This window comes from Mycobacterium sp. P7213 (assembly GCF_900604305.1).
Taxonomy (GTDB): domain Bacteria; phylum Actinomycetota; class Actinomycetes; order Mycobacteriales; family Mycobacteriaceae; genus Mycobacterium.
In genome coordinates this window covers 1-55908 of the sequence record NZ_UWOA01000017.1, presented here as the reverse complement: position 1 = coordinate 55908, position 55908 = coordinate 1, and the positions used below count along the sequence as shown (strand labels likewise).

57 protein-coding genes, 1 pseudogene and 1 riboswitch (1 of these 59 only partly in view) are annotated in these 55908 nt (G+C 67.6%); of the genes and pseudogenes, 32 read left to right on the top strand and 26 right to left on the bottom strand.

Features of this window, described 5'->3' with window-relative positions; all coding sequences use genetic code 11:
* Positions 1–833: the 3' portion of a PE-PPE domain-containing protein gene (locus EJK91_RS08580; protein WP_164517915.1), read on the top strand. The gene continues 655 nt to the left of window position 1, outside the view; only the last 833 of its 1488 coding nucleotides appear in the window; its start codon lies beyond the left edge, outside the window; it ends in the stop codon at positions 831–833.
* On the opposite strand, the gene EJK91_RS08575 is transcribed toward EJK91_RS08580, so the two are convergent.
* The 5 genes from EJK91_RS08575 to EJK91_RS08555 all read right to left on the bottom strand — a co-directional run bounded on the left by EJK91_RS08575 (position 814) and on the right by EJK91_RS08555 (position 7345).
* Positions 814–4023 carry an adenylate/guanylate cyclase domain-containing protein gene (locus EJK91_RS08575; RefSeq protein ID WP_241178658.1) on the bottom strand — a complete coding sequence of 1070 codons (3210 nt, stop codon included), beginning with the start codon at positions 4021–4023 and terminating at the stop codon, positions 814–816. The two genes, EJK91_RS08580 and EJK91_RS08575, sit on opposite strands and share 20 nt — an antisense overlap.
* A 73-nt stretch (positions 4024–4096) precedes the next feature.
* On the bottom strand, positions 4097–5206 hold the full coding sequence (locus tag EJK91_RS08570) for a 3-beta-hydroxysteroid dehydrogenase (RefSeq protein WP_125078703.1): 1110 nt from the start codon (positions 5204–5206) through the stop codon (positions 4097–4099).
* Positions 5207–5260: 54 nt separating this feature from the next.
* Positions 5261–5503, bottom strand: coding sequence for an exodeoxyribonuclease VII small subunit (locus tag EJK91_RS08565; protein WP_024441116.1), 243 nt, complete (start codon positions 5501–5503; stop codon positions 5261–5263).
* The gene (xseA, locus tag EJK91_RS08560; protein WP_125078702.1) at positions 5493–6749 is read right to left on the bottom strand and encodes an exodeoxyribonuclease VII large subunit; all 1257 of its coding nucleotides are present in this window, start codon (positions 6747–6749) and stop codon (positions 5493–5495) included. Before xseA ends, EJK91_RS08565 begins: the two co-directional genes overlap by 11 nt.
* The gene (locus tag EJK91_RS08555) at positions 6746–7345 is read right to left on the bottom strand and encodes a lipid droplet-associated protein (RefSeq protein WP_125078701.1); all 600 of its coding nucleotides are present in this window, start codon (positions 7343–7345) and stop codon (positions 6746–6748) included. The genes xseA and EJK91_RS08555 overlap by 4 nt, the downstream gene beginning before the upstream one ends.
* Positions 7346–7441: 96 nt before the next feature.
* On the opposite strand from EJK91_RS08555, the gene EJK91_RS08550 reads away from it, so the two are divergent.
* Entirely contained in the window at positions 7442–8458 is a 1017-nt protein-coding gene (locus EJK91_RS08550) for a 4-hydroxy-3-methylbut-2-enyl diphosphate reductase (protein WP_024441119.1), read from the top strand.
* Positions 8459–8483: 25 nt separating this feature from the next.
* Here EJK91_RS08550 and EJK91_RS08545 read toward each other — a convergent pair whose 3' ends face one another.
* Positions 8484–9662, bottom strand: coding sequence for a DUF6542 domain-containing protein (locus EJK91_RS08545; protein ID WP_206430399.1), 1179 nt, complete (start codon positions 9660–9662; stop codon positions 8484–8486).
* Positions 9663–9733: 71 nt separating this feature from the next.
* On the opposite strand from EJK91_RS08545, the gene ychF reads away from it, so the two are divergent.
* The 4 genes from ychF to EJK91_RS08525 all read left to right on the top strand — a co-directional run bounded on the left by ychF (position 9734) and on the right by EJK91_RS08525 (position 12870).
* Positions 9734–10807 carry a redox-regulated ATPase YchF gene (gene ychF, locus EJK91_RS08540; RefSeq protein ID WP_046300016.1) on the top strand — a complete coding sequence of 358 codons (1074 nt, stop codon included), beginning with the start codon at positions 9734–9736 and terminating at the stop codon, positions 10805–10807.
* A gap of 29 nt (positions 10808–10836) precedes the next feature.
* Positions 10837–11274 (top strand): VOC family protein, encoded by a 438-nt coding sequence (locus tag EJK91_RS08535; protein ID WP_125078700.1) that lies wholly within the window; start codon positions 10837–10839, stop codon positions 11272–11274.
* A 166-nt stretch (positions 11275–11440) separates the two neighbouring features.
* Positions 11441–12448, top strand: coding sequence for an alpha/beta fold hydrolase (locus EJK91_RS08530; RefSeq protein ID WP_125078699.1), 1008 nt, complete (start codon positions 11441–11443; stop codon positions 12446–12448).
* Positions 12449–12573: 125 nt separating this feature from the next.
* Positions 12574–12870, top strand: a complete 297-nt coding sequence (locus EJK91_RS08525; protein WP_206430398.1) for a hypothetical protein — start codon at positions 12574–12576, stop codon at positions 12868–12870.
* Here EJK91_RS08525 and arr read toward each other — a convergent pair.
* On the bottom strand, positions 12822–13232 hold the full coding sequence (gene arr / locus EJK91_RS08520) for an NAD(+)--rifampin ADP-ribosyltransferase (protein ID WP_125078698.1): 411 nt from the start codon (positions 13230–13232) through the stop codon (positions 12822–12824). The genes EJK91_RS08525 and arr overlap by 49 nt on opposite strands.
* Positions 13233–13328: 96 nt before the next feature.
* Between arr and EJK91_RS23110 the strand changes: the two genes are divergently transcribed.
* Together EJK91_RS23110 and EJK91_RS08510 are read left to right on the top strand one after the other, a co-directional pair.
* Positions 13329–14495 (top strand): acetyltransferase, encoded by a 1167-nt coding sequence (locus EJK91_RS23110; protein ID WP_444850805.1) that lies wholly within the window; start codon positions 13329–13331, stop codon positions 14493–14495.
* A 140-nt stretch (positions 14496–14635) separates the two neighbouring features.
* A complete protein-coding gene (locus EJK91_RS08510) occupies positions 14636–14911 on the top strand; it encodes a hypothetical protein (RefSeq protein WP_125078696.1) in 276 nt (91 codons plus the stop codon).
* 50 nt (positions 14912–14961) lie between these two features.
* Here EJK91_RS08510 and EJK91_RS23170 read toward each other — a convergent pair whose 3' ends face one another.
* Both EJK91_RS23170 and EJK91_RS08500 read right to left on the bottom strand, forming a co-directional pair.
* Positions 14962–15261: a nuclear transport factor 2 family protein gene (locus EJK91_RS23170; RefSeq protein ID WP_206430402.1), complete on the bottom strand. Its 300-nt coding sequence runs from the start codon at positions 15259–15261 to the stop codon at positions 14962–14964.
* A 151-nt stretch (positions 15262–15412) separates the two neighbouring features.
* On the bottom strand, positions 15413–15766 hold the full coding sequence (locus tag EJK91_RS08500) for a hypothetical protein (protein WP_024441128.1): 354 nt from the start codon (positions 15764–15766) through the stop codon (positions 15413–15415).
* A gap of 102 nt (positions 15767–15868) precedes the next feature.
* On the opposite strand from EJK91_RS08500, the gene EJK91_RS08495 reads away from it, so the two are divergent.
* Entirely contained in the window at positions 15869–16384 is a 516-nt protein-coding gene (locus EJK91_RS08495; protein WP_125078695.1) for an OsmC family protein, read from the top strand.
* A 5-nt stretch (positions 16385–16389) separates the two neighbouring features.
* A complete protein-coding gene (locus tag EJK91_RS08490) occupies positions 16390–16713 on the top strand; it encodes a putative quinol monooxygenase (RefSeq protein ID WP_125078694.1) in 324 nt (107 codons plus the stop codon).
* Between the two features lie 4 nt (positions 16714–16717).
* Here EJK91_RS08490 and EJK91_RS08485 read toward each other — a convergent pair whose 3' ends face one another.
* Positions 16718–17410, bottom strand: a complete 693-nt coding sequence (locus EJK91_RS08485; RefSeq protein ID WP_125078693.1) for a guanylate cyclase — start codon at positions 17408–17410, stop codon at positions 16718–16720.
* A gap of 23 nt (positions 17411–17433) precedes the next feature.
* Between EJK91_RS08485 and EJK91_RS08480 the strand changes: the two genes are divergently transcribed.
* The gene (locus EJK91_RS08480; RefSeq protein WP_125078692.1) at positions 17434–17595 is read left to right on the top strand and encodes a hypothetical protein; all 162 of its coding nucleotides are present in this window, start codon (positions 17434–17436) and stop codon (positions 17593–17595) included.
* 16 nt (positions 17596–17611) lie between these two features.
* Here EJK91_RS08480 and EJK91_RS08475 read toward each other — a convergent pair whose 3' ends face one another.
* On the bottom strand, positions 17612–18430 hold the full coding sequence (locus EJK91_RS08475) for an adenylate/guanylate cyclase domain-containing protein (RefSeq protein ID WP_125078721.1): 819 nt from the start codon (positions 18428–18430) through the stop codon (positions 17612–17614).
* An 11-nt stretch (positions 18431–18441) separates the two neighbouring features.
* Complete coding sequence (locus EJK91_RS08470; RefSeq protein WP_024441133.1) at positions 18442–19293, bottom strand: alpha/beta fold hydrolase; 852 nt, start codon at positions 19291–19293, stop codon at positions 18442–18444.
* Between the two features lie 71 nt (positions 19294–19364).
* Here EJK91_RS08470 and EJK91_RS08465 point away from each other — a divergent pair, with 71 nt between their 5' ends.
* The 3 genes from EJK91_RS08465 to EJK91_RS08455 are packed head-to-tail and all read left to right on the top strand — an operon-like array spanning position 19365 to position 22024.
* Complete coding sequence (locus EJK91_RS08465) at positions 19365–20255, top strand: alpha/beta fold hydrolase (RefSeq protein ID WP_024441134.1); 891 nt, start codon at positions 19365–19367, stop codon at positions 20253–20255.
* Between the two features lie 14 nt (positions 20256–20269).
* Entirely contained in the window at positions 20270–21496 is a 1227-nt protein-coding gene (locus EJK91_RS08460; RefSeq protein WP_125078691.1) for a DUF1298 domain-containing protein, read from the top strand.
* A 9-nt stretch (positions 21497–21505) separates the two neighbouring features.
* The gene (locus EJK91_RS08455; RefSeq protein WP_125078690.1) at positions 21506–22024 is read left to right on the top strand and encodes a DoxX family protein; all 519 of its coding nucleotides are present in this window, start codon (positions 21506–21508) and stop codon (positions 22022–22024) included.
* On the opposite strand, the gene EJK91_RS08450 is transcribed toward EJK91_RS08455, so the two are convergent.
* A complete protein-coding gene (locus EJK91_RS08450) occupies positions 21988–23433 on the bottom strand; it encodes a short-chain fatty acyl-CoA regulator family protein (RefSeq protein WP_125078689.1) in 1446 nt (481 codons plus the stop codon). The genes EJK91_RS08455 and EJK91_RS08450 overlap by 37 nt on opposite strands.
* A 119-nt stretch (positions 23434–23552) precedes the next feature.
* Here EJK91_RS08450 and prpD point away from each other — a divergent pair, with 119 nt between their 5' ends.
* Genes prpD through EJK91_RS08435 form a run of 3 tightly spaced genes read left to right on the top strand, consistent with a single transcriptional unit; the run spans position 23553 to position 27087 of the window.
* A complete protein-coding gene (gene prpD / locus EJK91_RS08445; protein ID WP_206430397.1) occupies positions 23553–25058 on the top strand; it encodes a 2-methylcitrate dehydratase PrpD in 1506 nt (501 codons plus the stop codon).
* Positions 25055–25972 carry a methylisocitrate lyase gene (gene prpB, locus EJK91_RS08440; protein WP_125078688.1) on the top strand — a complete coding sequence of 306 codons (918 nt, stop codon included), beginning with the start codon at positions 25055–25057 and terminating at the stop codon, positions 25970–25972. The genes prpD and prpB overlap by 4 nt, the downstream gene beginning before the upstream one ends.
* Entirely contained in the window at positions 25969–27087 is a 1119-nt protein-coding gene (locus tag EJK91_RS08435; RefSeq protein ID WP_125078687.1) for a bifunctional 2-methylcitrate synthase/citrate synthase, read from the top strand. Before prpB ends, EJK91_RS08435 begins: the two co-directional genes overlap by 4 nt.
* Before the next feature lie 4 nt (positions 27088–27091).
* On the opposite strand, the gene EJK91_RS08430 is transcribed toward EJK91_RS08435, so the two are convergent.
* Positions 27092–28312 carry a cytochrome P450 gene (locus EJK91_RS08430; RefSeq protein WP_125078686.1) on the bottom strand — a complete coding sequence of 407 codons (1221 nt, stop codon included), beginning with the start codon at positions 28310–28312 and terminating at the stop codon, positions 27092–27094.
* A 181-nt stretch (positions 28313–28493) separates the two neighbouring features.
* Between EJK91_RS08430 and EJK91_RS08425 the strand changes: the two genes are divergently transcribed.
* The 4 genes from EJK91_RS08425 to EJK91_RS08410 are packed head-to-tail and all read left to right on the top strand — an operon-like array spanning position 28494 to position 32429.
* Positions 28494–29066 carry a TetR/AcrR family transcriptional regulator gene (locus EJK91_RS08425; RefSeq protein WP_046300005.1) on the top strand — a complete coding sequence of 191 codons (573 nt, stop codon included), beginning with the start codon at positions 28494–28496 and terminating at the stop codon, positions 29064–29066.
* Positions 29067–29088: 22 nt separating this feature from the next.
* Positions 29089–30822 (top strand): DUF3556 domain-containing protein, encoded by a 1734-nt coding sequence (locus EJK91_RS08420; RefSeq protein ID WP_125078685.1) that lies wholly within the window; start codon positions 29089–29091, stop codon positions 30820–30822.
* 49 nt (positions 30823–30871) lie between these two features.
* A complete protein-coding gene (locus tag EJK91_RS08415; protein ID WP_241178656.1) occupies positions 30872–31597 on the top strand; it encodes a FadR/GntR family transcriptional regulator in 726 nt (241 codons plus the stop codon).
* Positions 31598–31601: 4 nt separating this feature from the next.
* Complete coding sequence (locus EJK91_RS08410) at positions 31602–32429, top strand: sterol desaturase family protein (RefSeq protein ID WP_125078684.1); 828 nt, start codon at positions 31602–31604, stop codon at positions 32427–32429.
* Here EJK91_RS08410 and EJK91_RS08405 read toward each other — a convergent pair.
* The 5 genes from EJK91_RS08405 to EJK91_RS08385 all read right to left on the bottom strand — a co-directional run bounded on the left by EJK91_RS08405 (position 32426) and on the right by EJK91_RS08385 (position 41854).
* A complete protein-coding gene (locus tag EJK91_RS08405; protein WP_125078683.1) occupies positions 32426–33307 on the bottom strand; it encodes a crotonase/enoyl-CoA hydratase family protein in 882 nt (293 codons plus the stop codon). The two genes, EJK91_RS08410 and EJK91_RS08405, sit on opposite strands and share 4 nt — an antisense overlap.
* 10 nt (positions 33308–33317) lie before the next feature.
* The gene (locus EJK91_RS08400; RefSeq protein WP_125078682.1) at positions 33318–37262 is read right to left on the bottom strand and encodes a cation-translocating P-type ATPase; all 3945 of its coding nucleotides are present in this window, start codon (positions 37260–37262) and stop codon (positions 33318–33320) included.
* Positions 37263–37561: 299 nt separating this feature from the next.
* On the bottom strand, positions 37562–38452 hold the full coding sequence (locus tag EJK91_RS08395) for a mycobacterial-type methylenetetrahydrofolate reductase (protein ID WP_046300000.1): 891 nt from the start codon (positions 38450–38452) through the stop codon (positions 37562–37564).
* Between the two features lie 77 nt (positions 38453–38529).
* On the bottom strand, positions 38530–40800 hold the full coding sequence (gene metE / locus EJK91_RS08390) for a 5-methyltetrahydropteroyltriglutamate--homocysteine S-methyltransferase (protein ID WP_125078681.1): 2271 nt from the start codon (positions 40798–40800) through the stop codon (positions 38530–38532).
* A 136-nt stretch (positions 40801–40936) separates the two neighbouring features.
* Positions 40937–41150: riboswitch (cobalamin riboswitch) on the bottom strand.
* Positions 41151–41194: 44 nt separating this feature from the next.
* Positions 41195–41854, bottom strand: coding sequence for an SDR family oxidoreductase (locus tag EJK91_RS08385; protein ID WP_024441150.1), 660 nt, complete (start codon positions 41852–41854; stop codon positions 41195–41197).
* Positions 41855–41959: 105 nt separating this feature from the next.
* Here EJK91_RS08385 and EJK91_RS08380 point away from each other — a divergent pair, with 105 nt between their 5' ends.
* From EJK91_RS08380 to EJK91_RS08365, 4 genes are all read left to right on the top strand, one after another.
* Complete coding sequence (locus tag EJK91_RS08380; RefSeq protein WP_046299998.1) at positions 41960–43105, top strand: thiolase family protein; 1146 nt, start codon at positions 41960–41962, stop codon at positions 43103–43105.
* A gap of 14 nt (positions 43106–43119) precedes the next feature.
* Positions 43120–43911, top strand: coding sequence for a crotonase/enoyl-CoA hydratase family protein (locus EJK91_RS08375; RefSeq protein WP_125078719.1), 792 nt, complete (start codon positions 43120–43122; stop codon positions 43909–43911).
* A 5-nt stretch (positions 43912–43916) separates the two neighbouring features.
* Entirely contained in the window at positions 43917–44435 is a 519-nt protein-coding gene (locus EJK91_RS08370; protein ID WP_024441153.1) for a gamma carbonic anhydrase family protein, read from the top strand.
* Positions 44436–44515: 80 nt separating this feature from the next.
* Entirely contained in the window at positions 44516–45235 is a 720-nt protein-coding gene (locus tag EJK91_RS08365; protein ID WP_046299997.1) for a CPBP family intramembrane glutamic endopeptidase, read from the top strand.
* 83 nt (positions 45236–45318) lie between these two features.
* Here EJK91_RS08365 and EJK91_RS08360 read toward each other — a convergent pair whose 3' ends face one another.
* Positions 45319–46128, bottom strand: coding sequence for an enoyl-CoA hydratase (locus EJK91_RS08360; RefSeq protein WP_125078680.1), 810 nt, complete (start codon positions 46126–46128; stop codon positions 45319–45321).
* A gap of 51 nt (positions 46129–46179) precedes the next feature.
* Here EJK91_RS08360 and EJK91_RS08355 point away from each other — a divergent pair, with 51 nt between their 5' ends.
* Genes EJK91_RS08355 through EJK91_RS08345 form a run of 3 tightly spaced genes read left to right on the top strand, consistent with a single transcriptional unit; the run spans position 46180 to position 49099 of the window.
* On the top strand, positions 46180–47265 hold the full coding sequence (locus EJK91_RS08355; protein ID WP_125078679.1) for a CaiB/BaiF CoA transferase family protein: 1086 nt from the start codon (positions 46180–46182) through the stop codon (positions 47263–47265).
* 42 nt (positions 47266–47307) lie between these two features.
* Positions 47308–48060, top strand: a complete 753-nt coding sequence (locus EJK91_RS08350) for a 3-hydroxyacyl-CoA dehydrogenase (RefSeq protein WP_125078678.1) — start codon at positions 47308–47310, stop codon at positions 48058–48060.
* Between the two features lie 40 nt (positions 48061–48100).
* The gene (locus tag EJK91_RS08345) at positions 48101–49099 is read left to right on the top strand and encodes an NAD(P)H-dependent flavin oxidoreductase (protein ID WP_125078677.1); all 999 of its coding nucleotides are present in this window, start codon (positions 48101–48103) and stop codon (positions 49097–49099) included.
* Positions 49100–49112: 13 nt separating this feature from the next.
* On the opposite strand, the gene EJK91_RS08340 is transcribed toward EJK91_RS08345, so the two are convergent.
* Complete coding sequence (locus EJK91_RS08340) at positions 49113–49715, bottom strand: DedA family protein (protein ID WP_125078676.1); 603 nt, start codon at positions 49713–49715, stop codon at positions 49113–49115.
* Between the two features lie 29 nt (positions 49716–49744).
* On the bottom strand, positions 49745–50602 hold the full coding sequence (locus EJK91_RS08335) for a lysophospholipid acyltransferase family protein (protein WP_125078675.1): 858 nt from the start codon (positions 50600–50602) through the stop codon (positions 49745–49747).
* A 160-nt stretch (positions 50603–50762) separates the two neighbouring features.
* Here EJK91_RS08335 and EJK91_RS08330 point away from each other — a divergent pair, with 160 nt between their 5' ends.
* From EJK91_RS08330 to EJK91_RS08320, 3 genes are read left to right on the top strand one after another with little or no spacing between them, the layout of a single operon-like run.
* Positions 50763–51341 carry a TetR family transcriptional regulator gene (locus EJK91_RS08330; protein ID WP_241178655.1) on the top strand — a complete coding sequence of 193 codons (579 nt, stop codon included), beginning with the start codon at positions 50763–50765 and terminating at the stop codon, positions 51339–51341.
* Positions 51342–51382: 41 nt separating this feature from the next.
* Positions 51383–51589, top strand: a complete 207-nt coding sequence (locus EJK91_RS08325) for a CopG family transcriptional regulator (protein ID WP_125078673.1) — start codon at positions 51383–51385, stop codon at positions 51587–51589.
* Between the two features lie 6 nt (positions 51590–51595).
* Positions 51596–51979, top strand: a complete 384-nt coding sequence (locus EJK91_RS08320) for a type II toxin-antitoxin system death-on-curing family toxin (RefSeq protein WP_125078672.1) — start codon at positions 51596–51598, stop codon at positions 51977–51979.
* Here EJK91_RS08320 and EJK91_RS08315 read toward each other — a convergent pair.
* From EJK91_RS08315 to EJK91_RS08305, 3 genes are read right to left on the bottom strand one after another with little or no spacing between them, the layout of a single operon-like run.
* A complete protein-coding gene (locus tag EJK91_RS08315) occupies positions 51967–52911 on the bottom strand; it encodes a fumarylacetoacetate hydrolase family protein (RefSeq protein ID WP_125078671.1) in 945 nt (314 codons plus the stop codon). The genes EJK91_RS08320 and EJK91_RS08315 overlap by 13 nt on opposite strands.
* Complete coding sequence (locus EJK91_RS08310) at positions 52908–54014, bottom strand: VOC family protein (protein ID WP_125078670.1); 1107 nt, start codon at positions 54012–54014, stop codon at positions 52908–52910. The genes EJK91_RS08315 and EJK91_RS08310 overlap by 4 nt, the downstream gene beginning before the upstream one ends.
* Complete coding sequence (locus EJK91_RS08305) at positions 54011–54643, bottom strand: TetR/AcrR family transcriptional regulator (protein ID WP_125078669.1); 633 nt, start codon at positions 54641–54643, stop codon at positions 54011–54013. Before EJK91_RS08305 ends, EJK91_RS08310 begins: the two co-directional genes overlap by 4 nt.
* A 93-nt stretch (positions 54644–54736) precedes the next feature.
* On the opposite strand from EJK91_RS08305, the pseudogene EJK91_RS08300 reads away from it, so the two are divergent.
* Positions 54737–55657, top strand: a pseudogene (locus tag EJK91_RS08300) (FAD-dependent monooxygenase); the annotation flags it as partial.
* Between the two features lie 31 nt (positions 55658–55688).
* Here the strand turns inward: EJK91_RS08300 and EJK91_RS08290 are convergent.
* Positions 55689–55908 (bottom strand): integrase core domain-containing protein (locus tag EJK91_RS08290; RefSeq protein ID WP_164517914.1); only part of this gene is annotated, 220 nt, incomplete at its 5' end.

The following is a 55908-nucleotide window of genomic DNA, read 5'->3' as shown; positions in this document are numbered from 1 at the left end:
TCAACGCCCTGATAGGAAACTTCACCCAGCACTTCATCTATGCGAACCTCACCCCGGAGCAGGTCGACAGTGCGATTCTGCTGCCGGGATCCGAGACGCTGTCCGGCGAAGGCCTCACCGACTACTACATGATTCCGAGCGCGAGCCTGCCGTTGCTGATGCCGCTGCTGTTCCTCCCCGGAATCGGCCAGCCCCTGTATGACCTGCTGGAGCCCGTCACACGGATCCTGGTGAACCTGGGCTACGGCAGCATCGACGAAGGATGGAATCAGGGGCCGGCGAATGTTCCCACGACGTTCGGGTTGTTCCCGCAGATCGACCTGGGCCAGCTTTCTACGGCACTGGGCAACGGCTTGCAGCAGGGAATCAACGACGCCCTCAACACCATTGCGAATCCGGTCAGCTATGAAGAGCAGCTCGCGCCCTGGCTGCCGTTCGCGGAATCGATCTACACCCACGGATTCGCGCCGGAGAACCCGACGTTTGACGATGTGATGGAGGGGCTTCTCACGCTCGCCGGCTTCCCGGTTTCCGACGTGACGCTCAATTCACCGGTGGCCGACATCATCACCATGATCAACAGCACGCTGGCCTACGACTACTCGGCGCTGCCGCCCGCCGCCGACGCGGTCAGTGCGCTGTTCACCAGCCTCCCCGCGTACGCCGCGAACATCTTTGTCGACCAGCTTCTGGACGGTGACCTTCTTGACGCGATCGGGCTTCCACTGGCGGCGTATTCAGGTCTGATCCCGTTCGATCTGCTGCTCGGTGCTCCACCGGCACTGTTCGCGGCCATCGGTACCCTGGACAACTTCATGGAGCTGTTCTCGTAAACGCCTTCGCCCAGTCGATATGACGTTCGAAACCGAGCAATTCCGCCTTGGCGCGGTAGCGAGTCGCCATTTCCAGGTAGGTGGCCTCGTCCCCCCGCGCGCGGGAGAGCAGCGCATTGAGCCGTAGCAGCGTGATCTCGCACATCGCCGAGCCTTGACCTGCCGGCAGGTTCGCCAACCAGCCGACTACATCTTCGGCTTCGGCCAGGTCGCCCTCGGAGCCGCGCGCCAGCAGGGTCTCCACCAGGACGGCGGTGCCCCACACCCCATAGAAGACATTGCCGGCGTTGCGCAATTCGTCGACCGCTGAGCGCATCACCGCAATGGCAGCATTGCGGTGGCCGCTGCGGGCGGTCTCTCGGGCGGCCCACACGTCGGTGACCGGGATCAGGAACAGGGCGCGCTTGCGCAGCCAGATGTCGCGGGTCTGCATCATCAGTTCAAGCCCCCGATGACGATCGGCCGCGTTGTCCCGATTGATCAGCACGACACCGAGCGCATAGCCGGCCAGCCCGAGTGCGCGATCGCTGCTGGCCCGTTGGGCGGATTGCAGCGCCTCCTCGCACGCGCGTTCCGCGGCGGCGCTGGGCCGAAGCACCCCGTACTGCAACGCGAAACCGTAGGTCCAGGCGACGGTGCTGCCCAGGGTTTCCGCGTTGCTGCGCAAGGCCATCGCAACGGCATCGTGGAGGTCTGGGAGCCATCCGGCACGGCCCAGCCACCACCGGGCACTGCCGCGCCATGCCAGTGCGATCGCGAGAGGTGATCCCACGCCGAAGTTGGCACCCTTGGCGGGGTCGCCCTCGGCCAGGTCGACGATGGTCTGCGACCACCGCAAGATCTCGTCGAATTCACCGACACAGAGCCAGTTGACGAACGCCATGAACGCCAAGCCCATGGTCGGGGAACGATCGCCGATCGACTCGAACAATGCCATCTGCTGGGATGCCAGCTGCGCGCCTTCACGTGATCGGCCCGCGTAAAGCAGCTCGGTGGCCAGGGCGGTCATCCCGATGGCCAGCGACACTTGATCGCCGGCCGCGCCGCACAACTCCTGCAGTTCCTCGAAGCGACTGCGGCTCTCCTGGACTTCTCGGGCCTGCCAGTCGGTGGCGCACAGCATGGTTCGCGGAGCGATGCGCATCGACAATCGTTCTGGGTCGGCTGCCGGAAGCGCGTCGGCGATGTTGCGCGCCCGCTCCCAGCTGCCCCGGGCCGCGACCAGATCGCGGTTGGTGGACCATGCCCCGGCGCGCATGTGCCAGGCGTACGCCTCGCGCAGTTCGCCCGCAGCCTGCAGGTGTTCGGCTATCAACGCCGCGTTGTCGTCCATCGACCCAGGCGCACGCTCCTGGATCGCTGCGGCCAGCTTCCGGTGCCATCGGGCGCGATCGGACTTGAGCTGCGATTCGTAGACCACAGTGCGGATCAGCGGATGCCGAAAGGCGTACTGGGCACTCGCGGTGAGATCAACCTCATCGATGAGCTCCGCCTCGAGCAGCTCGTCGAACACCGCATCGACGCCCAGTGCGGGCAACAGCTCCGCGCCGAAGCGTGCTCCGATCACCGAGGCCGCGTTCAATGTTCGTTTGGCCCCGCTGCTGAGCTGGTCGGTGCGCGCCTCAATGGCCGCCTGCACAGTGGGGGGCACCGTGACGTCCGCGGCCCGCGTGCGGCAGACGTAGCCGCCGTGTTCGCCCTCCAGCGCCCCGCGCTGGGCCAGCTCGCGCACCATCTCCTCGGCGAAGAACGGATTACCGGCGGCTCGCCCGGCAATGATCGCGGTCAGCTCGCCGACCGACGGATCCGATCCCAACAGCTCGCCGGTCAGCGCCGTGATGTCCGAATCATCTAGCGGAGCAAGGATTATTTTCTGTGCATCGGGTAGCTGGGTCAGCGCGCCGCGGTAGTCGGGGCGGTAGGTGATCAGCACCATCGAGGGGGTGCGGGGGAGCACTGCCAAGAAGTCCGCGATCAGAGAATCGCTGACGGCATCGATCCAGTGCGCATCCTCGATAATGAACAAAGTTGGTTCGGTGCGGGCCAACGACGCCGAGTTGATCAGAGCCGTCAGCCGGTCGCGGCGGGTATCGGCGTCGATCTGGGGCAGTGTCACATCAGGGTCGGCGATACCCAGCAGATCGTCGAGCAGCAGCAGATCCTGCGCGTCGGCGTGCCCAAAGCGGTCGCGGACCCGTGCGCGGGCGTCCTCGTCCCACCGGTCAGCTACGCCGATGCTCGCCCGCAGCAGCCTCGACACGGCCTGGAACGGGATGTCACCGGCATGCGACTCGCAGAATGCCCACACCACCTTCACGCCGCGACCTGCCGCGGCCGCCGCGGCCTCCCGGGCCATCCGGCTCTTCCCGATGCCCGGCGCCCCCACCACACTGGTCACACTGCCGTGACCGCGGATCGCGCGGTCGACCATCGCCGCTACGGCGGCCAGCTCCCCGCGCCGGCCGATGAGGCTGGACTCCGCACGCCGGACCGCGCGATGCCGCTCGGCCATGCCAAACAGCTGTCGGGCGGGCACGGGGTCGTGGGTGCCTTTGATTCGAACCCATTCGACATCACCTAGTGCGGCCGTGCCTTCGACGAGCGCGGCTGTCGACATGCTCAGCATGATCCCGCTTGGTGGCGCGACCGACTCCATCCGTTGGGCTATCCCGACCTGCTCACCCACCGCGGCGTAGCCGAACTGTCCCGACCCGATCCCGCCCCCGATCACCTCGCCGGAGTTCAACCCGACCCGCAGCCGCAGCTCGATACCGTCGCGTTCGGCGACCTCGACAGCAAGCCGCTTGGACTGCTCTTGAACCTCCAGGGCCGCCAGACAGGCCCGTACGGCGTGGTCTTCCACGGCGACGGGGGCCCCGAACACCGCCATGATCCCGTCGCCCGTCCACTGTGCGAGCGTGCTCCCGTAGCGCTGTACCACCGCCGCGCAGCGGTCGGCGAGTTCGGCCATGATCTCGCGCAAGCGCTCAGAACCCACCGCCGCGGCGATGTCCATCCAGTGCACCACGTCGGCGAACAGCGCCGTCACCTGCTTGTATTCGGCAGGTGCCGGGGTAGTTGCGACTGCCGTTCCGCACTCGTTGCAGAACTTGAAGGCCGCGGGCAGCCCCGTGCCGCACGAACTGCACACCAAGGCTGGCAGTTCCGACAGCGGCCCAATGCCGTTCACGTCGCTATCGTGTCACCGCAGACCCTTGGCTGGGTACCGCGTTCAGCAAGAAACTTCCAGTGGCGGCCTGGGACTACTCCGGGTGCGGCTCGGCGACCACGGTCGCCAGCTGTGGCTGCGCCTCGGCCTTGACCCGCGCGAACAGCTCTTTGTAGTACGGCATGCAGTCGGCCATCGCCTGCTCGGTGGTGAACAGCGGCCGGTAGCCGAGGTCGCGGCCGGCCTTGGCGATCGAGAAGTAGTTGTTCAGGTAAAGCCGCTCCACCGCACCGGGTTCCAACATCGGTTCGGGTAGGCCGAAGCGGAAGTGCAGCCACTGCCAGGCGAACATCACGTCGCGCACCATGCGTCCGGAAACCCGCAGCCGGGGCCAGTGCTCGCCGCACGCTTCGACGACCGGCCGCGCGAACTCGAACATGTTGATCGGTTCGCCGTCGTTGATGAAGTAGGCCTGACCGGGCGCCGATCCGCCGGGAACCAAGTGCTCGGCGGCCAGGATGAAGCCGTGAATCAGGTTGTGCACGTAGGAGTTGTCGAGCTTGGCTCGTTTACTGCCGATGAGAACTTTGACGTGACCGGCGACCACGCTTTCGAACAGCTTGCGGAACATGGTCTGGTCACCGTCGCCCCAGATGCCCGACGGACGGATCGCACACGTGAGCATGCCGTCGATGCCGTTCTCGCCCAGCACGAACTTCTCGGCGACCACTTTGGTCTCGGTGTAGAGGTCGTTGAACTTGGTGGTGTAGGCCATGGTCTCGTCGCCGCCAGAGATGGCTTTGCCGCCCATCACCACACTGTTGGAGGCGGTGTAGACGAACCGCTTCACCCCGGCCAGCTGTGCGGCCTGGACCAGATTCTTGGTGCCGTCGACGTTGACCGCGAAACTGCGCCGGCGGATCTCGTCGGTGACTTTGGCACCGCCCTGCAGATCGATGATGGCCGCGGTGTGGAACACGGTGTCGATGTTGGCGACCGCCGCTGCCACCGTCGGAGGGTCGCAGATGTCGCCTTCGAGCTTCTCCAGGTTCGGGTGGTCGGGCAGGCTCGACGGTGCGCGGTCGAAGGAGCGCACCTGGTAGCCGCGTTCCAGCAGTGTCCTGACGAAGTTGGTTCCTACGAAGCCGGAGCCCCCGGTGACCAGTACCCGGCCGAGTTCCGTAGTCAGTGATGGATCACCCATCGGGCGAGCATAACTGAACGTGTTTCAGTTCCCGTGGTCTTGCCCAGGGGGAGGTCACCCGCGGTCGTCGTCGGCGGGCTCGGCGTCCAGCGCTTCCTGCACCCGGCGCCGGGCTCCGGCCAGGTGCTCTTCACACCGCTTGGCCAGCTGCTCGCCCCGTTCCCACAGGCTCAGTGACGCGTCGAGATCCATTCCGCCCTGCTCCAGACGCTGCACCACGTCAATCAGCTCGTCGCGGCACTGCTCATAGCCGAGCTCACTAACGGGTGTCACCGGATCGGCCTGCTCAGCTGCCATCGCTGGGTCCTTCAAGAAGTCGCCCCTCACTCGTCGCCGCCACGGCCCCGTCGGCCACCCGGATTCGCAGCCGGGTCCCGGCCGCCGCATCGTCGACCGACCGCAGTACGTGCGGCCCCGCTGCGCCGACAGTCTGGACGACCGCATAGCCGCGCGCCAATGTCGCGGCCGGGCCCAGGGTAGCCAGCCGAGCCGCCAGATGCCCCACCCGTTCGCTTTGCACGGCGATCAGCCGGGTGACATCGCGGCGCACCGCGGCCAGGGCGCGCTGGACCTCCTCGCCGCGCTCGGTCAGCGCGCGCAGCGGGTCGGCCAGCACCGGTCGGCTGCGCAGCTGCATCAGCACGCGGTCCTCACGCACCACCCAGTTACGCACCGCCTGCGCACTGCGTCGCCGCAGGTCATCGACCAGCGCCTGTTCGGCGGCGGCGTCCGGAACGATCCGCTTCGCCGCGTCGGTGGGGGTCGCCGCGCGCAGGTCAGCGACCAGATCGCACAACGGGCTGTCGGGTTCGTGGCCGATCGCGCTGACCACCGGGGTGCGGCACGCCGCGATGGCCCGGCACAGGCTTTCGTCGGAGAACGGCAGCAGATCCTCGACGCTGCCGCCGCCGCGGGCCAGCACGATCACCTCGACGGCTTCGTCGGCGTCCAGGTCGCGCAGCGCCTCGACGATCTGGGCGACGGCGGTCGGTCCCTGCACGGCGGTGTTGCGCACCGCGAAGCGCACCGCCGGCCACCGGGTGCCGGCTACCGTCATGACGTCGTGCTCGGCGGCGCTGGCACGACCGGTGATCAGCCCGATGGTGCCTGGCAGGAACGGCAGCGGCCGTTTCAGGCGCGGATCGAACAATCCCTCGGCGTCCAGCAGCCGCCGTAGCCGCTCGATGCGCGCCAGCAGTTCACCGATCCCGACGGCGCGGATCTCGCTCAGGCGCAGCGAGAAGGTGCCCCGGGCGGTGTAGAAGTTGGGCTTACCGCAGACCACCACCTGGGTGCCTTCGGTCAGTTTGACCGGCGCCGAAGCCACCATTTCGGGGCTGCACGTCACGGTCAGGGACATGTCGGCGGCCGGATCGCGCAACACCATGAACACGGTCCGCACGCCCGGGCGCAGGTTGATCTGGGTGAGCTGCCCTTCCACCCACACCGAACCCAGCCGGTCGATCCAGCCCTTGACCCGGATGGCAACCGCGCGGACCGGGAACGGGTTTTCGGCGGATTCGCCCGGCGCGGGGGCGGTCACTTCGCGGTGGTGCGGGTGATCCTGTTGGCCAGCAGCGTCTGGAACGGTGCCCGGGCCTTGGTGGCCTCTTCATAGGCGAGCAGGGTCTCCAGCTCGTCGAGGCTGAGCGAGGCCAGCCGGGCCCGCAGCTGGGCCAGGGTCAGCGAGCCGTAGTCGAGCTCGTCGACCAGGTCGGGGGTGGGCACGGCAGAGTCCGCGGCCCCGTTGCGGCCGGCCGGGGCCTCGTCGGCGGGTGCGCTCGGCGGAGTGGCCCCCTCTTCGCTGAACGAATACAGGGCGAAGCGCCCTTCGGTGCGCGGGTCGGCGTCGTCGTCGTCGAAAGCCGCGGCACCGCCGTCGAAACTGTCCTCGATGTCGTCATCGAAGGTTGCCCACTCCGGCTGCTCGTCTTTCGGCGGGAACAGCGACTCGAGAGTGGTGTCGCCTTTGTTGACCAGCTCGGCGACACCCTGCTGCCAGCGCATCACCGCGTGCGCGGCCTGGCTGGCCAGCGTCATCGGGTAGGTCAGGATGGTTTGCGGCAGCTTCAGGGTCTCTTCGACCGCGACGGTGGCCGCGCCGACCAGAAGCCGGACTCCAAAGGGTGCAGTTGCCATGGCCCCCAGCCTGCCTTACCCGCCGGTCATCTCCAAGTATTGACCGGCATGACGCGAGCTGGCGGTCTCGTGTTGGCAGACCGTACGCTGGTTGCCATGCCCGAAACCGTCGACGTGGAGATCGCCTACAGTTCAGCAGCGCGGGTGAACGGCGCCCCCGCGGGCAAGCGGGTGCTGCTGGCGGAGCCGCGCGGGTACTGCGCGGGCGTGGACCGGGCAGTCGAGACCGTCGAGCGGGCGCTGGAGAAGCACGGCGCCCCGGTATACGTGCGGCACGAGATCGTGCACAACAAGCATGTGGTCGACACCTTGACGAACAAGGGCGCGGTCTTTGTGCACGAGACCGACGAGGTCCCCGAAGGCGCGATCGTGGTGTTCTCCGCGCATGGCGTGGCGCCGACCGTGCACGAGTCGGCCGCGGACCGCAACCTGCGGGTGATCGACGCGACCTGCCCTCTGGTGACCAAGGTGCACAACGAGGCCAAGCGGTTCGCCCGAGACGGCTACGACATTCTGCTGATCGGCCACGCCGGCCACGAAGAGGTCGTCGGGATCATCGGCGAGGCGCCCAACGACGTGCAGCTGGTCGACGGCTTAGATGCGGTAGCCGCGGTGACCGTCCGCGACGAGAACAAGATCGTGTGGCTGTCGCAGACCACGCTCAGCGTCGACGAGACCATGCAGACAGTGCTCAAGCTGCGTGAACGGTTCCCGAACCTGCAGGATCCGCCCAGCGACGACATCTGCTACGCCACCCAGAACCGCCAGACCGCGGTCAAGGCGATGGCCCCGGAGTGCGAGCTGGTGATCGTGGTGGGCTCGCGGAACTCCTCGAACTCCTGCCGACTGGTCGAGGTGGCGCTGGGTGCCGGTGCCCGCGCGGCCCACCTGGTCGACTACGCCGAAGACATCGACCCGGCGTGGCTGGCTCCCGAGGCCGGCGAGGTGCAGACCATCGGCGTCACCTCGGGTGCGTCGGTGCCGGAGATCCTGGTCCGCGGTGTGCTGGAGCGTCTCGGCGAGTACGGCTACGGGACTGTGTACCCGGTGGCCACCGCCAACGAGACCTTGGTGTTCGCGTTGCCGCGCGAGATCCGGCCGAGCCGCCGGTAGATCGGGTCGGCGCCATCGGGCGTCGCTAGATGTCGAACTCCCAGGAGTCGGCGTCCTCGCGCGGTTGACGCGAGCGGCTGCGGGGCGCTGCCTCGGCCTCGTCGGCTCCTGACCTGCGGTAGCGCACCTGGGAAACGGGGTGCCGAGTGCCGGTTCCGTTGCCGCGCCCCTCAGCTCCCGGCGGAGCCGGCCGGCGCCGGGGCATCGATTCGGGTGCCTCGGAGGGACGGTAGCTGCGCGGATGCGGATCCCGATTGGCCCTCGAGAGCGGGTCAGCTTGGCGCGAGGCGTCCTGGGGCGGGCGCGGCCGGCGCCGCGGCTCGTCTTGCCAGTCGGGTGCCGGACGCCGGCGCGGCTGGCGCTCGTCGTGCGCCTCGGGAGCCGGGCGTCGCCGCCGCTGCACGGGTTCGTCGCGGCCGTCCGCTGCGGGACGCCGACGCGGGCGCGGGTGGTCTGCGGCGCGGGCGTCCAGGTCCGGCCGAACGTGCCGCGAACGCGTCGGCGCCGAGCCGTTGGAAGCACCGCGGCGCTCGGTGGAGCGGGTCCGTGATCGGGCCCCAGAACCCCCACGCGCGGCCCGCCGGGACTCTGCGGTGGCGCGACGCGGGCGCTGACCCGGGCGCTCGCTGCGGGAGGCCGGCTTCTCGATGGCGTGCGCGGGGTTGCGGGTCAGGGCCGAGGTGAGCATGGCGCCGATGCGGTCGCTGAATGTGGCCCGCTTCGGGGTGGCGTCGTCTTCGCTATCGCGGGTCTCGCGCTTCGCGGTTCCGCCCAGCATCCCCAGATACCACCGGACCATCCCGATCAGCAGCACGGCCGCGGCCGTGAACAGCATCAGCGGGAAACGTTCGATCAGGGGGTAGCCGCAGTTGATGACGATGGCCTTGAGGCCCGGGAACCCGCCGCCGCGCAGCATCCAGTACGCGCCGGGCACGGTGGCGAACAGGATCAATGGCGGCTGGACCACCGTGGTGAACACCGCCGATTGCTGCACCATGAGAACCGCGGCGATACAGCCCATCGCGTAGAGGGCGGAGAAGACGATGGACAGTTCTTTGTCGCCGGAGCCGGCGTCGAAGGCCACTCCGACCGCGGTCGCGACCACCGCCACTGCCACCGCACTCCACCACGGCAAACCGGCGATGCTCGGCAAGATCGAACGGTGGTCAGCGGCCACTGCCGACTTCTCCCGCGCTACTGCCACACACTGAAGGTACCGGCTGGCGGCGGCGGGGACGCACGGCGGCACGCCCCGGGCTCTAGACTTGGCTTCCCGTGAGCCTGAGCCTGGGAATCGTGGGGTTGCCCAACGTTGGTAAGTCGACCCTGTTCAACGCGCTGACACACAACGATGTGTTGGCCGCCAACTACCCGTTCGCGACGATCGAGCCCAACGAGGGTGTGGTGCCGCTGCCCGATCCCCGGCTGACCAAGCTGGCGGAGATCTTCGGCTCCGAGCGGATCCTGCCCGCGCCGGTGACGTTCGTCGACATCGCCGGCATCGTCAAGGGCGCCTCGGAGGGGGCCGGGCTGGGCAACAAGTTCCTGGCCAACATCCGCGAGTGCGACGCCATCTGTCAGGTGGTGCGGGTGTTCGCCGACGACGACGTGGTGCACGTCGACGGCAAGGTGGACCCCGAGGCCGACATCGAGGTGATCGCCACCGAGCTGATCCTGGCTGACATGCAGACCCTGGAGAAGGCGGTTCCGCGGCTGGAGAAGGAAGCTCGCAACAACAAGGACCGCAAGCCCATGCACGAGGCCGCGGTGGCCGCCGCGGCGATCCTCGACACCGGCAAGACCCTGTTCGCCGCCGGGGTGGACACCGCGCCGCTGCGCGAGCTGAACCTGCTGACCACCAAGCCCTTCCTGTATGTGTTCAACGCCGACGAGTCGGTGCTCACCGATGCCGCGCGGGTCGCCGCGTTGCGCGAGCTGGTGGCCCCGGCCGACGCGGTGTTCCTCGACGCCAAGATCGAAGCCGAGCTCGCCGAGCTCGACGACGAGTCGGCGATGGAGCTGCTGGAGTCGATCGGGCAGAGCGAGCGCGGCCTGGATGCCTTGGCGCGGGCCGGATTTCACACTCTGAAGCTGCAGACCTACCTGACCGCCGGGCCCAAGGAGGCGCGGGCCTGGACCATCCACCAGGGCGACACCGCGCCCAAGGCCGCCGGGGTGATTCACACCGACTTCGAGAAGGGCTTCATCAAGGCCGAGGTGGTCTCCTACGACGACCTGGTCGAGGCCGGCTCGATGGCTGCGGCCAAGGCCGCCGGCAAGGTGCGCATGGAGGGCAAGGACTACGTCATGGCCGACGGGGACGTGGTCGAATTTCGGTTCAACGTGTAGGTGGACGGTCTCGCGTTAGCGTCTAGCGCATGGCCATCAAATTCGAGAACGTCGGCATCGCGGTGGACGACCTCGAAGCAACAATCGCCTTCTTCACCGACCTCGGTTTGACTCTCGTCGGACGTGACACCGTGAGCGGGGAATGGACCGACATCGCGGCGGGTCTCGACGGTAACCACGCCAACATTGCAATGCTCCAGACGGCTGACGGCCAGGGCCGCATCGAGCTGTTCGAGTACATCCACCCCTGGGCCATCGAGTCGAATCCGACGCTTCCGAACGAGATTGGTATGCACCGCGTCGCCTTCTCGGTCGACGACATCGACGAGGCTCTCGGTATCGCCGCGAAGCACGGATGTCACCCGCTCCGCGGTGTGGCCAACTACAACGACGTGTACAAGCTCACCTATGTCCGCGGTCCCAGCGGAATCATCGTCATGCTCGCCGAGGAGCTGGGGAACACCTGACTCATGGCGGGTGGCGCAGGCACGGCGGCGCGAGTGACGTTGCTTACAAGGGGCGAGCGGGCCAGGTGGTGGGAACGGGTCGCGCGTTAAATCCTCGAAACATCGGGTGCGCAACGGGCCAATAGGCGGTTAGCTGGTCGGTAACTGCCGATGGAGGGAGCGCCGAATGGTTGCGCGTAAGCCTCGATTGCGGACGGTCTCGGATGATCCGGCCCGAGTCGAATATCGAACCGTGCACGGATATCGCCGGGCGTATCGGGTGGCCGGGGACGGGCCGCCGCTGCTGTTGATCCATGGGATTGGAGACAATTCGTCGACCTGGAAGCCGCTGATCCCGCTGTTGGCGCAGAAGTACACGGTGATCGCCCCGGATCTCCTCGGTCACGGGCTCTCGGATCAGCCGCGCGCTGACTATTCCGTCGCCGCGTTCGCCAACGGCATGCGAGATCTGCTGTCGGTCTTGAATTGTGACCGGGTGACGGTCATCGGGCACTCCTTGGGCGGCGGGGTGGCGATGCAGTTCTGCTACCAGTACCCACAGATGGTTGAGCGGCTGGTGTTGGTGGCCGCCGGCGGGGTGACGCGCGAGGTCAACCCCGCGCTGCGGCTGGCGTCCCTGCCGGCTGCACCGCAGGCGCTGGCCGCACTTTCGGTGCCGGGATTTGAGACAGCGCTTCGGATGGTTCGGGGGCGACTCGACAAGACGAATCTGCCGGCGCTTCTAGTCGACCTGCCCGAGATCCTGCGGGTGCTAGGTGATTTGAGGTCGCCGAACAAGCGGGCGGCGTTCGTGCGGACGCTGCGCGCCGTGGTGGATTGGCGCGGGCAGATGGTCACCATGCTCGACCGCAGTTATCTCACTGAACGGCTCCCGATCATGATCGTCTGGGGCACTCACGATCTGGTGCTGCCGTATTCGCACGCCAAGCTCGCACACGCCGCTATGCCGCATTCGCGGCTGGAAACCTTCTTTGATTCCGGTCATTTCCCGTTCCGTGACGACCCGCTGCGGTTCGCCGACCTCGTCGACGACTTCATAACCAGCACGGTGCCGCTGGATTTCGACCTGGAACGGTGGCGTCGGCTGCTTGCCGACGGAGCGCCCGCCCCAGCGGCGGCGGATCCGGATGCGGAGTTGCTGCGCGCGTTGACAGACGGCCGCAGCGCCACCTGAGAGTGGATTTCGGCGGCCGCTAGTTCTCCACTGTCTGAGGTTGAAAGCCATCCGCGCCGGATACGTCGCCGACGTGTGTCTCGCCGGTGACCTCACCGCGACGGCGATAGGGGAGGCTCATCCTCATGTCGGTGGTTGAGGCGATCTACCTGGTCGCGGCTGTGCTGTGGATTGTTGTGGTGGTGGCCGCAGCGTGCGTCGGAGGCCACTACCTGGTGAAGCTTCGTGCCAGGCGCCGCCAGGTGACCGGGCTGATCGACACCGTGCGGCTGTCCATCGAGCGCGCCATCAGCCCGTACCGGGCAGTGGCCGCCGTCGGTGCCGCCGTTCTTCAGCGTGCGGTTGCCGGACGCGGCGTCTTCGGGAGCGTCGCTCAGTTGATGATCTCGTCGAGCCCTTCAGCGCGCAGCGCGGCCAGCTGATCACGCCATTCCTGAAGTGCTTCCGGCGTCAATCGCGGCCAATCGATGATCTCTTCGGCGACGCGCAGCGGTGCACTGCTGCGATACGAGCGGGTCGGGTTGCCGGGGAACTTCTTGTCGGTCACGTTGGGGTCGTTCTCGAACTCACCGGTCGGTTCGACCCGATACACCCGCGGCGTGCCGTCGCCGGCAGCGAGCTCGGCAGCCAGCCCGGCACCGCTGAGCAGCGCGGTGAAGTAGATGTGGTTCATCACGATCTCGGGCCGGTAGTTGGACCGGAAGCCCGCGCTGAGTAGGTCACCCACCATCAGTTGAGCCTTGGTGCCGTGAAAGAACGGGCCCGCTTCCTCGATCGCGTCCATCGGCTACAGGGTATCGACGCGTGGAGGCCCTCGATCGGTAATCTGACCGCGGTGCGGATTCGTGACTGCGTGGGGCCTGCCGAATATCCTCGGCTGGTGGCGATCTGGCGCAGTGCCGTCGATGCGACCCACGACTTTCTGACCGAAGCCGACCGCGCGGACATCGAGGGACAACTGGCCGATGTCTACTTCCCAGCCGTTCGCCTGACCGTCGCTGAGATCGACGGTGAACCGGTGGGTTTCGCCGGCACGGCGGGGGAGCACCTGGAGATGTTGTTCGTCCACGCCGACGCTCGCGGCCACGGAGTCGGAAGCGCGCTACTCCAACACGTGATCGCCGCGCAGGGGATCCGCCGCGTCGACGTCAACGAGCAGAACGAGCAGGCGGTCGAGTTCTACGTTCGGCGCGGTTTTGTCGTCACCGGGCGCAGCGACCTTGATGAGGCGGGTCGGCCATACCCGTTGCTGCACATGGAGGCACTGCTGGCGCAGGTCCTGAGCTATCTGGACGAGCATCGGCCGAGAGACTTGCTAGGGGCCTATCTCTACGGGTCGGCGGCCACCGCCGGGCTGCGGCCGGACAGCGACGTCGATCTGCTGGTTCTCACACGCACGTCGCTGTCGGAGGCCGAGCGGGCGTCGCTGGTGGCAGTGCTGTTGGGTGTGTCCGGGTGGAGCGGGCATGCCGCCCAATTCCCCGAGGTTGCCGACCGCCGGCCGTTGGAGCTGACCAGCCTCGTCGTGGCCGACGTTGATCCGTTGCCGCAGACACCCCGCCGCGACTTCCAAATCGGCGAATGGTTGCGCGCGGAGCTGCTGGACGGCCACGTCCCGCCTGCCGTTCCCGACCCCGACGTGGTGGTGCTGCTGGCCACCGCCCAGAGCGCTCACCGGGTGTTGCGCGGTCAGCCGCTCGGCGCTCTTGTCGCTCCGGTGCCGCCCGAGCTACTCCGGCGTGCCCAGCTCGCGTTGTTGCCCGAGCTCATGAACGACCCGGCGGGGGAGGAACGGTTCTTCCTGCTGACCTTGGCTCGCATGCTGGTCACGATCGAGACCGGGCAGATCGTCGCCAAGGACATTGCCGCGCAGCGTGTCGCACCGAGATTGACGGGACACGATCGTGCCCTGCTGGAGCTGGCCGGGCAGGATTATCTCGGTCTTGCCCAGGTCGATTGGCGCGACCATTACGACCACGTCGTGGCGTTGGTTCCAAAGCTGGTCGGCCTGATCCGACAGGCCGACGACGTCGCATCGGACGGTTAAATCGCGATCCGCCACCAGGTTCGGCAGCCGCTGTTAGGCTCCGAAAAGGTGGGCAAAAAGTTGGCCTAACTGTCGCGATGGAGATGAAAATGCGAGGTCAACGAATTGCAATTTTGGCGGGAGTGTTAGCTGGCGGTTCGATGGTGCTGGCCGGTCCGGCCTACGCCGATCCGCCGAGCGGTCGGTACCACGTAACCGGGCAAGGGCTACAAGAAGACTTCTACTGGGAACTCAGCTCGTGTGGTTCGGACTGCCTGAACATTGCGCCATCCGGGCAACTGCACAGGCAAGGCAAGGAGTGGGCGGGCACCACCACCGGCGGATGCAAGACCACTCTGGACGAGGGCTCGCTGACCGGCAGCTATCAGTGCCCGATGCTTCCGCCGATTGCCATCACCCTGGTGAGCGCCGGCTGAAAGAAGCGGTTAGCGCAGCGGGATTCCAGTTCAACGAGTAAGCCCCGCGGTCAGTCGAGGGGTTCGACCCATTGCACGCGAGACGGTCCCGGGCTGAAGGGATCGCCGAAGTACTGGGTCTCGCGCGCGACTTCGCCGTGCACGAACTCCATCACGCTCACCACGTAGGACGGCCGACCGTCGTAGGTGAGGACGAGTTCACTGATCCACAGATCGCCACCGCCCAGGATGCGGCGGACCGTGAAGCGTTTGGCGTTCGGCTGAGCCTCCCGCGACGCCTGAATGCGGTCGCGGCCACGAATCCGCTCACCCGACTGGGGGTATTCGAGGACCGCATCGGCCCGGTAGATCCGGTGTTCGGCGTCGAAGTCGTTCGCATCCTAGGACGCCCAGTGCGCCATGAGCGCGGCGCGGATGCCGGCGTGATCGGCCATGCTAACGACGGTATCGGCTTTTCGCCCGATTGGGATCAGTCAGATCGAATGCCTGAACCGCACCCGGTTACCAGATGACGGCGAGCCCCGCGGCCGTCAGCACTAAAGCGCCTGCAGCATAGAACAGCGGGCGAGGGGCTTCCCCACCCGACTTGCGCTGCCGGGCCCGGCCGATGCCCAGCACGGCACCGAGGGCGATCAGGATCACCAGTTTGGTGCCGATCTTGGGGTAGTTGAGCACGATGCCGGCTGGCCAGGGCGCAGCCAGCGCAAGCCCGGTGAGCAGCGACAGCACCACGCCGTAGTCCATCACCGGGGTGAGCTGGAAGCGCCGTGCCGCGGCTTCGGCGATCAACGCCCCGAAAGTCACCGCGAATCCGACGATGTGCAGCAGAACTATTACGTGCCGTAGTACCTCCACGTCGCTCAGGCTAGCCGCTGGCGGCGGCAAATGGTATTCCTTCCGGCGTCCTGGCGGTCGCGCCGTTCGCCGAGCCGCGCCGGGGTCTCTACCCTTACCGTCATGACAGCCTCCACCACTCAACTGGCCGCCGTCGTCGCCGCCACCAGTGACCCCGCCGCCGCCGCCGATCCTGCCGGTTCGCAGGTGGTCTTCCGTGCCTCCGCCGTCGCGCACGACGCGGTCGCCAGCACCGTCACCCTGGGTCAGTACAGCGTCGAAGTGGACGAGCCGCCGGCGCTCGGCGGTGAGAACACCGCGCCTAACCCGGTCGAGTACTACTTGGCATCGCTGCTGTCCTGCCAGGTGGTCACCTGGCGGTACTGGGCCGAGAAGCTGGGTATCGCGGTCGACGAGATCACCGGGCGCGCCGAAGGCGACCTGGACGTGCGCGGGTTCTTCGGCCTGGACGACTCGGTGCGCCCCGGCTTCAAAGAGGTGCGGGTGGTCGTCACCGTGACCGGCCCGGAAACCGAGGAGCGGTACCGGGAACTGCATCAGGTCGTCGAAAAGCACTGCCCGGTACTGGATTTGACTACCAATGTCACCCCGGTGCGCAGCACGCTGGAAATCGGATAGCGGCGATGATCTTCATCGTGGTCAAGTTCGCGGTCAAGCCGGAGTGGGCTGAGCGCTGGCCGCAGCTGGTGGCTGGCTTCACCGAGGCCACCCGTGCCGAGCCGGGCAACCTGTGGTTCGACTGGTCGCGCAGCCTGGAGGATCCGAACGAGTACGTGCTCGTGGAGGCCTTCCGGGATGGCGCGGCCGGTGCCGCGCACGTCAACAGCGACCACTTCAAGGCGGCCATGGCCGACATGCCGCAGGCGCTGGTATCGACGCCGAAGATCATCAGCCAGCAGATAGACGCGACGGACTGGTCGGTGATGGGCGAGCTGACAGTCGATTAGGACACTAGCGCACGACGACGATCTCCCGGCCCAGCTGATAGCCGGGGGTCAACGGCAAGATGTCGCCGCTCCAGAACGACCCGGGGTCGAACCAGTTCGAATTCTTGTCCGTGGACAGCAGCCCCATCTCCTCGTAGGTGATGGCCACCGTCTCGGCGCAATATGCGGTCTGCAACGCGACCTTGCTGCTGCGGGCCTTGCGCCGCTGGCTGATCTCATGGACCTTGCGGTCCAGAAACGGAATGCCCCGGGTCCAGTCGCTGGCCGTCGGCAGCCGCCCGCGCAGCCACCGGCCGGTGAGCCGCGCTGTGGTGGGAAACGCGGTGCCGTCCATCCGCGCGATCGCCTGCAGCAGGTGGTTCTCCTGCTTACGGGTGATGGTGCCGCTGAGCTGGCGAAACCAGCAGCGCTGCTCGTAGCGGCCCATCCACTGTTCGACGGCGGCCCGGGCGTCGTTGAGCTGCACGCCGCGATGGTTGGTGCCGGTCCAGAAGTCGTGCAGCTTGTCGCCGAGCTCGGCATGCCAGATCAGCGGCGGCAGGTCATCGAGGGCGACCGTCATCCCGACGTGGTTCACCGGAGAGTTGGACAGCGTTTGGATGGCGCGGTCCGGGCCGGAGCGGCCCCGGAACAGCCAGATGTCGCCGGTGCGCGTCTCCGCCAGCGCACGCTCCAAAGTCACGGTGTGTTCGTCCACGCTCAGCACCCTAAAGTGTGAGCGTGCGCAGCATCTGGAAATGGATCGGCCTGGCGGGCGTGGTCGGGGTTGCCGCCGGGGGAGTGCTGGTGGCGCGGGACCAGCGGCGGCGACGGGCCTATACACCCGAGGAGATCCGCGCCCGGCTGCATGAGCGGCTGGCCGAGGCCGGTGGCTCGGATTAACGCAGCCTGAAGCGGATCACTCCGTGGCGGCGTCGACGGCATAGAGCCGGTGCGTGCCGGCGAAACCCTTCAGTTCGGCGTCGCGGCCGGCACCGACGGCGATGTCGTCGCATTCCTTGACGGCGTCGCGCACCGGCCCACTGATCAGGATCTGGCCACCCTCGGCGGCCGCGGCCACCCGAGCGGCCATCGCCACGTTGCGTCCGAACAAGTCATCGCCGCGGCGGACCGAGCGGCCCATGTGGACCCCGATCCGGACCCGGATCGGGTGCTGCGGTTTGCGCCCGCGTCGCGAAGCCAGCCCGTGCTGGATCGCGATGGCGCAGCGCACCGCCTGTTCGGGTTGGGCGAAGGCGATCATGAACCCGTCGCCTTGGCTCTTGACCACATGCCCGGCGTGCTGGCTCACCAGACGTTGCACCATCTCGTCGTGCCGGGCGATCAGCTTCACCCAGGCGCGGTCGCCGATCCGCTCGTTGAGCGCGGTGGAACCCTCGATGTCGGTGAACAGCACCACCACATGCCCATTCGGGGTCAGGCGCGCCAGATCGGGACGTTCGACTTCCGCCCAGTCGGCGAGGTCTTCGATCGAACTGCGCACAGCCGCGCCAAACCCCTCCTTGCGCACCAGGTTCGCGGTCTGCCACACGGTCTTGACGGCTTCACGCCCGCCGGCCAGCAACAGGTTGCGGGTGTCGACCCGACCGCGCAGCGCCTCGATCTCGGCTCGGGCCATCCGCAACTGTCGGGTCAACACCGCCAGGGCGACGGCCTCGGTGACCGCCACCGCCGCCAGCACGCCGACCGCCAGCAGCGTCGGCGTCAGCCATCCGATCCCGAACACATTCAGCCCGACACGAACTCGACGACGGCTGCACTGAAGGCATCATTGTCGTCACCGGCCGCGGTGTGCCCGGCGTCAGACAACTCGACCAGACGCGCGCCCGGCACCTTGGACAGGAAATCCGCGACACCCTCGGCGCTGACCACGTCGGACAGCTTGCCGCGGATCAGCAGGATCGGGATCTGCAGTCCCATGGCGGCGGTCTCGATCTTCTCGGTGCGCAACGCCGGATCGTCGCCGGGTTTGGTCATCAGCGCCGGATCCCAGTGCCAGTACCAGCGCCCGTCGCGGAACCGCAGATTCTTCTTCAACCCCTCGGGACTGCGGGGCTTGGCCCGGTGCGGCAGATATGCGGCCACCGCGTCGGCGGCCTGCTCCAGGGAGTCGAAGCCATCGATGTGGCTGAACATGAAGTCGCGGATCCGGGCGCTGCCGTCCTTCTCGTAACGCGGCACCACGTCGACCAACACCAGCTTGGTCACCCGCTGCGGGCCGGCCTCATCGGCCACCAGAATGCCGGTCAGCCCGCCCATGCTGGCCCCGATCAGGGCCACCGGCCGGCCGATCGCGTCGATCACCGCGACGGCGTCGGCGGTGAGCGTCTCGATGGCGTAGTCGGCATTGGGTGCGCGGTCGCTGTCGCCGTGGCCGCGGGTGTCCAGTGCGACGACGTGATAGCCGCGGTCGGCCAGGATCTGGCCGGTCTTGTGCCAGGAGTGCCGATTCTGTCCACCGCCGTGCAGCATCACGATCGTCGGATGTTCGGCGGCTTCGGTGGCGCCCCGGTTCCATTCGTCGGCGACCAGTGTTACTCCGCCGACGCCGTCGTACGCGACGGTCTGGGCTGTGCGCATCTCAAGATGGTAGATAGTTTGGACGACAGGGCGGACAGAAACGCCTGCTTGGCCCGGCCTGGGGGTGTGTGATGAGTGAACCGCGGTGGATCGACGTGGCTACGCCCGGGGTCGCGCTCAAGGCATTGAGTTGGGGCACACCGGGTGACCCGGTGGCGTTGTGTCTGCACGGGTTTCCCGACACCGCCTACGGATGGCGCCGCCTGGCGCCGCAGTTGGTGTCGGCCGGCTGGCATGTGGTGGCGCCGTTCATGCGCGGTTACGCGCCGTCGTCGATCCCCTCCGACGGCAGCTACCACATCGGCGCTCTGATGGACGACGCGCTGCGGGTGTACGCCGCCGTCGGCGGGACCGGTCGCGACGTGGTGATCGGTCATGACTGGGGCGCGATGGTCGCCACCGGCCTGGCCGCGTTGCCGGACAGTCCGTTCACCAAGGCGGTGATCATGTCGGTGCCGCCGCCGGCGTCGCTGCGCGCGGTCCGCGGGACAGACCGGTTCACCCTGGCCGGCCTCCTGCCGGCGCAACTGGTGCGCAGCTGGTACATCAGCTACTTCCAGTTGCCGTGGCTGCCCGACCGGTCCGCGTCCTGGGTGCTGCCGTTGTTGTGGCGGCGGTGGTCGCCCGGGTATGCGGCCGAGGAGGATCTGCGCCACGTCGACGCGGCCATCGGAACGCCGGAGGGCTGGCGTGCCGCGCTCGGGCCCTACCGGGCGCTGCGCAGCCTGCGGGTTCCCGACCGCTATGCCGACCTGCACCGGCACTGGCTGCAACTGCCACTGTTGCAGACGCTGTACCTGCACGGGCGCACCGATGGCTGCATGTCGCCGGCGTTCACGCGGTGGGTGCAGCCGGCGTTGCCCCCGGGCAGTGACGCCGCCGTCGTCGAAAACGCCGGCCACTTCCTGCAACTCGAGCAGCCAGACGAGATCGCCGATCGGGTGCTGCGATTTTTGACCTGACGCGCGGCGAGCGGATGACCGCGATCGACGCGCAGTTCTACTGGATGTCCGCGAAGATCCCCAGCGACCAATTCCTGCTGTACGCCTTCGCCGGGGTGCCCGCCGACCTCGACGACGCGATCGCAGACGTGCTCGACCGAGCCCGGACGATCCCCGACCTGACCATCCGGGTCGCCGAGGCCGGTGCGCTGCGCTACCCGCGGTGGGTGCCATGCACCGAGCCCAGCGAGGACGTAGCCGCGATCCGGGCCCCCGGTGACAGCTGGGACGGTTGCCTAGCTGCGGTGGCGCGCCTGACCGACGACCAGCTTGATGTCCGGGTGACGCCCTGGCGGTTGCACGTTTTCGCGCCGGTCCACGACATTCCCGGGCACCGCGGCGCGGCCACGGTAGCGGTGCTGCAAGTGGCGCATGCCCTCGCCGACGGTGGGCGGGCTTCTGCGTTGGCCGCCTGGCTGTTCGGTCGGTCCGCACCGGTGCCCGGGGTGCCGACGCCGGGCCGGGGTTTCTTGCCGTGGCGCGCGATTGTCGCGGCGCGCACCCACCGCAGCCGAGTCGATGACACTGCGGCGGGACTCTTGCCGCCCCCAGTCGGTGACCGCCCCCCGTTGGCCACCAATAACCGGCCGGCCGGCGGCCGGACACTGCGCACCCTGGTGCGGCAGCGCACCGAACTGCGCGGACCGACCGTCACCGTGGCCGTGCTGTCGGCGGTGTCGACGGCGTTGTCGGAGTATCTCGATGAACCCTGCGATGAACTGGGTGCCGAAGTGCCGATGGCCAAAGCCGGTGAGCGCCAGGCCCACAACCACTTCGGCAATATTCCGGTCGGGCTCTACCCACTGCTGGGCCACGATGCACGCTGCGAACGGATCGCCGCCGACCTCGCCGGGGGCCGGTTGCGCGGCCGCCACCCGGCGGCGGCCGCGGCCGATCGGGCCTTCGCCATGACACCCGCGGCGCTGCTGCGCTGGGGCATCGACAATTTCGACCCTGACGCCCGGCCGGAGCGGGTGACCGGCAACACCGTGGTCTCCAGTGTGCACCGCGGCGCCGCGGACCTGCGTTTCGGTGCGGTGCCGGTATTGCTGACCGCAGGGTTCCCGGCGCTGTCCCCGGCGATGGGACTGACCCATGGGGTGCACGGCATCGGCGACACGGTGGTCGTGAGCGTGCATTCCGCCGAGTCGGCGGTCAGGGATATCGAGGTATATCTGCGACTGCTGGACGCCGCGTTGTAGTTTGGGCAGATGGTCACTGCTGCTGATGTCGCATTGCTGCTCTTGCGCCTGGTTCTCGGTCTGACCATGGCGGCGCATGGGTTCAACAAGTTCTTCGGTGGAGGACGAATCCCCGGTACGGCGGGATGGTTCGAGAGCATCGGCATGAAGTACGGCAAGCTCCAGGCGGTGACGGCGGCAACCGCCGAGATTGCTGCCGGGCTGGGGCTGGCGATCGGACTGCTGACCCCGATCGCCGCCGCCGGATTCGTCGCCCTGATGGCGGTGGCGGTGTGGACCGTGCACCGTTCGAATGGCTTCTTCGTGCTGACCAACGGCTGGGAGTACAACCTGGTGCTGGCCACCGGCGCCGTCGTGGTGGCGATGCTCGGACCGGGCTACCTCAGCGCGGACCACCAGATCTTCTGCCATTGCTGGAAGAACGGCTGGCCGGGCCTGTGGATCTCGCTCGGCCTCGGGCTGGCGGGCGCCATCGGCCAGCTGGCACTGTTCTACCGGCCGGGCGGAACCAACGCGACCGGCGAGTAGGGCAACCCGCTGCCGGCGTTCTCGTCGACGACCACCCGCCGGCCCAGAAACGGAAACGCTCGCTGCGGGCACGCTTCGCGTTCGCAGATCTTGCAACCCGCACCGATCGGTACCACGGTGGCCGCGTCGCCCAGGGCGACGCCGGTGGAGTACACCAGCTTGTCGGCATGCGCCAGATCGCAACCCAACCCGACGGCGAAAGTCTTGTGCTGGCCCAGATAGCCGCGCCCCTCGGGCGGCGTGGTGGTGGCGATCCAGAAGTACTTGCGGCCGTCGGGCATCTGCGCCACCTGAGTGACGATCCGGCCAGGTTGGCTGAACGCGTCGTGCACCACCCATAGCGGACAGCTTCCACCCACCCGGCTGAAGTGAAACGCGGTGGCTGACTGGCGCTTCGAGATGTTGCCCGCCTTATCGGTGCGCACGAAGATGAACGGCACTCCGCGACGTCCGGGCTGCTGCAGGGTCGACAGGCGATGGCACACCGTCTCGAAGCCGACCTCGAAGCGGCGTCCCAGCAGGTCGATGTCGTAGCGCAGATCGGTGGCGGAACGCTGGAATTGCCGATACGGCAACAGAAACGCTCCGGCGAAGTAGTTGGCCAACCCGATCTTGGCCACCCCGCGGGACTCCGGGCTCAACGACTGGTCTTGCGCCACGATGTCCGACATCAACTCCTGCTGGGTCAGCAGTGCCAGTTGGGTGGCGATTTGGAAGGCCCGCTGGCCGGCCAGCAACCAATGCGCGATCCGCAGCACCCCAGTCGCCGGGTCGAAGACGCGTTTGGTTCCCGCGGGCAGGTCGTCGACGATCGCCACGGTGATGTCGAACCGTTGGGCCATCAGCGCAGACAGCTGAATATCCAAGCCGCCGAAACGCATCCCCGTCTCGACGAACAACCTCTCGGCGGCGTTGTCGAGTTCACCGATGTAGTTGTTGCGGTCGTAGAAGAAGTCGCGGACCTCCTCGAACGGCATCGGCCGCGCCACGGTATGCGCCGAGTCGCCCGAAATCTGTGACCGGTAGGACTCCAGTTCCTCGGTGGCCCCGCGTAGTTGGCGATGCATGGTCAGCAGACTGTTGCCGATGTCGGGCATCCGTGCGACGAGTTCCTCGATCTGACTGTCACTGGCGGCGTGTTCGCCGGCGGTCGCGGTGAACATGTCGCGCAGCTCGGCCACCAGCCGGGCGTCGGCGTCCCCAGAGAAGTACTGTGCGGGCAGGCTGAACCGGTCGGTGAGCGCCAGCAACACCGGAACGGTGATCGGCCGCTGGTCGTTCTCGAGCTGGTTGACGTAGCTGGTGGACAGATTCAGCGCGCGTGCCAATGCCACCTGGGTCAGGCCGCGGTCCTCGCGCAGGCGTCGCAGCCGGGCCCCGGCGAACGTCCGGGTGGTAGTGGGTGCCATCGGTGCAGCGTAACCTGCGACCACATTCGCAACGTTCGCAATTCCGGCCAGCGCAGGACGCATTATTACGCATTTCCCATGCATACCGGGGTTTATCTTGCGTGCGTAGGGTGTGGAACATGCAGCTACATGACGTGAAGACCCGCCGCAGTGCCGATGACTTCCCCCGCTCCGAGCACCTCGCCTGGAAGATCGCACAAGTCGCTGCCGACCCGGTCGCCGTTCCCGACGACACCGCGGCAATGGTGATCAACCGGATCATCGACAACGCGGCGGTCAGTGCTGCCTCGGTACTGCGCCGGCCGGTAACCGTCGCCCGCCGCCAAGCCCTGGCGCACCCATCGAAGCCGGGCGCTGCGGTCTTCGGTATCGAGGGCACCTATTCCGCCGAGTGGGCGGCCTGGGCCAACGGCACCGCGGTGCGCGAACTCGACTTCCACGACACCTTCCTGGCTGCGGAGTACTCACACCCCGGCGACAACATCCCGCCGCTGGTGGCCGTCGCCCAGCAGCTCGGGCTCTCCGGCGCCGACCTGATCCGCGGCCTGGCCACGGCGTATGAGATTCAGGTAGATCTGGTCAAGGGAATCTGCCTGCACGAGCACAAGATCGACCACGTCGCCCATCTCGGACCTTCGGTGGCCGCCGGCATCGGCACCATGCTGCGGCTGGACCCCGAGGTGATCTACTCCGCGGTCGGCCAGGCGCTGCACCTGACCACCGCCACCCGCCAGTCCCGCAAGGGCTCGATTTCCAGCTGGAAGGCCTTCGCGCCGGCATGGGCCGGCAAGGTCGGCATCGAGGCCGTCGACCGGGCGATGCGCGGTGAGGGTGCTCCGGCCCCAATCTGGGAGGGCGAGGACGGCGTCATCGCCTGGATGCTGTCGGGCAAAGACCACACCTACCAGGTGCCGCTGCCCGGCCCCGGCGAGGCCAAGCGCGGAATTCTGGACACCTACACCAAGGAGTACTCCGCGGAGTACCAGAGCCAGGCGCTGATCGACCTGGCCAAGCGGCTCCGGGAGCGGATCGGCGACCTGAGCCAGGTGGCCACCATCAAGCTGCACACCAGCCACCACACCCACTACGTGATCGGCACCGGTTCGGGTGATCCGCAGAAGTTCGACCCGGACGCGTCGCGGGAAACCCTGGACCACTCGGTGATGTACATCTTCGCCGTCGCGTTGGAGGACGGCAGCTGGCACCACGTGCGGTCGTACTCCCCGGAGCGTGCACACCGTCCCGACACCATCGCGTTGTGGCAGAAGATCTCCACCGTCGAGGACCCGGAGTGGACCCGGCGCTACCACTCGACCGACCCGAATGAGAAGGCCTTCGGGGCTCGCGCCGAGGTGACGCTGTCCAGCGGGGAAGTGATCACCGACGAGTTGGCGATCGCTGATGCGCACCCGCTGGGGGCCCGGCCGTTCGAGCGCAAGCAGTACATCGGCAAGTTCACCGAACTCGCCGAGGGCATCGTGACCACCGCCGAGCAGGAGCGATTCCTGTCCGCGGCCGAAGGGCTCGCCGGTCTCAGCGGCGCCGAGCTCCGCGGACTCAACATCGTCGTCGAGCCTGCCCTGCTGGACCAGGCGCCGGCGACTCCCAACGGGATTTTCCGGTGAGTGGGCTGCTCGGGGCGGCCGCGGCCCCGTCGGACAAGCGGGTGGCGTTTCGCTCGGGTCTGAATTCTGGTCAGCTGCAACGGTTCCCGGGCGCGTTCTCGCCGCTGGTCGCCAAGCTGGTGGCCGAGATCGGATTCGAGGGCGTCTACGTCTCCGGCGCGGCGCTCTCGGCCGACCTGGGGCTGCCGGACATCGGGCTGACCACGCTGACCGAGTTGGCCGGACGCGGCGCCCAGATCGCGTCCGCCACCAGCCTGCCCACCTTCATCGACGCCGACACCGGCTTCGGTGAACCCATGAGTGCTGCCCGCACCATCACCGTGCTCGAAGATGCCGGGCTGGCCGGATGCCACCTCGAAGACCAGGTCAACCCCAAGCGGTGCGGACACCTCGACGGCAAGGCCGTGGTGCCCACCAGCGAGATGATCAAACGGCTGCGGGCCGCGATCACCGCGCGCCGGGACCCGAACTTCGTCATCTGCGCCCGCACCGATGCCGCCGGCATCGAAGGGCTTCCCGCCGCGATCGAGCGTGCAAAGGCCTACGCAGAAGCCGGTGCCGACCTCATCTTCACCGAAGCGCTACAGGGCCCGGATGATTTCGAAAAGTTCCGTGCCGCAGTCGATGTGCCGCTGCTGGCCAACATGACCGAGTTCGGCAAGTCGGAACTGCTCACTACCACGCAACTGTCCGACCTCGGCTACAACGCAGTGATCTACCCGGTGACCACGCTGCGGCTGGCGATGTTCGCCGTCGAAGTGGGCCTGCGCGAGATCGACTCGGCTGGAACGCAAGCCGGACTGCTCGACCAGATGCAGCACCGCAGTCGGCTCTACGAGCTGCTGCGGTACGCCGAGTACAACCAGTTCGACGATGACATCTTCAACTTCACCATTCAAGGAGGCAGACGGTGACCACCGCGGATATTCACAAGGGACTCGCCGGCGTCGTCGTCGACACCACGTCGATCTCCAAAGTGGTGCCGGAGACCAACTCGCTGACCTACCGCGGCTATCCAGTGCAGGACCTGGCGGCGCGTGTGAGCTTCGAGCAGGTCGCCTACCTGCTCTGGCACGGTGAGCTGCCCACCGACGCCGAACTCGCACTGTTCTGCCAGCGCGAGCGGGCGGCCCGGCGAGCGGACCGGTCGCTGCTGTCGCTGGTGGACAAGCTCCCGGAGAACTGCCACCCGATGGATGTGGTGCGCACCGCGATCAGCTACCTGGGTGCCGAGGACGCGGAAGAGGACGATCCCTCCGAGTCCGCGAACTTCGCCAAGGCGCTGCGGATGTTCGCGGTGCTGCCGACGATCGTCGCGGCCGACATGCGCCGCCGGCGCGGCCTGGACCCGATCGCACCGCACAGCCACCTCGGCTATTCCGAGAACTTCCTGCGGATGTGCTTCGGTGAGGTGCCCGAGTCGGTCATTGTGGAGGCCTTCGAGCAGTCCATGATCCTCTACGCGGAGCACAGCTTCAACGCGTCCACGTTCGCCGCTCGGGTGGTCACCTCCACCCAGTCCGACATCTACAGTGCTGTCACCGCGGCCATCGGCGCACTCAAGGGCTCGCTGCACGGTGGGGCCAACGAGGCGGTCATGCACGACATGATCGAGATCGGTGAGCCGGAGAAGGCCGCAGAGTGGCTGCACGGCAAGCTGTCTCGCAAGGACAAGGTGATGGGGTTCGGCCACCGGGTGTACAAGCACGGTGACTCTCGGGTGCCGACCATGAAGGCGGCGCTGGAACGGGTGGTGGCGGCCCGCGGCGGCCAGCGCTGGTTGGACATCTATCGCATCCTGGAGGCCGAGATGTTCGCCGCCACAGGGATTTTGCCTAACCTGGACTTCCCGACCGGGCCGGCCTACTACCTGATGGGCTTCGACATCCCGATGTTCACCCCGCTGTTCGTGATGAGTCGAATCACCGGATGGACCGCGCACATCATCGAGCAGACCGCGTCCAACGCGCTGATCCGTCCGCTGAGTGCCTATTCGGGAAGTCCCCAGCGCGTCGTCGGCGCACGTTGAGGCATCAGCCGATCGCGGTGAGCTCCAGGCGCTCGAGGCGGCGCACCAGCAGGCTGGGCAGCCATCGGCCGGCCTCGGCAATGCCGAACTGCGATGTGCGGTTCAGCAGTTCACCGATCACGATCCTGGCCTCAAGCCGCGCCAGGGCGGCGCCGACGCAGAAGTGCGCGCCCTTTCCGAATGCCAGGTGACTCTGCGCAGGGCGGTCCACCTGGAACTCGTTCGGCGCGGCAAACCGCGACGGGTCCCGGTTGGCCGCGCCCCACAGCAACAGCAGCCGTGATCCAGCGGCCAGATTCACCCCGGCGAGGCTGGTGTCGCGCCGGACATGGCGGTAGTGACCGCGGAACGGCGACTCGCACCGCAACACCTCTTCGAGGAACGGGCCCAACAGCTCCGGTGAGTCGCGAACCCGACGCTGAACCTGCGGGCGCGTCGCCAAAATCCAGGCGGCCGAACCGATCAGCGATGCCGTCGATTCACCGCCGGCGCTGAACAGGGTGATCATCATGACCTGGGCGGTGAGGTTGTCGAGTGCGCCGGAGGCGCAGGCGGTGGCCAAGTCGCCGAGCAGGTTGTCGCGCGGATCGAGAGCGGCCCGCCCGAAGTGGTCGTTGATGTAACCCGCGAGCTCCATGACGGCGATACCCGCGCGGGCCAGTTGGTCAGCGTCGACCAGCCCCTCCACCACTTGGGTGCCGGCGTAACCCCAGGCCGCCAGCTGATCCACGTCCTCGTCGGGCACACCGATCAGCCGCGCCACGATCATCATCGGCAGCCGGTTGGCGACGGCGCTCATCCACTCGATGCGTCCATCGCGGACGCCGTCGTGCCACAGCTGGTCCATCGTCTCGGAGATGAACGGCTCCAAAGCGCGAATCCGTTTGGCCGCCAGCTGTGGCACCAGCATCTTTCGGTGCGCGGCATGAGCCGGGTCGTCGGCGGTGGCCAGCACATGGGTGGGGTCTTCGAGTGCGGGCATCGGGAACGTGGCCACCGTGCCGTCGGGTTGGTAGAGCATGGTCCCGGTCAGGTTTGAGGAGAAGTCCTGTACTCGCGCCACCGCCTCGATGACCGCATCCCAGCCGCACACCGCATAGAACCCGGAATCACCGATCGGGTGGACCGGTGCGTGCGCCAGCATCCGCTCGTACAACGGGTACGGGTCTTGAATGCACGCGTCGTCGAACAGGCGCAGGCCCATCTGGTCTGTCTCTACTGGCATGGCGTCTAGGCTGCTCAAGGTGCGCTACCTGCGTCAATGCGCTGCCCGAAGTTGAAAGCCGTCGTTGGAGCCGGCTGCCGGGGATCGTCTCAGAGCGCGCCGCGGACCTGCAGACACGGTGAGAATTCGGTCTATTTTTGTCTCACGCTGAGATAAAGTTTGCAGGCGGAGGGAGTGCGCGATGACCGGGCATGACTGGCTGGTGGGAGAGGACCGTCGTGCCGCCGGCGCCGAACGCATCTACGCCGCCGCGATGGATCTGGTGATTCGCGAGGGGATCGATGCCCTCGACATCGACGTCTTGGCTGCCCGGGTGCATTGCTCGCGCGCCACCATCTATCGGCATGCCGGCGGCAAGGCCGAGATTCGCGATGCCGTCCTGGCTCGGGCGGCCGCACGCATTGTGGACACTGTGCGCCAGGCGGTCGCCGGGCGCAGCGGGGCCGATCGGGTGGTGGCCGCGATGGCGGCGGCACTGCAGCGGATCCGCTCGGATCCGCTTGTCCAACCGATGGTCGGCTCGGTGCGCGGCGCGCAGGAGATGACCCGACTGGCCGCATCGCCCATGGTCGCCGGTTTCGCCCGCGACCTCGGTGGTCTGAGCGAGGACGATCGGCTGGCCGCGCAGTGGGTCGTGCGGGTGCTGCTTTCGCTGTTGTGCTGGCCCCTCGAGGACGCCGCGGCCGAGCAGCAGATTCTGGAGCGCTTCGTCGCCCCGGCCTTCGCCGGGGACGGTTTCGCCGCGCAGACCTAGAACACGTTCTAGTCTGGCCGTCATGGGATTTCTCAAACCTGAACTGCCCGTTGTCGACTTCGCCGAATGGAGCAAGGGCACGCGCAGCGAGAAGATCCGGCCGATGGCCCGGCACTGGGCAGAGGTGGGTTTCGGCACGCCGGTGGTGCTGCACCTGTTCTATGTGCTCAAGATCGGCCTGTACATCCTGGGCGCCTGGCTGTTTGCGCTGAGCACCGCTGGGGTCGACGGATTCACCGAGGTACGGCAGTGGTGGAGCGAACCGATCGTCTTCGAGAAGGTCGTGCTCTACACGATGTTGTTCGAGGTGATCGGCCTGGGCTGCGGCTTCGGCCCGCTCAACAACCGGTTCTTCCCGCCGATGGGATCGATTCTGTACTGGTTGCGGCCGGGCACCATCCGGCTGCCACCATGGCCGCGGCGCATCCCGCTGACCGCCGGCACCAACCGCACGCCGGTGGACGCCGCCCTGTATGCGGCGCTGCTGGTGGTGCTGGTGGTCGCGCTGGTCTCCGACGGAACCGGCCCTATCGCCGCGCTGCACACGAACGTCGGGGTGTTGCCGCACTGGCAGATCCTGACGATTCTGGGGATCCTGGCCACGATCGGGTTGCGCGACAAGGTGATCTTCCTGGCGGCCCGCGGCGAGGTCTACGCCCCGCTGGCGGCGGCATTCCTGTTCACCGGGGTCGACATGATCATTGCGGCCAAAGCGATCTTCATGGTGATCTGGATGGGCGCGGCGACTTCAAAACTCAACCACCATTTCCCATTCGTCATCTCGACGATGATGAGCAACAACCCGCTGATCCGGCCGAAGCCGCTCAAGCGCGCCTTCTTCAAGAACTTCCCCGAAGACCTGCGCCCCGGCGGTCCATCCAAGGCGCTGGCGCATGTGAGCACGGCGATCGAGATGCTCGTGCCACTGGCACTGTTCTTCTGCCACGGGGGCCTGCCCACCGCGATCGCGGCCTTTGTCATGGTCTGTTTCCACCTGGGGATCCTGGCGGCGATCCCGATGGGCGTGCCGTTGGAGTGGAACGTCTTCATGATCTTCGGGGTGCTGTCGTTGTTCGTCGCACACGCCGATCTCGGGTTGTCCGACCTCAACAACCCGCTGGCGGTGGCGCTGCTGTTCGCCATCAGCGCGGGCACGGTGGTGGCGGGCAACCTGTTCCCGCACAAGGTTTCCTTCCTGCCCGGCATGCGGTACTACGCCGGAAACTGGGACACCACCCTGTGGTGCCTGAAGCCGTCGGCGGAAGAGAAGATGGCGCGCGGGATTGTCGCGATCGCCAGCATGCCCGCCGCGCAGTTGGAACGGTTCTACGGAAGTGCCGAGGCCGCTCAGATCCCGATCTACATGGGGTATGCGTTCCGCGGCTTCAACACCCACGGCCGGGCGCTGTTCAGCCTGGCGCACCGGGCGATGGCTGACGGTGACGAGAGCGACTACGCGCTGACCGACGGCGAGCGGATCTGTTCGACGGCCATCGGCTGGAACTTCGGCGACGGCCACATGACCAATGAGCAGCTGATCGAGGCCTTGCAGCAGCGCTGTGGATTCGAGCCGGGGGAGGTGCGGGTGGTGATTCTCGATGCGCAGCCGATCCATCGGCAGACCCAGGCTTACCGGCTGGTGGACGCCGCCACCGGTGAGTTCGAGCGCGGCCACGTCAAGGTGGCCGACATGCTGGAGCGCCAGCCATGGCAGGACGATCTGCCGATTTACGTCGACGGCGCCGCCTCGGTGTGACCTAGATAACTGGTCCAACCAGTTGACCAGTGGGGGTGGGTGCCTGACCATGGAGACCATGGATCTGGCGCCCATCTCCCGCACCGCGCTCTCCGACACGATCTTCGTGCGGCTCGTCGAAGAGATCCTGACCGGACGCTTGCCTGCCGGCGGGCCGCTTCCGTCCGAACGCGAACTGGCGCTGACCCTGCAGGTCAACCGGCACGCGGTGCGCGAAGCGCTCAAGCGGCTGCAGCAGGCGGGACTGGTCCGGATCAGCCACGGCGGAAAGACCCGGGTGCTGGACTGGCGGCAAAGCGCCGGCCTGGACGCGCTGACCGGATTGGCTGTCGCCGGGGCGATTCCGGCGCGCCAGATCATCGGCGACGTCGCGGTGATGCGCCGCTCGATCGCCGCGGACGCCGCACGACTCTGCGCGCGGAACGCCTCGGCCGAACAGCGGGCCGCGATCACCGCGGCCGCCGCGGACTACCCGATCTCCGGGGATCTTGCGGCGGTCAGCGACGCCGACCTGGCGTTCTGGATCGCCGTAATTGACGCATCCGGCAATATTGCCTACCGGCTGGCGCTCAACACCTTGGTCGCCGCCTACGACGAGATCGGCCGCGACGCCATCTATGCGTTGGGAGCCGCCGAGTTCGCCGACCGCAGCTCCCACATCGACCTTGCCGCCGCGATCGCAGCCGCCGACGAGGACGCGGCGTACCGCCTCGCCGACGAATTGCTGACCCGGTTCGTCACGGCCTGCCAGGCCGGCACCGAGGGAGAGGAGTAGCCGCATGTTCGACCTCATCGCGCACGCCATCCCGGTCTTCGTGCTCTGCCTGCTGCTGGAAGCCGTGTCGTTCGCCGTGCGGCCCGACGACGACGAGCGCGGCTACGAACTCCGCGATACCGGCACCAGCCTGACGATGGGCATCGGCAACGTCATCATCAACATCGGCTGGAAGCTGGTGGTGCTGGCGATCTTCAGCGGGGCCTATCTGCTGGCACCGGTTCACCTGCCGGCCAGCAACCCACTGACCTGGATCGCACTGTTCGTCGCCGACGACATCGCCTACTACTGGTACCACCGCACGCACCACACCATCCGGGTGTTCTGGGCCAGCCACGTGGTGCACCACTCCAGTCAGCACTACAACCTGTCCACCGCGCTGCGCCAGACCTGGACACCGTTCACCTCGGTGCCGTTCTGGATACTGTTGGCGTTCGCCGGATTCGCCCCGTGGATGATCCTGCTGCAGCAGTCGGTCAGCCTGCTCTACCAGTTCTTCATCCACACCGAGCGGGTCGGCAAGCTTTGGCGGCCAATCGAATTCGTCTTCAACACCCCGTCGCACCACCGCGTGCACCACGGCTCCAACGCCGAGTACCTCGACAAGAACTACGGCGGCATTCTCATCGTGTGGGACCGGCTGTTCGGCACCTTCGAACCCGAGGATGAGCGTGTGATCTACGGGCTGACCAAGAACATCGACACGTTCAATCCGGTGCGGGTGGCCACCCACGAGTACGTGGCCATCTGGCGCGACATCCGTGCGGCTCGCAGTTGGCGTGCGGTGTGGGGCCACCTCTTTCGCGGCCCGGGATGGCAGCCGGCAGCTTAGGCGCCGGGCGTGACCCACTCGTCGTAGAACGGCGGCATCTGCGAGGCCCGGGAGGTGAACTGGGCGTCGCGCTTCTCCAAAAACGCCCGCACGCCGTCGGCCCCGTCGCCGATGCTGGTGTAGAACATCGCCAGTGAATCGACGCGGTGCGCCTCCACCGGGTCCGGTTGCGCGGAGTTGCGGTAGAGCATCTGACGGATTAGCGCGAACGACACCGGCGAGCGGCCTTTGGTCCAGGCATCGGCCAGCGCCCGCGCGTCAGCCAACAGTGCTTCGGGCTCGTGCAGCGACCCCGCGATCCCGCAGCCGAGTGCCCCCTCGGCATCGAGGATGTCGGCGCGGTAGAGCAGATCCAGGGCGGTCGGCATGCCGACGATCCGGGGCAGAAACCACGTCGAGCACGCCTCGGGAGTGATGCCCAGCTTGCCGAAGACCAGACCGAAACGCGCCTTGGTGGAGAACAGCCGGGCGTCCATGGCCAGCATCATGGTGGCCCCGATCCCGACCGCGGGCCCGTTGACCGCGGCGATCACGGGCTTACGGCAGTTGTAGATCGCCAAGGTCACCCGACCGCCGGTGTCGCGCACCCGGGCCAGCTCGGGGTCGTCGAGGTCGGCCATGTCGGCCAGCGACGGCGACTTGGACTCATCCAGGCCGAACACGTTGCCGGAGCTGGACAGGTCCATGCCGGCGCAGAAGGCGCGCCCGGAGCCGGTGACGATCACCGCGCGGACGGCGTCGTCGTTATTGACGTCGACGAAAGTTCGCTCCAGCTCCTCGGCCATCTCGACGGTGAAGGCGTTGAGATTGTCCGGCCGGTTCAAATACACGGTGAGAATGCCGTCTTCGACCTCATGGCGCAGCGTGGTGAACTCCATCGCCCCGAGGCTAGTGGGCCTCGGCGCGCGACAAGAAGCGGGGCACGATGGCCGCCGCGGTGGTGGCGACCGCAGTCGACGCCAGCGCCTGGCCCCAGCCGATCGGGCCCAGCGGCGTGCAACCCATGAACTGGCTGATTCCCGGGATGCTGATCAGCAGGGCCAGCGCCGCGAACGACCCGCCGGCGGTGGCCAGCACCATCGGCGAGCGTGACTCCAGCAGGGTCTGCGCCAACTGGGTGGTCACCAGCGCGACCAGCGCCACCGTCGACGCGCGGCGGGGCAGGCCGGTGAGCCGGCCCATGAACCATGCCGCGAGGGTGGCGCTGGCCGTGGTGGCGCCCCGTAGTGTTACCGCGCGCAGCAGCGCCTTCTCATCGGGCCCGCGTCCCCCGAACGGCATGGGACGTCGAGGCTGGCTGATCGCCAGCGCGGTGGCCGGGAACGCGTCGGTCACGATGTTGACCAGCAACAGCTGCCGGGTGTTCAACGGTGCCTGACCGGTCAGCGCGCTGCCGATGATCGCGAACAACGCGCCGCTGGCGTTGCCGCCCAGCAGCACCGCCACCGCGGCCTGCACCCGCTGCCACAGCTGGCTGCCCTCGTTCAGGGCGTCCAGCAGGGTCTCGATCTTCCCGTCGAGCAGCACCACGTCGGCGGCCGTGTGGGCGGCGTCGCTGCCCTGCGCGACGATGCCGATCCCGACGGTGGCGGCCCGGATGGCGGCGGCGTCGTTGGCGCCGTCACCGACCATGGCCGAGACCTTGCCGCTGCGCTCGAGCGCCTGAACCACCTGCACCTTGTTCGCCGGCGACATACGGGCGAACACCACCCGCTCGGACACCGCGCGTTCCTGCTCCGTGCCCGACAGCGCCTCCCACTCCGTGCCGGTGATCACCTGATCGGCGGACAGCTGCACGCCCATCTTGCGGGCGATCGCACGGCCGGTGGTCGGGTGATCGCCGGTGATCATCCGAATGGGCACCTGCCGGCGGTCCAGCTCGGCCAGCAGCCCCGCCGACCCGGCGCGTGGCGTGTCGGCGATACCGACGAACCCGACCAGCGTCAAACCGTCGGCGCACTGCTGCGCCAGCGTCGCGAGCTGGGCCTCGGGATCGTCGGGATCGGCCGAAAGCGACTGCACCTGAGCGGAACTGAGCTCGCGTCGTGCTACCGCGAGCACCCGCAGGCCCTCGTCGGCCAGCTGCTCCACCACATCGTGGATGTCGGCCGGGACGTCACCGCAGGCGGCCAACACCACCTCCGGTGCACCCTTGATGGTCAACTCGGCGCCGAACACCGACGCCGCGAACGGCCGCCCGGAGCGAAACGGCAGATGGGCATCGGCTGTCCCCGAAGCGACGGCTCCGGGCACCTGGGCTGCCGCCGCCACGATCGCCGCATCGGTCGCGTCGACATGGCTCTGCCCCTTGGCCGACGCCGTCGCACGCTCCGCGCACCGCAGTACCTCGTCACGGGAATGATCGGCCGCCGTACGCACCTCGGTGACCCGCAACCGGTTCTCGCTCAGGGTGCCGGTCTTGTCGAAACACACCACGTCGACGCGGCCCAGGGCCTCCACGGAGCGGGGCACCCGCACCAGCACACCGGATTTGGTGAGACGCTGGGCCGAGGCGTGCTGAGCCAGCGTCGCCACCACCGGCATGCCCTCGGGGACAGCGGCCACCGCCACCGATACTCCGTTGGCCACCGCCTGCTGCAGCCGGGTGGCCCGCAACACGCCAAGCACGCTGACCAGACCGCCGGCCATCAGGCTCAGCGGCCAAGTCCGGGTGGCGATCTGTCCGAGCTGATGGGTCAGCCCGATATCCCCGTGCCGGCTGGTGACCAGGTCAGCGGCGCGCCGCACCTCGGTGTCGGGGCCCACCGCGGTCACCAGCGCCAGACCGCTCCCGGAGGCCACGGTGGTGGCCGCGAACAGCATGCAGCGACGCTCGGCCAGCTCGGCGCCCGGGGTGGCATCGATCTGCTTGGCCACCGGCAACGACTCACCGGTCAGCGAGGACTCGTCGACCTCCAGCTTCTCCAGCTCGACCAATCGGGCGTCGGCGGGCACCACATCGTCGGGACCCACCTCGATCAAATCGCCACGCTCCAGCTGCTCGGGGAGCACCTGGACGCGGTCGCGGGTGCCATCGGGCCGGATCGTCACCTTCCAGGCGGGCGGGATCTGCTCGGCCAGAAGCCGATCCAGCCGCAGTTCGGCGCTCAACCGTTGACCGGCCGCCAGGACCGCATTGCTGACCAGGACAGAGCCGACCATGAGCGCGTCGAGGGGTGCGCCCAGCAGCGCGGTGGCAGCGGCGCCCAGTCCCAGGACGGGTGTCAGTGGATCGGACAGTTCATCACGCACCGCGTCCAGGAACTGCCAGACCACGTGCCGCCCGGCGATGCCGGTGTCCGGCGCGACGTCGGGCCGCGACAGCGAGCTCAGGGCGGCACGCGCCTGCTCGACCGACATGGCATGCCACTCCTCGACGGGGACCGGCCGGGGCAGCGGCGCCGTGATCACCCGGCGGGCCGTCCAGTAGCCCGACACCAGACCCACGGCCGCGCCCAGCGCCACCGGCTCAGGACCGCGTCCTCGCACCGTGGGTATGAGCAGCATCGAACCCAATGCCGAAGCGCCGGTGGACAAGGCGATACCCAGACGGGTGGCCTCCTGGGCTGCGGGCAGGGCATGCAGCACCCGCCAGACCCCGGACAGGTCATCGACGATCAGGTCCGCCACCGGCGGCTCGCCGTCGTCGGGCAGGATGCCGATCCCGAGGTCGGCCGCCGACAGCGCCTGGGCGGCCGCCGCGGACACCACCGCCACGGTATGGCCGTCCTGCTGGTAGTCGCGCACCGCATGAAGCAGCGTGACGTCGATCGAATCGCCCGTCAGGGGAGCGATTTCGTCGAATGCCGGCCGCAGCACTCCCAGGCCGGTGGAGTCGTCCACGGTCACCGTGCGCACCTGGGCGCGCTGTGTCTCGGCGAGCGTCGCGGCCGCCAGGGGATGCGGCGCCGGAGCAACCAGTGCCTCGGTGCCGGGGCGGCCGGGGACGGGATGCCACCCTGGCCGCAGGTCACCTGCCGCGAGCATCTCCCGGGCGCTTTCCCAGGCGGTCAGATCCTTCTCGTCGGTGCCGCGCAGTCCCGCCAGGCGCAGCGCTGCGGTCCGCAGCACGCGCGGATCGAGGATCACCACGTCGATGCGGTCCAGTCGACGCAGGCTGTCCGGGTCGACCTGCAGTGCTTCGTCCCGGTTGGCCAGCCCGCGGCCCAATGTGGCGGCGAATGATTCGTGCGTGGCCCGGGTGGCTTTGGGCACCGCGACCAACGCGGCATTGCCGGCCAGTTCCGGGTCGCGGCTGGTCGCGGCGACGACGGCGGCGCCGATCGCCTGAATCCAGGTCCCGCGCTGGAGGTTGTGGTCGACCGGGCTCTCCGGGGATTCGGTCGTGCGCTGGGCCGGCCGAGCAGCCGGGCGGGCCAGTTCCGGCTCGCGCCGCGCCCAGGCCCGGGTGTCCGCGCGCGCTTCGGCGGCCCTGATGGTGTTGATCGCCAGGTCCACTGCCAGCATCGACGGCGCCGCGGCCAGGGCGTTGACGGCGGTGGTCGCCATCCCCAACGCGGTGGCGGTGGCGCGCTTGCCGATTCGTTCCTCCAGCATGCGGCGCAGTTGCGGCTGGTGGTCCAGGGTGATCACCGCGCCCTGGAGGCTGGAGGGCAACCGGCGAAACCGCAGCACGCGACTGGCAACTGCCAGACCCAGGCCGACGGCATTGATGCCGGCCATCGCGGCGCTGCTGACCGCGATCAGACCATCGCCGGGTTCGGGGGCCGGGCGAAGGTGTCGGGGTGGGCGGTCGGCCTCCGCCGGTGGGTCGGCAACCACCTCATAGTCCGGCTCGACATCGTCGGCCAAGGCAGCTATCGAGGGGGGCATCGGTCTCCTTCGCTCGGCGACCGAAGCCGTGGAGACAGCCCGCGGAACCTTCGGTCGACATGATTGATCGTCCGAAGGTCTCGCTCGCGAAAGTCCAGGTCCGCTGAATGACCGGGCGGGTGCAACCGCCGTATTGACGACCATTCACATCCACCACCGGTGTGGCGGGTAGGAACTACTCCCCTTCGCGTCCGAGGCTAGGGCCGGTAAGCAGCTGTCGGCTGAACGCCGCCGAGACTCGACCTGAAGTGTCGGTGAATTACTGCCCCTTCCAACCGATCTGGGCCGCCTCCTCCGGTTTATGTCGGCGGCGACCAGTAGGCGAGCATCTCGGCGAAGGTGTCGAAAGCCGGCTTCGAAGTCCCGTAGGGAGCCTCGAAGTGCAGGCTCAACGGGAACCCCAATTCGGCCACGCCATCGATCACCCGCTTGTAGAGATCGAGCAACTGGCGGCGTTTGGCGTCGGGTTCGCCCGCGGCCAGAGTCCGCACGAAGTCCTGTTCGGCGGCGACGGCCTCATTGCCCGGGTCCTGGATCAGCCAGTCGATCAGCCCGACCTTGGACTCCATCTTGGGCACGAAGCCGAACGACAACAGGACCTCGGGCCGGTGGTCGCTGGCCTGGGTGAAGTCGCGCAGGAATCCCGCGATGGCATCCGAGTAGAGCAGCTGCGTCATCCCGAACGTGGCGCCCCGCTCGCATTTGAAGGCGAAGCGATCCTGTTCGGCGTCTCGGGTCGGGATGAGGATGACTCCCCGGTTGTCCACGAGATCGTCGAACTTGGACAGGGCGTCGGTGGGTGCGACGCCGCCGCCCTCTCCGTCGTTGAGCGTGCGGGGGACACCGACGAAGATGATTCCGTCGAACCCGGCCTGGCGCAGCCCCGACAGTCGTGTGCGCAGCGCGGACTCATCGAGGAAGGCGGTGACCTGCGTGCACAGTCCGCGCACTCCGGGCAGTTCGGGACCGATGACCGACCAGAAGTCGCTCACGTCGAGTTTGGGGTGCATCTCGACCGGCCGATCGTCGTCTTCGGGGATCAACCCGGGGATCATGACGTGACCGATCCGGCCCGCGATGCCCGCTTGGGCGGATAACTGCAGGACCTTGTGGGCCTCTTCGCGGGCCTGCTTGACACCGCGGTCGGTGTTGGGCGGCACCAATTCCAGTGCAATGGTGTTCAGCGGCACCAGGGAACTCCGTATCTCAAGAGGGGAACGGACATGTTGCGCCCCAGAAAAGCTCTGGGGCGCAACATGTCAGACGGTCACAGGCCGGCGCGGGCTTCCTTCGCGGCAGCGACCAGGTTGGCCAGGGACGCGGTGACCTCGTCGGTCTTGCGGGTCTTCAGGCCGCAATCCGGGTTGACCCAGAGGCGTTGCGCGGGAACGGCACTCAGTGCCTCGCGTAGCGACGACGCCATCTCGTCGGTGCTGGGAACACGCGGCGAGTGGATGTCGTAGACGCCCGGCCCGACACCGTTGGAGAACCCGATCGCGTTGAGGTCGTCGAGCACCTCCATGTGCGAGCGGGCCGCCTCGATCGAGGTGACGTCGGCGTCCAGGTCCGCGATCGCACCGATCACCTCACCGAACTCCGAGTAGCACAGGTGCGTGTGGATCTGCGTCGCGTTGGACACGCCGGAGGTGGACAGCCGGAACGAGCCGACCGCCCACTCCAGGTAGGCCGCCTTGTCGGCGTCGCGCACCGGCAGCAGCTCACGCAGGGCCGGCTCGTCGACCTGGATCACCGCGATCCCGGCGGATTCCAGATCCACCGTCTCCTCGCGAATCGCCAGCGCCACCTGATAGGCGGTGTCGGCCAGCGGCTGGTCGTCACGGACGAACGACCAGGCCAGGATGGTCACCGGACCGGTGAGCATGCCCTTGACCGGCCTGTCGGTCAGCGACTGGGCGTAGGTGGCCCAATCGACCGTCATCGGCTTGGGCCGCGCGACGTCACCGAACAGCACCGGCGGGCGCACGCAGCGGCTGCCGTAAGACTGCACCCAGCCGTTACTGGTGGCGAAGAAGCCGTCCAGCTGCTCGGCGAAGTACTGCACCATGTCGTTGCACTCCGGCTCGCCGTGCACCAGCACGTCGAGGCCGAGTTCTTCCTGCAGCTTGATGACCGCGGCCACTTCGGCCTTCATCCGGTTGGTGTACTCCGCCTCGTCGATCTCGCCGGCCACCAGCGCGGCACGCGCCTTGCGGATCTCCACCGTCTGCGGGAACGAACCGATGGTGGTGGTCGGCAGCGGCGGTAGGTGCAGCCGCTCCTCCTGAGCGGCGCGTCGCTCTTCGGCCGATCCGCGCTGGATGCCCGCCTCCTTGATCGTGGCGATCTGGGCGCGCAGCGCCGCGTTGTTCAGCCGCGGGTCGGACCTGCGGGAGGCAACCGCGGCATTGGACGCGGCGATCTGTTCGGCGACCGCGTCGCGGCCCTCACGCAGGGCGCGGGCCAGGGTGGCCACTTCGGTCACCTTCTCGGCGCCGAAGGCGAGCCAGCTGCGCAGCGCGTCGTCCAGGCCGGTCTCGGGCTCCAGCGAGTAGGGCACGTGCAATGTCGAGCACGACGTCGATACAGCAACCGCATCCGCCGATCCCAGCAGTGCCGCCAGCTTGGCCAGCGCGGCCTGCAGGTCGGTACGCCAGATGTTGCGGCCGTCGACCACGCCTGCGACCAGCATCTTGGAGGCCAGCTCCGGCACCGACGCGATCTTGGTGTCCGCGCCGTAGACCAGGTCGACGCCGATCGCCTCGACCGGAGTGCGGGCCAGGGCGGGCAGCCCGGCCCCGGGGTCACCGAAGTAGGTGGCCACGAAGATCGCCGGCCGCTTGCTCAGCCCGCCGAGACGGTTGTAGACCTGCTCGGCCAACGCGGGGGCGTCCGCCGAGATGTCGGTCACCAGCACCGGCTCGTCGATCTGCACCCACTGTGCGCCGGCGTCGGCCAGCTTGCCCAACAACTCGGCGTAGACGCCGGTCAACTCGTCAAGGCGCGAGATCGGTGCGTCCGCACCGTCGACGGCCTTGCTCAGCAGCAGGAAGGTGACCGGCCCGATGATCACCGGACGAGCGTTGATGCCCTGCTCCTGGGCCTCGGCGAGCTCGGAGAGCACCTTGGCCGGGTTCAGCGAGAACTTCGTGTCCGGGCCGATCTCGGGAACGATGTAGTGGTAGTTGGTGTCGAACCACTTCGTCATCTCCAGCGGAGCGATCTCGGCGTTGCCCCGGGCGGCGGCGAAGTAGCGGTCCAGCTCGTCGGCGACGCCGGCCACCCGGGCCGGCAGTGCGCCCAGCAGTACTGCGGTGTCGAGCATCTGGTCGTAGTAGGAGAACGTGTTCACCGGCACCGAGTCCAGCCCGGCGGCGGCCAGCTGTGCCCAGGTGTCCCGGCGCAGGCCGGCGGCCACCGTCTTCAGTTCGTCCTGGCCGATGCGGCCGGCCCAGTAGCTTTCGGTGGCGCGCTTGAGTTCGCGTCGCGGCCCGATTCGCGGTGAGCCGAGAACGGTGGCGGTAAAAGGTTGAACGGTCACGATTTGATCCTTCGATCGACGAGGGTGGGTCAACGCCAGCAGCCGCCCAGCTGATCCGGTCCCGTGCCTATATATAAAGCACTATAACCCTCAAAACCAGACGCCTATTCCGCGAGGCGTTGATCCGCCGGGCGCGGCGCGCCCAGCACAACGGGCAGGTATTCGGACTCGCAGGCACGCACCGAGGTGCTCCTAATGGCCGTCGCTTCCCAGTCGGTGGGCGAACCCGTGACCAGTGCTTATGACGGCGGTCGTTCCTGCATACCGCTGCGGGACAGTCCCGGATTCTCACCGGGTTCCCTCTTGCGCTCCACGGAAAACTGCGTAAACCGCGGTGCGCTCGATGCCGAGGCCGCCTGGCGGCGACAACGGCAAACCAGTTGCGTGATCGAGGTTACTCGGCTCGGCCGGCCGCGAGTGCCTCCGGGATCGGGCTCTGGCCGTCGTTGAATTCGATGGTGCGGCCGATGGTCGAGTTGTCGGCCAGGCAGGCTGCGATCGCCAACGCGACGTTGCCGCGGGAGACCTGCCCTTTGCCGGGGTCGGGGCCGACGGCGATCCGGCCGGTCGCCGGCTCAAGGGTCAGCCGGCTGGGTCCCAGCACCGTCCAGTCCAGGTCGGTGGCGCGCAGGTGGGCGTCGGCGGCGGCCTTGGCCTGAGCGTACGGATAGAACGGGTCGCCCTCGGCCACACCGTGATCGGGGCCGGCGCCGAAGTAGGACACCATGACGAACCGCCGCACGCCGGCCTGCGCGGCGGCGTCGATGGTGCGGATGGCGGCATCGCGGTCGACGGCGTAGGTACGGGCGGGGTTCCCGCCACCGGCGCCGGCGGAGAACACCACCGCGTCGTGATCGGCCACCAGCCGCGCCAGGCCGTCGGTGTCGAGCTGCTCGATGTCGGCCACCACCGGGACCGCGCCGGTGACCGCGACCTCCTCGGCGTGGTCGGGGTTGCGGAACACCGAACTGACCTGGTTGCGGGTTTGGGAAAGAATCGGGGCGAGCAGCAGGGCGACCTTGCCGTGGCCACCGATGATCACAATGCGTGCCATGGAATCGACGGTACGCGGGAGCCCGGAGTGACCCCCGCTGACACCGGCCGGGCGCGCCCGTCGACAATCGAGGCAACAAGACCCCGAACGAACTAAGGAGCACCCATGGCTGAAGCCGTCATCGTCGAAGCGGTGCGCGCGCCGATCGGCAAGCGCAACGGCGGACTGTCCGGGGTACACCCGGCCGAACTGTCCGCCCAGGTGCTCAACGGGCTGGTCAACCGGGCCGGCGTGGACCCGGCGCTGGTCGACGACGTGATCTGGGGCTGTGTCATGCAGGCCGGTGAGCAGGCCCTGGACATCGGCCGCACCGCGGTGCTGAGCGCGGGCTGGCCGGAGACGGTGCCCGCGGTGACCGTGGACCGCCAGTGTGGATCCAGCCAGCAGTCGGTGCACTTCGCCGCGGCCGGTGTGGTCGCCGGGCACTACGACGTCGTGGTGGCCGGGGGCGTCGAGTCGATGTCACGGACCCCGATGGGTTCGTCGCTGGCCAACGGCGGGCGCCCCTACGGCGACTCCTTCAAGGCGCGCTACAGCCAGACCCCCAACCAGGGCATCGGTGCGGAGATGATGGCCACCAAGTGGGGCCTGAGCCGCACCGCGCTCGACGAGTTCGCGCTGGCGTCGCACGACAAGGCCGGCGCCGCACAGGACGCCGGCGCCTTCAAGGACGAGATCGTCTCGATCACCGACCCCGAGGGCAACGTCATCAGTGCGGACGAGGGCATCCGCCGGGGGACTACCCTGGAGAAGATGGCGCAGCTCAAGCCTGCTTTCAAGGAGGACGGCGTGATTCACGCCGGTAACTCCAGCCAGATCTCCGACGGTTCGGCCGCGCTGCTGTTCATGTCGGCGGAGAAGGCCAAGGAACTGGGCCTGACCCCGCTGGCACGGGTGCACACCGCGACACTGGCCGGTGCCGACCCGGTGATGATGCTGTCCGCGCCGATCCCGGCCACCCAGAAGGCGCTGCAGCGCTCCGGCCTCAGCGTCGACGACATCGGGGTGTTCGAGGTCAACGAGGCGTTCGCCCCGGTGCCGATGGCGTGGCTGGCCGAGATCGGTGCCGACCTGAAGAAGCTCAACCCCAACGGCGGGGCGATCGCACTGGGTCACCCGCTCGGCGGCTCCGGCGCCCGGATCATGACCACCATGCTCTACCACATGCGCGCCAACGGGATTCGCTACGGACTGCAGACCATGTGCGAAGGCGGCGGCCAGGCCAACGCCACCATCTTGGAGCTGCTGTGAGTGCGGAAGCCGCTGTGGGTGAAGAGGCCGTTCTGGTAGAACGGCGCGACGGCGGCGTACTGGTGGTCACGATCAACCGGCCCGACGCCCGCAACGCGATCAACGGCGCCGTCAGTGCCGGCATCGGTGACGCCTTGGCGCAGGCTCAAGACGACGACGAGGTACGCGCGGTCGTGCTCACCGGCGCCGGCGACAAGTCGTTCAGTGCCGGAGCCGACCTCAAGGCGATCGCCAACCGGGAGAACATCTACCACCCGGAGCACCCGGAGTGGGGTTTCGCCGGCTTCGTGCAGCACTTCATCGACAAGCCCGTCATCGCGGCGGTCAACGGCACCGCGCTGGGCGGCGGCACCGAGATCGCGCTGGCCAGCGACCTGGTGATCGCCGAGCAGCGCGCCCAGTTCGGGCTGCCCGAGGTCAAGCGTGGCCTGATCGCCGGTGCCGGCGGGGTGTTCCGCATCGTCGACCAATTGCCCCGCAAGATCGCGCTGGAACTGCTCTACACCGGGGAGCCCATCTCGGCGGCCGACGCGGCCCGCTGGGGACTGGTCAACCGGGTGGTCGAGGACGGCGGGGCGCTGCAGGCAGCACTCGAGCTGGCCGAACGGATCACCAGCAACGCGCCGCTGTCGGTGCGGGCCAGCAAGCGGATCGCCTACGGCGTCGATGACGGCGCCATCCCCGGCGAAGTCGACGGTTGGGCTCGCACCGGCCGGGAGTTCTCCGCCGTGCTGCGGTCCGAGGACGCCAAGGAGGGACCCCGGGCGTTCGCCGAGAAGCGTGCACCAGTGTGGAAGGCGCGTTGAGCGGCGTGCCCGAGCCGCTTCTCATCTCCATCCGCGGGCGCGCCCCGCAGCTACACCCGGAGTCCTGGGTGGCGCCCAACGCCAGCCTGATCGGCCAGGTCAGCCTGGCCGCCCGGGCCAGCGTCTGGTACTCGGCGACCCTGCGCGCCGAGGTCGAACCGATCGAGATCGGCATCGACACCAACATCCAGGACGGCGTGACCATCCACGTCGACAAGGAGTTCCCCTGTCGGGTGGGGGCGCACGTCAGCGTCGGGCACAACGCGGTGCTGCACGGTTGCACCATTGAGGACGACTGCCTGATCGGCATGGGAGCGATCGTCCTCAATGGCGCCGTGGTGGGGGAGGGCTCGCTGGTCGCGGCCGGTGCCGTCATCCCGCAGGGGATGGTGGTGCCGCCGCGGTCACTGGTGTCGGGGGTTCCGGGCCGGGTGCGGCGCGACCTGAGCGAGGCCGAGGTCCGCAACAATCGGCACAATGCCGCGGCATACCGGCGACTGATCGAAGTCCATCGAGCGAACTAACGCATTTGGGCCACCGGCCGCCGTTTCGCCGCTACGTTTTAGGGACGTTGCTCAACCCGCCGCTGAGGGGACGTCCTCCTATGACCCAGATCAGTCCAACTCGCCCCGGCCTGCTGCGTGAGATCACCGACATCATGAGCCGGGTCGCGCCGCCCTATCACGAACCACGGGCAGTGGTGCAGCGGCGGCGCGCCGTGGTCGGAGTGGTCGTGCTGATCGGCGCAGCGGTACTGGTCGCCATGCACAGCAAGCTTCCCGGCGACCCGTCGTTCTACTGGCTCTCGCTGGTCTTGGCCGCGGTCTGGACGGTGGGGGCGGTGGTGGCCGGACCGCTGCACCTGGGCGTGTTGCGGTTCCGCGGACGCAACGAGCGGCCGGTATTCACCGGCACCGGCGTCGGCCTGGTACTGGGCGGCGTGTTCCTGCTGGGCGGGCTTGCGGTGCAGGGCATTCCGCCGCTGGCCGATCAGGTGGTCGCGATCCTGGCCTACACCACCGAAGCTTCGTGGCGGCTGGTGGTACTGATCGCACTTGTCAACGCGATCGCCGAGGAGCTGTTCTTCCGCGGCGCACTGTTCAGCGCCTTCGGTCGTCGCTCCCCGCTGGTGTTCTCCACCCTGCTCTACGTCGCGGCGATGATGGCCGCGGGCAACCTCATGGTCGGGTTGGCCGCGGTGATACTCGGTACCGTCTGTGCCTTCGAGCGCCGCGCTACCGGTGGCGTGCTGGCTCCGGTGCTGACCCACCTGGTGTGGGGGCTGATGATGGTGCTGGCGCTGCCCCCGATCTTCGGGATGTAGCGGCCCCAACCCCCTGCGCGAGGGTGCGTGTTTGCACGGCGACACGCCCTTGAGCGTGGCATTCTGCGCACGCTCGTCACCGCTTACGAGTCGGTGAAATTGGGGGAGCGGCGCTCCTGAAAAGCACGAGCTCCTTCGCGGAAGTCGTGGGCGTTCAACAGGATTGACTGCCCGACGTATTCGCGGTCCAGGGTAGCGTCCAGCTCGGTCAGGGTCGCGGTGTTGATGGCGTGCTTGGTCTTGGCGAACGCTGCGGCGGGTCCGGCCAGCAAGCCGGCCAGCAGCTTGTCCACCTCGGCGTCGAACTCCTCGGCCGGGTACACCGCGCTGATCAGGCCCCAATCCAGGGCGTCGGCCGCGGACAGTCGTTCGGCCAGCAGCGCCAGCCGCATGGCGCGGGTCCGGCCCACGGCCGCGGCCACCAACTCGGAGGCGCCACCGTCGGGCATCAGCCCGATCTTGGTGAACGCCAACAGGAAAAAGGCCTTGTCCGAGGCCACCACCAAGTCGCAGGCCAGGGCCAGTGACACGCCGATACCGGCACACGGACCCTGCACCACGGCCACCACCGGCCGCGGCAACGCGACCATCGCACGGATTGCGCGGTTGGCCTCGACGATGATCTCGGTGGGAACGCCGTCGGTAGCGTCCTCGGCGCTGATCCCCGCTCCCGAGCAGAAACCGCGCCCCGCCCCGCCGAACCGCACCACGCGCACCCGCGGGTCGCGGGCGGCCGCTTCCATGGCGTCGGCGATGCCGGCCATCACCGACGTGGTCACCGAGTTGAGGCTGTCGGGGCGGTCGATGGTCACCGAGAGCACCCCGTCGGCCAGGGCTACGGCCACGCCGGCCACCGGGGCGAGGCTGTCGATGCCGGAGTCGATTGCAGTCATGGCCCTCACCCTAGGATGCACATCACACAGGCACACGACGAGGAGGCAGATATGGCGGGACCACTGGCGGGGCTGCGGGTCATCGAGCTGGCCGGCATCGGACCGGGGCCGCACGCAGCGATGATCCTCGGCGACCTGGGTGCTGATGTGGTCCGCGTGGAGCGGCCGCCGAAATTCGGTGGCGGGGCCAGTAAGGACACCATGCTGCGCAACCGGCGTTCGGTGACCGCCGACCTGAAGTCGCCCGAAGGCCGTGACCTGGTGCTGCAGTTGGTGGCGAAGGCCGATGTGCTGATCGAGGGCTTCCGGCCGGGTGTGACCGAGCGCCTCGGCCTCGGCCCGGAGGACTGCGCCAAGGTCAACGAGCGGCTGATCTACGGACGGATGACCGGCTGGGGGCAGACCGGTCCCCGCGCTCAGCAGGCCGGCCATGACATCAACTACATCTCGCTCAACGGCCTGCTGCACTCCGTCGGCCGCAAGGGGGAGCGCCCCGTACCGCCGCTGAACCTGACCGGTGACTTCGGCGGCGGATCGATGTTCCTGCTGGTCGGCATCCTGGCCGCGCTGTGGGAGCTGCAGCGTTCAGGCAAGGGCCAGGTGATCGATGCGGCGATGGTCGACGGGGCCAGCGTGCTCTCGGCGATGATGTGGAGCTTCCGCGCGCAGGGGCTGTGGAGCGACGAGCGCGGCGTCAACATGCTCGACACCGGAGCGCCCTACTACGACACCTACGAATGTGCCGACGGCAAATACGTCTCGGTCGGCTCGATCGAGCCGCAGTTCTACGCCGAACTGCTGGCCAAGCTGGAGCTGGACCCGGCCGAGCTGCCGGCGCAGAACGACACCGCCCGCTGGCCGGAGCTGCGCGAGGTGTTCACCAAGGCGTTCGCCGCCCACGACCGCGACCACTGGGCCAAGGTGTTCGCCACCTCCGATGCCTGTGTGGCGCCGGTGTTGGCGTTCAACGAGGTGCAGGCCGATTCGCACATCACCGAGCGCGACACCTTCTACGACGTCGACGGTTACCTGCAGCCGATGCCGGCGCCGCGGTTCTCCCGCAGCGTTCCCGATGTCCCGACCCCGCCGGCCGTTCTGGGAGCCGACAACGAGTCCATCCGGAGCGACTGGGTATAGTCCCGACCAACCAGACGGTTGGGATCGAGAGGGGCCAAGAGAGTGCAGATCAAGGACGCGGTAGCCGTTGTCACCGGCGGTGCCTCCGGGTTGGGATTGGCGACGGCAAAACGCCTGCTGGACGCCGGCGGCCAGGTGGTGGTGATCGACCTCAAGGGCGAGGACGTGGTCAATGAGCTCGGTGACCGGGCTCGCTTCGCGGAGGCCAACGTGGCCGACCCCGAGGCGGTCAGCGCGGCCCTGGACGTCGCGGAATCTCTTGGCCCGGTGCGGATCAACGTCAACTGCGCGGGAATCGGCAACGCGATCAAGACGCTGAGCAAGGACGGCGCCTTCCCGCTGGATGCCTTCAGCAAGATCATCCAGGTCAACCTGATCGGCACCTTCAACGTGCTGCGGCTCTCGGCCGAGCGGATCGCCAAGACCGAGCCGATCAACGGCGAGCGTGGCGTCATCATCAACACCGCCTCGGTCGCGGCGTTCGAGGGCCAGATCGGGCAGGCCGCCTACTCGGCGTCCAAGGGCGGCGTGGTCGGTATGACGCTGCCGATCGCCCGTGACCTGTCGCGTGAACTGATCCGGGTCTGCACCATCGCTCCGGGGCTGTTCAAGACGCCGCTGCTGGGCTCGCTGCCCGAGGAGGCGCAGAAGTCGCTGGGTGCGCAGGTGCCGCACCCGTCGCGGCTCGGTGACCCCGACGAGTACGGCGCCCTGGCCGAGCACATCATCAACAACCCGATGCTCAACGGCGAGGTCATCCGCCTCGACGGTGCCATCCGGATGGCACCCCGATGAGTTCCTGCGCGAAGAGCATCAAGCAGAGCTAGGAGTCCTTATGGCCATTACAACGAAGTTCACCGAGACGTTCGGTGTCGAGCATCCCATCGCCCAAGGCGGCATGCAGTGGGTGGGTCGCGCGGAGCTGGTGGCCGCGGTCGCCAACGCCGGGGCGCTGGGTTTCCTGACCGCGCTCACCCAGCCGACGCCGGCCGACCTGGCCAACGAGATCGCCAAGACCCGGGATCTCACCGACAAGCCGTTCGGGGTGAACCTGACCATCCTCCCGGCGATCAACCCGCCGCCCTACGACGAGTACCGCCAGGTGATCGTCGACGCCGGCATCAAGATCGTCGAGACTGCCGGATCCAACCCGGCGCCGCACCTGCCGATGTTTCACGACAACGGAATCAAGGTGCTGCACAAGTGCACCTCGGTGCGGCACGCGGTCAAGGCGCAGAGCCTGGGCGTGGACGGCATCAGCATCGACGGGTTCGAATGTGCGGGCCACCCGGGTGAGGACGACATCCCGGGCCTGGTGCTGATCCCAGCCGCCGCGGCGCAGATCGAGATCCCGATGATCGCCTCCGGCGGTTTCGCCGACGCCCGCGGCCTGGTCGCGGCGCTGGCCCTGGGTGCCGACGGCGTCAACATGGGCTCGCGGTTCATGTGCACCGTGGAGTCCTGCATCCACCAGAACGTCAAGGAAGCCATCGTCGCCGGCGACGAGCGCGGCACCGAGCTGATCTTCCGCTCGCTGCACAACACCGCGCGGGTAGCCAGCAACGCGGTGTCCCGTGAGGTCGTGGAGATCCTCAAGAACGGCGGTCAGTTCCCCGACGTCCAAGAGTTGGTGGCCGGTGTGCGCGGCCGCCGCGTCTTCGACGAAGGCGACGTCGACGCCGGGATCTGGACGGTGGGCACCGCGATGGGGCTCATCAACGACATTCCGACCGTCGACGAGCTGGTGTCGCGGATGGTGTCCGAGGCCGAGGAGATCATCCTCGGACGGCTGGGCAACATGGTCGAGGACGACGACGAGGAGAACGTCGCCTAGTCCTTCGGACTGGTCAAACCGCCGCGGCGCGAGCACTGCGGGCGCGCCGGGCGGTGACCACGCGTCGCGCTATGGCGGCGACCGGAACGAGCAGCCCCAACACCGGCATCACGACGAGCAGCGCGGCGCCACCGGCGTAGCTGCCGGCGATGATGACGGCTGCCCACACCATGCTGGCCAGGGCGGAAAGGGCCACAACCACGCCGAAGGGTTTGTGGGCGGCACCCAGTCGTGCGGGCACAAAACCCCGGGTTGGGGGAACCCAGCGTTGTACCAACAGTGCGCCCATCATGCTCCGCTGTCGGGTCTCGGCGGCTTTGCGTGTGATCCGCTTGGCACGTGCGGCAAGTCGGGTTCGTAGCAACCGCGGGCCGAACCGCCTGCCGAGTGCGTAGCTCAGTGCGTCGCCCAGCACCGCGGCCACGACCGTGATGATCATGAGCGTCATGATCGACAGTCGGCCGTTCGGGGAGAGGACGATCAGCGTCATCAAAATCGGTTCGGCCGCAACCACTATCGACAGCACCGGAATGCTGGAGGCAACCACTATCGCCGCCAGCAACAGGTACAGAACGGGGCCGTGGGGCAGCTCGGGCAGCTGGGGGAACGGGGGCATGTGGGTCTTGGCCTCAGGATTGGAGCAGGTTATCGCCGGGGCTGGGTGGCCCTAGGCCAGGCCAGTGGATTCAGGGCGCGGTAGGGGTCGTCCGCTTGGATCTTCACCAGGTCGGCGAGGATGTTCTCCAACGAGGTCTGCGTCGCCTGCTTGACGGTGGTCACCCATTCGTCGCCGGAGATGTCCGCCGGCTTGGTGGTGTCGATCGGGGTGCCGAAACGCAAGTACATGCGACGGGGCCGAGGCATGAGAGTGGGGCCGATGCCCCTCATCAGCGGTACCGGAGCATCTTTCTGTCCGGTCATCTTTTCGCTCACGGCAAGGCTGAGCTGTCCCAACCGGCTATGGCGGGAGAACAGCCCCTCATACATGTCGTCGCTGCCGACCAGACCCACGGGGACGATCGGATAGTCGTTGGCGATCGCTACCCGCGCAAACCCCGCACGCCCCTGCCAGCTGAGCTGGTGTTCTTCGCCCTTGAACTTGGCGATCTCACGGCCGCCGCCCGGGAACACCAGGATGGTTTGGTCGTGCCGCATCAATTCCCCGGCGTTGTCCGGGCTGCCGACGACGGCACCGAAAGCGGACGCAACGTCGCGCAGCGGTCCGCGCATCTTGCCGATCCCGCGTTCGGCCAGCGGCCGCACCCGGGCGCCGATGGTTTGCCGGACGAAATGCGGGATCAACACGATCTCCATCCAGCCTTGGGTGTGATTGCCCACCAGCAGGAATCGGCCGTCCTCGGGCAGTTGATCGGCGCCGTCGACGTACGGGCGGAACGCCTCGACCGCGGATGCGGAGGCGTCGCTGATCGCGGCGAATGCGCGCCGTAGGGCCCGCACCTGCGCGGATTGGTCGATGATCGGTGCGTCGGCGAGCGTGCCCATGATCGTTTCGTATCCCTTTCGCTGACGGCCTATCGGTCGCGGCGCTGGGACGTGCGACGACGCCCGCTTTGGAGCCGCAACGGGGTTCAGCATACCGAACCAACCGGTTTGTTTGTCAATGCCGGCCGGTGGGTTCGTCTGGATCGTTATGATCCCCGGTGTGGCCAACAGATCCGGCAGCCAGTTACGCGGTGAGATCTTGGCCGCAGCACGTGCCGAGTTCGCGCAATATGGCCTGACCGGTGCCCGCATTGAGCGGATCGCCAAGGGCGCCAACGCAAGTAAAGAACGCCTGTACGCGCACTTCGGCGATAAAGAATCCCTATTTCGACTGGTGGCGCTCACTGACGCCGCTGAATTCTTCGACACCCTGACGCTGCGGCCCGACGCCGTGCCTGAATTCGTCGGCGAGATCTTCGATGTCCTTCGGGCGCATCCTGAGCACTTGCGGATGATGACCTGGGCGCGCCTGGAAGGCCTGCCGTTTCCCGAACACCAATCCATGGGTCACGACATCCCCGGCCGCGAACTCGCCGCGATCGAGGCCGCGCAGGCCGCCGGACACGTCGACGCGCACTGGAAGCCGCTGGATCTCCTGGTGATGCTGTTCGGGATCGGCACCGCGTGGGCGGACTGGCCCCATCAAGACGCCCTCGACGACGCCGATATCGCCGCACACCGCGCGGCGGCCGTCGAAGCAGCCGCGCGGATCATCGCGCCGCGCCGGCGCGAGATGTGACGATCGCTGCTAAGTGGTATCAATCCGGTATCATTCCCCTCATGGGTATGACGTTGCGTACCAGCGATGAGCAGACCGAGGCGCTGCGCCGGCAAGCTGATGCCGAGGGACGCTCAATGCAGGCCGTCGCGCTGTCGGCGATCGATGAGTACATCGCGCGGCGGACACACCAGGCGAATGTTGCGACGGCACTGCAACGGGTGCTGCGCGAAGAAGCCGGGGTTCTGGAACGTCTCAAGGACGCATGACGTCGCATGACCGAGTACCTCGATCTCGAGGACCTGCTTGAGGTTGCTCGGGGTGCCGTCGGTGCCGATGTCGCGGTACGCGACTACGGACTGTTGGAATCGGCGTTGGCCCGGCCGCGCGCGTCGGTGTTCGGTGCGGACGCCTACCCGGATCTACACCTCAAGGCCGCCGCGCTGATGCACTCGCTGGCGCGCAATCATGCGCTCGTTGACGGCAACAAGCGGCTGGCTTGGACGGCGTGCCGAACTTTCCTGGCCATCAATGATCAGTGGATCAACGCCGCGGAGGACGACCGGTTCGAGTTCGTGATCGAGGTCGCCACCGGTGTGCTATCTGACCTTGGTGGCATCGCCGAGCAACTGCGCGCCTGGAGTCATCAGGAGGGCTGATGGCGCACGGTATTGCGTTGGGTGCCCAGATCGATCGCACCGTCGTCGGTTGCCACGGTGGCTTCGACGACGTCGCCGTCGCGCAGGTACTTGGGATTGCCGGCCTGCCGCTTGAAGAAGGCCTTCCACTTCACTGCCGGCGGCAGCAACGCACCGAGGATCTCGATCGGCTTGGGCGGGGCGCTGAGCGCGGTGCCGACCGGAGTGCCGGTCAGGATCAGATCACCGGGCGCGAGATTCTGAAACCGGGTCAGGCTCTGCAGGGCTTGCAGGGGCCGATACACCATGTCGCCGTCCACAGTCATGTCCTGCCGAATCTCGCCATTGACCGCCAGGCGAAGGCGCAACTGCCCGAAACGTGCCCAGTCGGCCGCGTCGAACAGCACCAGCGCCGGACCGACCGGGGTGAATCCGGGGTAGGACTTGGCCTCGTAGAACTGGGTCTGGGGCAGTTGGACATCGCGGGCGGACACGTCGTTGGTGACGACCAGGCCGGCGATCAGCCGCGGCAGGTCGGCCTCGGAAATCGTTGCACCGACCGGGATGTCACGGCCGATAACGAGGCCGATCTCGACTTCGTAATCGAGCAGGGAAACATGGCTGGGCTTGACCACGTCGTCGAACGGGCCGGTAATCGAGGCGGAAGCCTTGCGGAAGAAGGTCAGCGGCACCGTCGCGGGGTTCATGCCGGCATCTTTGATGTGCGAGACGAAGTTGGTCATCTGGGCTATCACCCGGCACGGCGCCGTCACCGGGGAAAGCAGGGCGAGACCGTCCACCGGGACGACGTCCGCACTGCGGGCAGCGCCTTCGATGGCGGCCCGATCGGCCAACAGCTCTCCGGTCGTGGTGGCGCGCGAATCGATCCGGGCGGCCCCGGACGGCGTGCACACCCACCAGCCGTCGGCGGTGCGAAGGACGGAAACGGTCATGAGGAGGCAACTTTCAGTAGGCCGGCCAGCCGGCGGACGTCGAACTCGTTGTCGTCGCGCAGTGCGGCCAGGATTGCGCGCGCCTCATGGGGCGCCGTCCGCACCTCGGTGCCGAGAAAGTTCTTGCTGGCCGGTGGTCCCCACTGGGCCAGCCCGGAAGCGGTGAACGGCGCCCAGCCCGCCTCCACGGTGTTGTCGAACACGTCACCGTCGGTGAAGTGTTCCACCAAAAAACCGTCGGGATCGCGCCAGTAGTCAAAGATCTGACTGCCCTGGATATGGCGACCGACGCCCCAAGACCGTTGATAACCCAAGTCTTTGAGGTACTCGCCACCGGCGGCCAGTGCGTCGAGGTCGCAGACCTGATACGCCGAATGGACATAGCGATCAGCCGGGCCCAGCGCGATCGCCAGGGTGTGGTGGTCGGACGGGATGCTGCCCCGGTCGCAGCGGATGAAGCTCATGGTCGGTCCGCGATCGCGCTGCCCGGGGAAATACAGAAAGTCGCTGACGATCATCCCGAGGGTGTCCAGGTACCAGTTGAGCGTCTGAAGGTATCGGGTGCTTTGCAGCACCACATGGCCGAGACGCTGCACGATCGCCGGTGTGCGCGCGGGGCGCTGGGTGGCATTGACCCTGCGCACCGCGTGACCGACGTTCAAGCTCTGCGGGGTTTGCGCAGGTAGGGCGTCGAGCTGGTGGGTGGACGATACGACCCGAACCGCCCCGCCGCTGGGATCGCGCAGATCCACACTTACTCCGCCGAGTGAGTCGGGCAGCGGGGTGATGCGGCCGCCGGTCGCGGATGCCAGCCGCGTCAGATCCGCCGTATCCTGTGCGCGAAACGCTATGCCGTGAAAACGGTTTCGTCGCCCGCATCGGATGATCGCGCACGGTTCGGCGGCGTCTGAGCCACGCAGGTGCAGTTCCTGCTCGGTCCGCTGTGCGGTGGCGAACCCGAAGGCGTGCGCGAATCTCTCGGCCCGCGCCAAGTCGGGCTTGTCGAATTCCAGCCACGCCAGGTCCTCGACTTTGATGATCGGCTGGGTTGACCTGCCGGCGTGTTCGCCTCGGTGCGCCCCCTGGGTGCTGTGCAGGGTCATTGTCCGGCGTTCTCGGAGAGCAGGCGCAGCGCCGTGCTGTAGAGGGCATTGGCATGCATGTCGAACATCTCGATGAGATCCACGGCCTGGTCGTCGACTTCGTCGGCGATGAACAGGCCGTCAGCTCCGGCGATCGCATAGGTGACCAGCTGACGCATCTGGGTCTCGGTGAGCCCCGGGGTGAGCTTGCTCAGAGTCTGGGTCAGCGCAACGGCCGTCTGGGTTCGGGCCTGGATGAACATCGCCCGCGCTCGCGCCTCGATGGGCCGGCGTTCCAGTGCCAGCATCAGCCCGAGGCGGATGAAGTCCGGTGATTCCAATAGGGCCTTGGCGATCTGCATCGCCAACCCCTGAACCCGCTCGAGTGCAGTGCCGTCGTCGGGAACCTGCCAGGCGCTGAGCCAGCTGGCGAAGCTGCGCTCAATGACGGCCGCGATCAGGTCGTCCTTGTTCTTGAAGTGCCAATAGATCGAGCTGGCCGGCAGCTCGCATTTGGCGCTGACCAGGGCGATGCTGGTGCCTTCGTAGCCGCGTTCGGCGGCGATCTCGGAGGCGGCGTCGAGGATGCGCTCGCGGGACAGCTCGCCATCAACCCGTTTGCGCCGCTTCGGCTGGGATGTTGTCGCCATCGCGCCTCTCCTCGGGTCTTGACTCTGTAGTGATCGCTACATTACCGTAGCGATCACTACAGAACAAGTTTCTCGGAAGCGAGAGCGGGCATCGTGACTACAGGCACCTACGACGTGGCGGTGATCGGCTATGGACCTACCGGGGCTACGGCCGCCAACATCTTGGGCGGGCTCAAGCTGAAGGTGATCGTGCTCGAGCGCGATTCGGATATCTATGGGCGTGCGCGGGCGATCTCCACCGACGAAGAGGTCATGCGAGTCTGGCAGTCGGTCGGCCTGGCCGAGCGACTGCAGCAGGACATGCTGCCGGATCGGCCGTTGAATTTCGTCGACGCAGCGGGGGTTCCCTTCATCGATCTGAAGATCACGCCGCGCGGCTTCGGGCATCCGCCGCAGCAGTTCTTGTACCAGCCCGCCGTCGACCGCGTCCTGCGCGAAGGTGTGCAGCGCTATGCAGGCGTCGAGGTGTTGCTGGAGCACGAATGCCTGCGGGTGCTGTCTCACGACGACGGCGTCGAACTGCTCTGCGCCGACCTTGGCCAGGACACCCTCAAGCGGGTTCGTGCCCGCTATGTGATCGCCGCCGACGGGGGAGCGTCGCCCACCAGGGGACAGCTGGGGATCGGCTATTCGGGCCGCACCTACGCGGAGCGCTGGGTGGTCATCGACACCAAGGTCTTGCGAGAGTGGGATGCCCACGACCGGTTGCGGTTTCACTGCAATCCCGCCCGGCCGGTGGTCGACTGCCCGACCCCGCTGGGGCACCACCGCTGGGAGTTTCCCGCCCGAGCCGGTGAGGACGAGCAGCAGCTGCTGTGCGAGGAGGAGATCTGGAAAGTCCTCGGCAGCCAGGGCATCACCGATCAACACGTCAAGATCCTGCGGGCGGTTATCTACAGCCACCATGTCCGCGTAGCCGATCGCTGGCGGGTGGGCCGGGTCTTTCTGGCCGGCGACGCCGCGCATGCCATGCCGCCGTGGATCGGGCAGGGTATGTCCGCCGGTGTGCGTGACGTTGAGGGGGACCCATTTGATGGTCCAGTCGTTATGCGGCTTGGGGTTGGTGGGTCGTGGTCCACTGTAGGGCGAACTCGGCTGGGCTGAGTCCGCGGTGGGCCGAATGCGGTCTGTTGGCGTTGTAGTCGATCCTCCAGTCTTCGATGATCACTTGGGCTTCGCGCAGGGAGTCGAAGCGCCACGAGTTGAGCAGTTCGTCGCGCAGGCGGCCGTTGAACGATTCGATCCAGGCGTTCTGCCAGGGTGAT

Coding starts and splice junctions, on each gene's coding strand:
- EJK91_RS08525 (WP_206430398.1), top strand. CDS start 12,574: ATGTCGGTGGTTGAGGCGATCTACCTGGTCGCGGCTGTGCTGTGGATT.
- EJK91_RS08325 (WP_125078673.1), top strand. CDS start 51,383: ATGGGTATGACGTTGCGTACCAGCGATGAGCAGACCGAGGCGCTGCGC.
- EJK91_RS08550 (WP_024441119.1), top strand. CDS start 7,442: ATGCCCGAAACCGTCGACGTGGAGATCGCCTACAGTTCAGCAGCGCGG.
- EJK91_RS08380 (WP_046299998.1), top strand. CDS start 41,960: ATGGCTGAAGCCGTCATCGTCGAAGCGGTGCGCGCGCCGATCGGCAAG.
- EJK91_RS08405 (WP_125078683.1), bottom strand. CDS start 33,307: ATGGAGTTCACCACGCTGCGCCATGAGGTCGAAGACGGCATTCTCACC.
- EJK91_RS08490 (WP_125078694.1), top strand. CDS start 16,390: ATGATCTTCATCGTGGTCAAGTTCGCGGTCAAGCCGGAGTGGGCTGAG.
- EJK91_RS08340 (WP_125078676.1), bottom strand. CDS start 49,715: ATGCCCCCGTTCCCCCAGCTGCCCGAGCTGCCCCACGGCCCCGTTCTG.
- EJK91_RS08450 (WP_125078689.1), bottom strand. CDS start 23,433: ATGGCACCCACTACCACCCGGACGTTCGCCGGGGCCCGGCTGCGACGC.
- EJK91_RS08530 (WP_125078699.1), top strand. CDS start 11,441: ATGGTTGCGCGTAAGCCTCGATTGCGGACGGTCTCGGATGATCCGGCC.
- EJK91_RS08310 (WP_125078670.1), bottom strand. CDS start 54,014: ATGACCCTGCACAGCACCCAGGGGGCGCACCGAGGCGAACACGCCGGC.
- EJK91_RS08315 (WP_125078671.1), bottom strand. CDS start 52,911: ATGACCGTTTCCGTCCTTCGCACCGCCGACGGCTGGTGGGTGTGCACG.
- EJK91_RS08430 (WP_125078686.1), bottom strand. CDS start 28,312: ATGCCAGTAGAGACAGACCAGATGGGCCTGCGCCTGTTCGACGACGCG.
- EJK91_RS08555 (WP_125078701.1), bottom strand. CDS start 7,345: ATGGCAACTGCACCCTTTGGAGTCCGGCTTCTGGTCGGCGCGGCCACC.
- EJK91_RS08335 (WP_125078675.1), bottom strand. CDS start 50,602: ATGGGCACGCTCGCCGACGCACCGATCATCGACCAATCCGCGCAGGTG.
- EJK91_RS08415 (WP_241178656.1), top strand. CDS start 30,872: ATGGAGACCATGGATCTGGCGCCCATCTCCCGCACCGCGCTCTCCGAC.
- EJK91_RS08355 (WP_125078679.1), top strand. CDS start 46,180: ATGGCGGGACCACTGGCGGGGCTGCGGGTCATCGAGCTGGCCGGCATC.
- EJK91_RS08570 (WP_125078703.1), bottom strand. CDS start 5,206: ATGGGTGATCCATCACTGACTACGGAACTCGGCCGGGTACTGGTCACC.
- EJK91_RS08455 (WP_125078690.1), top strand. CDS start 21,506: ATGGTCACTGCTGCTGATGTCGCATTGCTGCTCTTGCGCCTGGTTCTC.
- EJK91_RS08470 (WP_024441133.1), bottom strand. CDS start 19,293: ATGCGCACAGCCCAGACCGTCGCGTACGACGGCGTCGGCGGAGTAACA.
- EJK91_RS08460 (WP_125078691.1), top strand. CDS start 20,270: ATGACCGCGATCGACGCGCAGTTCTACTGGATGTCCGCGAAGATCCCC.
- EJK91_RS08510 (WP_125078696.1), top strand. CDS start 14,636: ATGGTGCTGGCCGGTCCGGCCTACGCCGATCCGCCGAGCGGTCGGTAC.
- EJK91_RS08565 (WP_024441116.1), bottom strand. CDS start 5,503: ATGGCAGCTGAGCAGGCCGATCCGGTGACACCCGTTAGTGAGCTCGGC.
- EJK91_RS08365 (WP_046299997.1), top strand. CDS start 44,516: ATGACCCAGATCAGTCCAACTCGCCCCGGCCTGCTGCGTGAGATCACC.
- EJK91_RS08385 (WP_024441150.1), bottom strand. CDS start 41,854: ATGGCACGCATTGTGATCATCGGTGGCCACGGCAAGGTCGCCCTGCTG.
- prpD (WP_206430397.1), top strand. CDS start 23,553: ATGCAGCTACATGACGTGAAGACCCGCCGCAGTGCCGATGACTTCCCC.
- EJK91_RS08410 (WP_125078684.1), top strand. CDS start 31,602: ATGTTCGACCTCATCGCGCACGCCATCCCGGTCTTCGTGCTCTGCCTG.
- EJK91_RS08425 (WP_046300005.1), top strand. CDS start 28,494: ATGACCGGGCATGACTGGCTGGTGGGAGAGGACCGTCGTGCCGCCGGC.
- EJK91_RS08320 (WP_125078672.1), top strand. CDS start 51,596: ATGACCGAGTACCTCGATCTCGAGGACCTGCTTGAGGTTGCTCGGGGT.
- EJK91_RS08420 (WP_125078685.1), top strand. CDS start 29,089: ATGGGATTTCTCAAACCTGAACTGCCCGTTGTCGACTTCGCCGAATGG.
- EJK91_RS08535 (WP_125078700.1), top strand. CDS start 10,837: ATGGCCATCAAATTCGAGAACGTCGGCATCGCGGTGGACGACCTCGAA.
- EJK91_RS08495 (WP_125078695.1), top strand. CDS start 15,869: ATGACAGCCTCCACCACTCAACTGGCCGCCGTCGTCGCCGCCACCAGT.
- EJK91_RS08345 (WP_125078677.1), top strand. CDS start 48,101: ATGGCCATTACAACGAAGTTCACCGAGACGTTCGGTGTCGAGCATCCC.
- EJK91_RS08305 (WP_125078669.1), bottom strand. CDS start 54,643: ATGGCGACAACATCCCAGCCGAAGCGGCGCAAACGGGTTGATGGCGAG.
- EJK91_RS08400 (WP_125078682.1), bottom strand. CDS start 37,262: ATGCCCCCCTCGATAGCTGCCTTGGCCGACGATGTCGAGCCGGACTAT.
- EJK91_RS08465 (WP_024441134.1), top strand. CDS start 19,365: ATGAGTGAACCGCGGTGGATCGACGTGGCTACGCCCGGGGTCGCGCTC.
- arr (WP_125078698.1), bottom strand. CDS start 13,232: ATGGACGCGATCGAGGAAGCGGGCCCGTTCTTTCACGGCACCAAGGCT.
- EJK91_RS08360 (WP_125078680.1), bottom strand. CDS start 46,128: ATGACTGCAATCGACTCCGGCATCGACAGCCTCGCCCCGGTGGCCGGC.